This is a genomic window from Halomonas caseinilytica (genome assembly GCF_001662305.1).
GTDB classification, from domain to species: Bacteria; Pseudomonadota; Gammaproteobacteria; order Pseudomonadales; family Halomonadaceae; genus Halomonas; species Halomonas caseinilytica.
On the sequence record NZ_BDEP01000020.1, the window covers coordinates 1 to 43,077 of the forward strand.

The 43,077-nt window shown below is 62.7% G+C and carries 40 protein-coding genes; 21 read left to right on the forward strand and 19 right to left on the reverse strand.

Annotated elements, in window-relative coordinates:
• Positions 1-668: 668 nt before the first annotated feature.
• Positions 669-920, forward strand: coding sequence for a hypothetical protein (locus A9O65_RS14160; protein WP_064702424.1), 252 nt, complete (start codon positions 669-671; stop codon positions 918-920).
• Between the two features lie 272 nt (positions 921-1,192).
• Here the strand turns inward: A9O65_RS14160 and A9O65_RS14165 are convergent, their stop codons facing one another.
• Positions 1,193-1,447: a helix-turn-helix domain-containing protein gene (locus tag A9O65_RS14165; RefSeq protein ID WP_064702425.1), complete on the reverse strand. Its 255-nt coding sequence runs from the start codon at positions 1,445-1,447 to the stop codon at positions 1,193-1,195.
• 492 nt (positions 1,448-1,939) lie between these two features.
• Positions 1,940-2,722, reverse strand: coding sequence for a Hint domain-containing protein (locus A9O65_RS14170; RefSeq protein WP_064702426.1), 783 nt, complete (start codon positions 2,720-2,722; stop codon positions 1,940-1,942).
• A 302-nt stretch (positions 2,723-3,024) separates the two neighbouring features.
• Here A9O65_RS14170 and A9O65_RS17035 point away from each other — a divergent pair, with 302 nt between their 5' ends.
• Entirely contained in the window at positions 3,025-4,002 is a 978-nt protein-coding gene (locus tag A9O65_RS17035; protein WP_082920182.1) for a helix-turn-helix domain-containing protein, read from the forward strand.
• Positions 4,003-4,306: 304 nt separating this feature from the next.
• Here the strand turns inward: A9O65_RS17035 and A9O65_RS14175 are convergent, their stop codons facing one another.
• On the reverse strand, positions 4,307-5,245 hold the full coding sequence (locus tag A9O65_RS14175; RefSeq protein WP_064700576.1) for a LysR family transcriptional regulator: 939 nt from the start codon (positions 5,243-5,245) through the stop codon (positions 4,307-4,309).
• Between the two features lie 260 nt (positions 5,246-5,505).
• Here A9O65_RS14175 and rhmD point away from each other — a divergent pair, with 260 nt between their 5' ends.
• From rhmD to A9O65_RS14220, 9 genes are all read left to right on the forward strand, one after another.
• Positions 5,506-6,690: an L-rhamnonate dehydratase gene (gene rhmD, locus A9O65_RS14180; protein WP_064702427.1), complete on the forward strand. Its 1,185-nt coding sequence runs from the start codon at positions 5,506-5,508 to the stop codon at positions 6,688-6,690.
• A 32-nt stretch (positions 6,691-6,722) separates the two neighbouring features.
• Positions 6,723-7,046, forward strand: a complete 324-nt coding sequence (gene rhaM / locus A9O65_RS14185) for an L-rhamnose mutarotase (RefSeq protein ID WP_064702428.1) — start codon at positions 6,723-6,725, stop codon at positions 7,044-7,046.
• Positions 7,047-7,051: 5 nt separating this feature from the next.
• Positions 7,052-7,951: an amidohydrolase family protein gene (locus tag A9O65_RS14190; RefSeq protein WP_064702429.1), complete on the forward strand. Its 900-nt coding sequence runs from the start codon at positions 7,052-7,054 to the stop codon at positions 7,949-7,951.
• Between the two features lie 32 nt (positions 7,952-7,983).
• The gene (lra1, locus tag A9O65_RS14195) at positions 7,984-8,754 is read left to right on the forward strand and encodes an L-rhamnose 1-dehydrogenase Lra1 (protein ID WP_064700580.1); all 771 of its coding nucleotides are present in this window, start codon (positions 7,984-7,986) and stop codon (positions 8,752-8,754) included.
• A 9-nt stretch (positions 8,755-8,763) separates the two neighbouring features.
• On the forward strand, positions 8,764-9,561 hold the full coding sequence (locus A9O65_RS14200; RefSeq protein WP_064700581.1) for an HpcH/HpaI aldolase family protein: 798 nt from the start codon (positions 8,764-8,766) through the stop codon (positions 9,559-9,561).
• Positions 9,562-9,621: 60 nt separating this feature from the next.
• The gene (gene aldA, locus A9O65_RS14205; RefSeq protein WP_064702430.1) at positions 9,622-11,061 is read left to right on the forward strand and encodes an aldehyde dehydrogenase; all 1,440 of its coding nucleotides are present in this window, start codon (positions 9,622-9,624) and stop codon (positions 11,059-11,061) included.
• A 36-nt stretch (positions 11,062-11,097) separates the two neighbouring features.
• Entirely contained in the window at positions 11,098-12,618 is a 1,521-nt protein-coding gene (locus A9O65_RS14210; protein WP_064702431.1) for a purine-cytosine permease family protein, read from the forward strand.
• 6 nt (positions 12,619-12,624) lie between these two features.
• On the forward strand, positions 12,625-12,825 hold the full coding sequence (locus tag A9O65_RS14215) for a hypothetical protein (RefSeq protein WP_064700584.1): 201 nt from the start codon (positions 12,625-12,627) through the stop codon (positions 12,823-12,825).
• 168 nt (positions 12,826-12,993) lie between these two features.
• Positions 12,994-14,352 (forward strand): GntP family permease, encoded by a 1,359-nt coding sequence (locus A9O65_RS14220; RefSeq protein WP_064702432.1) that lies wholly within the window; start codon positions 12,994-12,996, stop codon positions 14,350-14,352.
• Positions 14,353-14,470: 118 nt separating this feature from the next.
• Here A9O65_RS14220 and A9O65_RS14225 read toward each other — a convergent pair whose 3' ends face one another.
• Positions 14,471-14,722: a hypothetical protein gene (locus A9O65_RS14225; RefSeq protein WP_064700586.1), complete on the reverse strand. Its 252-nt coding sequence runs from the start codon at positions 14,720-14,722 to the stop codon at positions 14,471-14,473.
• A 95-nt stretch (positions 14,723-14,817) separates the two neighbouring features.
• Here A9O65_RS14225 and A9O65_RS14230 point away from each other — a divergent pair, with 95 nt between their 5' ends.
• Entirely contained in the window at positions 14,818-15,636 is an 819-nt protein-coding gene (locus A9O65_RS14230; protein ID WP_064702433.1) for an AraC family transcriptional regulator, read from the forward strand.
• 4 nt (positions 15,637-15,640) lie between these two features.
• Here A9O65_RS14230 and A9O65_RS14235 read toward each other — a convergent pair whose 3' ends face one another.
• Positions 15,641-15,970 carry a DUF952 domain-containing protein gene (locus A9O65_RS14235; RefSeq protein WP_064700588.1) on the reverse strand — a complete coding sequence of 110 codons (330 nt, stop codon included), beginning with the start codon at positions 15,968-15,970 and terminating at the stop codon, positions 15,641-15,643.
• Positions 15,971-16,047: 77 nt separating this feature from the next.
• Between A9O65_RS14235 and A9O65_RS14240 the strand changes: the two genes are divergently transcribed.
• The 5 genes from A9O65_RS14240 to A9O65_RS14260 all read left to right on the forward strand — a co-directional run bounded on the left by A9O65_RS14240 (position 16,048) and on the right by A9O65_RS14260 (position 20,730).
• On the forward strand, positions 16,048-17,010 hold the full coding sequence (locus A9O65_RS14240; protein ID WP_064700589.1) for a LysR family transcriptional regulator: 963 nt from the start codon (positions 16,048-16,050) through the stop codon (positions 17,008-17,010).
• An 84-nt stretch (positions 17,011-17,094) separates the two neighbouring features.
• Positions 17,095-18,138 (forward strand): TRAP transporter substrate-binding protein, encoded by a 1,044-nt coding sequence (locus A9O65_RS14245; RefSeq protein WP_064700590.1) that lies wholly within the window; start codon positions 17,095-17,097, stop codon positions 18,136-18,138.
• 54 nt (positions 18,139-18,192) lie between these two features.
• The gene (locus A9O65_RS14250) at positions 18,193-18,684 is read left to right on the forward strand and encodes a TRAP transporter small permease (protein ID WP_064700591.1); all 492 of its coding nucleotides are present in this window, start codon (positions 18,193-18,195) and stop codon (positions 18,682-18,684) included.
• Positions 18,684-19,961, forward strand: coding sequence for a TRAP transporter large permease (locus A9O65_RS14255; protein ID WP_064702444.1), 1,278 nt, complete (start codon positions 18,684-18,686; stop codon positions 19,959-19,961). The genes A9O65_RS14250 and A9O65_RS14255 overlap by 1 nt, the downstream gene beginning before the upstream one ends.
• A 4-nt stretch (positions 19,962-19,965) precedes the next feature.
• Positions 19,966-20,730, forward strand: a complete 765-nt coding sequence (locus A9O65_RS14260) for a M15 family metallopeptidase (RefSeq protein WP_175473474.1) — start codon at positions 19,966-19,968, stop codon at positions 20,728-20,730.
• A 22-nt stretch (positions 20,731-20,752) separates the two neighbouring features.
• Here A9O65_RS14260 and A9O65_RS14265 read toward each other — a convergent pair whose 3' ends face one another.
• Positions 20,753-22,510 carry a formate--tetrahydrofolate ligase gene (locus A9O65_RS14265; RefSeq protein ID WP_064702443.1) on the reverse strand — a complete coding sequence of 586 codons (1,758 nt, stop codon included), beginning with the start codon at positions 22,508-22,510 and terminating at the stop codon, positions 20,753-20,755.
• A 262-nt stretch (positions 22,511-22,772) separates the two neighbouring features.
• On the opposite strand from A9O65_RS14265, the gene A9O65_RS14270 reads away from it, so the two are divergent.
• On the forward strand, positions 22,773-23,378 hold the full coding sequence (locus tag A9O65_RS14270) for a hypothetical protein (protein ID WP_175473475.1): 606 nt from the start codon (positions 22,773-22,775) through the stop codon (positions 23,376-23,378).
• Here A9O65_RS14270 and A9O65_RS14275 read toward each other — a convergent pair.
• The 11 genes from A9O65_RS14275 to A9O65_RS14325 all read right to left on the reverse strand — a co-directional run bounded on the left by A9O65_RS14275 (position 23,362) and on the right by A9O65_RS14325 (position 37,792).
• Complete coding sequence (locus tag A9O65_RS14275; RefSeq protein WP_064700593.1) at positions 23,362-25,167, reverse strand: TRAP transporter permease; 1,806 nt, start codon at positions 25,165-25,167, stop codon at positions 23,362-23,364. The genes A9O65_RS14270 and A9O65_RS14275 overlap by 17 nt on opposite strands.
• 120 nt (positions 25,168-25,287) lie before the next feature.
• On the reverse strand, positions 25,288-26,238 hold the full coding sequence (locus tag A9O65_RS14280; protein WP_064700594.1) for a TAXI family TRAP transporter solute-binding subunit: 951 nt from the start codon (positions 26,236-26,238) through the stop codon (positions 25,288-25,290).
• A gap of 161 nt (positions 26,239-26,399) precedes the next feature.
• Entirely contained in the window at positions 26,400-27,530 is a 1,131-nt protein-coding gene (locus A9O65_RS14285) for a Gfo/Idh/MocA family protein (protein ID WP_064702434.1), read from the reverse strand.
• Positions 27,531-27,601: 71 nt separating this feature from the next.
• Positions 27,602-29,104: a CoA-acylating methylmalonate-semialdehyde dehydrogenase gene (locus A9O65_RS14290; protein WP_064702435.1), complete on the reverse strand. Its 1,503-nt coding sequence runs from the start codon at positions 29,102-29,104 to the stop codon at positions 27,602-27,604.
• 23 nt (positions 29,105-29,127) lie between these two features.
• On the reverse strand, positions 29,128-30,030 hold the full coding sequence (gene iolE, locus A9O65_RS14295) for a myo-inosose-2 dehydratase (RefSeq protein WP_064702436.1): 903 nt from the start codon (positions 30,028-30,030) through the stop codon (positions 29,128-29,130).
• A gap of 90 nt (positions 30,031-30,120) precedes the next feature.
• Positions 30,121-31,968 carry a 3D-(3,5/4)-trihydroxycyclohexane-1,2-dione acylhydrolase (decyclizing) gene (gene iolD / locus A9O65_RS14300; protein WP_064702437.1) on the reverse strand — a complete coding sequence of 616 codons (1,848 nt, stop codon included), beginning with the start codon at positions 31,966-31,968 and terminating at the stop codon, positions 30,121-30,123.
• Position 31,969: 1 nt separating this feature from the next.
• Positions 31,970-33,916, reverse strand: a complete 1,947-nt coding sequence (locus A9O65_RS14305) for a bifunctional 5-dehydro-2-deoxygluconokinase/5-dehydro-2-deoxyphosphogluconate aldolase (protein WP_064702438.1) — start codon at positions 33,914-33,916, stop codon at positions 31,970-31,972.
• A gap of 98 nt (positions 33,917-34,014) precedes the next feature.
• Positions 34,015-34,812, reverse strand: a complete 798-nt coding sequence (locus tag A9O65_RS14310; protein ID WP_064700600.1) for a TIM barrel protein — start codon at positions 34,810-34,812, stop codon at positions 34,015-34,017.
• 14 nt (positions 34,813-34,826) lie between these two features.
• Entirely contained in the window at positions 34,827-35,675 is an 849-nt protein-coding gene (locus tag A9O65_RS14315; protein ID WP_064702439.1) for an ATP-binding cassette domain-containing protein, read from the reverse strand.
• 1 nt (position 35,676) lies between these two features.
• The gene (locus A9O65_RS14320; RefSeq protein WP_064700602.1) at positions 35,677-36,801 is read right to left on the reverse strand and encodes an ABC transporter permease; all 1,125 of its coding nucleotides are present in this window, start codon (positions 36,799-36,801) and stop codon (positions 35,677-35,679) included.
• 52 nt (positions 36,802-36,853) lie between these two features.
• Complete coding sequence (locus A9O65_RS14325) at positions 36,854-37,792, reverse strand: sugar ABC transporter substrate-binding protein (protein WP_064702440.1); 939 nt, start codon at positions 37,790-37,792, stop codon at positions 36,854-36,856.
• A 207-nt stretch (positions 37,793-37,999) separates the two neighbouring features.
• On the opposite strand from A9O65_RS14325, the gene A9O65_RS14330 reads away from it, so the two are divergent.
• The 3 genes from A9O65_RS14330 to iolB are packed head-to-tail and all read left to right on the forward strand — an operon-like array spanning position 38,000 to position 40,735.
• The gene (locus A9O65_RS14330) at positions 38,000-38,863 is read left to right on the forward strand and encodes a MurR/RpiR family transcriptional regulator (RefSeq protein WP_064702441.1); all 864 of its coding nucleotides are present in this window, start codon (positions 38,000-38,002) and stop codon (positions 38,861-38,863) included.
• Between the two features lie 44 nt (positions 38,864-38,907).
• Positions 38,908-39,903 carry an inositol 2-dehydrogenase gene (gene iolG, locus A9O65_RS14335; protein ID WP_064700605.1) on the forward strand — a complete coding sequence of 332 codons (996 nt, stop codon included), beginning with the start codon at positions 38,908-38,910 and terminating at the stop codon, positions 39,901-39,903.
• Positions 39,904-39,931: 28 nt separating this feature from the next.
• On the forward strand, positions 39,932-40,735 hold the full coding sequence (gene iolB / locus A9O65_RS14340) for a 5-deoxy-glucuronate isomerase (RefSeq protein WP_064700606.1): 804 nt from the start codon (positions 39,932-39,934) through the stop codon (positions 40,733-40,735).
• An 81-nt stretch (positions 40,736-40,816) separates the two neighbouring features.
• Here iolB and A9O65_RS14345 read toward each other — a convergent pair whose 3' ends face one another.
• Together A9O65_RS14345 and gap are read right to left on the reverse strand one after the other, a co-directional pair.
• On the reverse strand, positions 40,817-41,560 hold the full coding sequence (locus tag A9O65_RS14345) for a sulfite exporter TauE/SafE family protein (RefSeq protein WP_064702442.1): 744 nt from the start codon (positions 41,558-41,560) through the stop codon (positions 40,817-40,819).
• A 75-nt stretch (positions 41,561-41,635) separates the two neighbouring features.
• Positions 41,636-42,658 (reverse strand): type I glyceraldehyde-3-phosphate dehydrogenase, encoded by a 1,023-nt coding sequence (gene gap / locus A9O65_RS14350; RefSeq protein ID WP_064700608.1) that lies wholly within the window; start codon positions 42,656-42,658, stop codon positions 41,636-41,638.
• Positions 42,659-43,077 lie beyond the last annotated feature (419 nt).

The window sequence follows — 43,077 nt, forward strand, 5'->3', positions numbered from 1 at the left end:
ACATTAGATGATGACCCATATATGAACAGTATTATCAGGAGGACATCACCATGGCGAAGAAGCATCGCCCTCCTCATACGAACTCCTCGGCCAGCGCGTTCAGATCGAGATTGCTGCAGCAAGCCGCCGCGAGAAACGCCAGGTGCACCTGAAGCCCGAGAGCGGCGGCTGCCCCGATGACTGGGATCGACTGATGTACCGTCTGACCACGCATGGATCGTCTTGATGCGCGCCATCAGCGCGTTGTTCGAGGCCTCACGGTCGGAAGGCTGACGGGTGCTGCCACGCATAGTAGCCACTGGTAGAGACACCCAGCACACGGCACATGATGGTGGTGACCACCCCATGTCGGTCCCGGCTCACTTCGACGAACCTGAAGAGCTCGGCGGTATGTTGTCGGTCTCCCGAGCGCACCAGCCCGCGGCCTTTGCCAAAATCTCGCGCTCTTCGCAGAGCTGCTTGACCTCACGACGAAGTCGCCGCAGCTCTACCTGATCGGCCCATCGCGGCGACATCCCGCATCACGGTCGGCCTGTTTCACCCAGTTATGGATGGTCTGAGCGGTGGGTTCGAACTCCTTGGCCAGTTCTTCCGGGGTTCGACCGGCTCGGACCAACTTGACGATCTACCTCCGGAATTCAGCAGGATAAGGGGCTCGAGACTTGGGCATGGTGGACTCCTCTTTCTCAAAGGGTCGGATGTCCACCAAACCGGGGAAACTTCATATCGGCTATTTTATCGCCGCGCTCTCCCCCTTGGCAGCCGGCTTGGCCAAAGACATCTTGGGAAATTTTTCCAGCGCCTTGGTAGCACTGGCGCTCCTGCTTGCCGGGCTATTCGCACTTTGCGGACGCTTCAGCCCAACCAGCCAAAGTATCACTTTGGTCGGAGAGCTATCTCTCTACCGCGTGCTGGCCTAGAGCAAATACCCTGATCTACCGGTGTCTACGAATCCCGGGGGATGCACACTTCTATACCTTATTGATATGGCCAGGAATATCTTTTCCAACATACCTCTCCTCCCATGACGCTCTGTCCATGGCGACTAAAAAAGAAAGCAATAGCATTTCATGAGCGTTCTTAGCGTAGTTTATCAGACAACGATGTCCACATAGCAGCCAGACTAAGAAAACTCATCCTAGACCAATTCAGTGGTATTATCTTTATCATTATCTTCTTCCAGACAACTCTTTTACTGCCGCTTGTGCATCTCACCAATATACTTCTGATGCTCATCAAGCAGCTCGGATACCGTAACATTGAACTCCCTAGCGAGTCCCATAAGATTGTGATACTCAATAGGACTGACCACAGAGGATTCCCAATAAGAGATGGCAATTTCAGGAACATTGATCTTCTTAGCCAGCTCGTCCTGAGTGAGACCAGCGCCTTCCCTCAGCCTCTTGATACGGGCTGCAAGAGGTTCATATAACTCGACATCTTTCATACATGCTTCCTGGTGAGAGATAGCTGATCGCTCCGGCACGCTTCGGATTACAGCGTCAACCCGAAGTCCGTTTCAAATACTTTGGAAGAGCTTTCCCTCTTGTCACTAACATACCGCCTGCCAGGCCGTTCAGCCAAATCCTGAACTTTAACCATGATAGGAGGCACCGTAACAACTGAACGAAGTGAATTCTGATGTCCTGAACAACATGTTCAAGCACGAAGCCATACTCACGGAGTTTCCTCATAAGGAATAGTAGTGGGCAGACACCGCAATACAGTGACGCCCCAGATCGAACTATAACTATCTGAGGCGACACTTTACCGGGGAAATAAACACCTAAGGAACCGTCACTACTAAATCTCCAAAGGACAATACTAGGCAGTTTTAACCTCAAGGAGAGACGTATTAATACCTAGGCGATGACGCAAGGCCAGAGGAACCATACGGCGCGCCGAGATACGGTGGCAAGGCATTTCTACGACCCGTGTTTCAACGCCATACAGTGCCACGTACTCGGCATAGTTTATCGAATGCTTGGCGATCTACATAGTCAATATAGGTCTCAGCTTCGATACCGTTAGCTATAATCACCTCATGATTGTCCGTCTCAATGTGGTAATAGGTAGTCAGCTCGTCAAGCTCACTCCACGGCATATAGTCGATGGTGTTGCCATTAACCAACGCAGAGGCGTTAATCACCAAGTCGTCCACCACCAGGCCATGGCCAGCAGTAACCACCAGGTCTTGGTGAGGCTTGCCATAACCCAACGCACCGGCACGGATACATACTGGCTGGCGGTTCGAGGCAGCCGACGCATTGCTAACCGTATGGCGTCCAAGCCACTTGACAGAAACGGCTTCGCCGCTAGCCGTCAGGATGTTATCGCCGATCTGCAGTTTCTCAACGGCAACCTCACCTTCCGGGGTGGCAATTAACGTACCGGCTGCGAAACAATGAACAGTTTCACCGCTAGCAATTTGCTCCAGCATCTCTTGAATATTGGATTGCTCTTCTTCGCTATTATAGTTCCAGTTATTAGCTCGGTTAGCCAGATTTGCGGCTATATTCTCTATTTCTCCTTGAATTTGAGCAGCTCGGTTATCACTGTTGATCTCACCAGCCTTCTCGTAGAGCCTGGAAAACTGCATAACATTATCATAATCTGACTGGTAGTCTTGCCCGTTGATGCCGCTATCAAACTCATGAACTTTATTAAGCCAATCGGCTTGACGTCCTGGGTTTTTCGGGTCCAAGTCTTCAATACTGATCACGACTACATCTCCAAAAAGCTTTCGGTTAAAGACAGTGGAAAAGTGTTCACTCCCACTCCTACCACTTCCCTAAGCACACCTTAAAGACGCGATGAGAAAAGCTCTTTCTACGCCCATCTTGTCTTTGCTTTTATAGCGTAACAAAGCAAAAAAGTCGTCGAGCTTTCATTTGTCTCAAAACCGGACATATTGGAATCAAATCAGGACATCAGCACCAAAGCCTTCTATGAGAGCTATGACTAATGCATTTAGGATCATAAAGAAGGGGACAATAAGGGTTAAAAACTTTGGATACTTCTAGTATGATTTCGACCAAGACAAATGAAATCGACCTCTTGGTAACACCTGGCTTTAACTCACTTGAGGTAGCAGGCTTCTTGTCTGTGCTTAGTGCCGCAAATACACATATGCGCATCAATGGAACCATAGATGCATACAGGTTTCGGGTTAGCTCTTTTGAAGAAGGAGTTGTCCCTTCTGATTCAGTAATCTGCGTGCCAGCAAAAAGTATAAAAAATTTAAAAGAAGGGGGAGACACCTTAATTGTAGCGGGACATAAAAATCACCGTGAAATCTCAAGCATATTTACAGACCCCGCCAGCCTTATAACAACAGCATTTCCTAAAGCTGAGCGAATAGCTTTATTGCTCACAGACAACAAAATTCATGGCAACAGAAAAAGTCCGCACAACATCATGAAAACAAACCAACTATACTTTATAGACAACCAACCCAACTCACAATCAAATCTTAAAGACAGATCAACACAACTCTTAAAAGACAAAAAACTGACTTATCGCGACCTCAGATCTGGAATTGAGATTGCTTTAGAAATTGTGACAATGGACTATGGAGATGAGCTATCCACAATAATTAAGAACAAGCTTCAAAATTACATAAGCATCGAAAAAGACATATCTCACAACCTTTCTCTCCCTTTAAGCTTTGCAGAGACAAAAAAGGTTAAAGACATTCAGAGATGGATAGAAAAAAGATTCGACGAGAAATTAAATACAGAAAAGATTGCCAGCCAATTTTCCATTAGCACAAGGCACTTAAATAGAATTTTTTGTAGCGAAACTGGCATAACGCCAGCCATGTACCTTGAGTCTGTTAGGCTAGCAAAATCACTAGAATTAATTGAGAAGACAAGCCTTCCCTTGAAGACAATTGCATTCAAAAGCGGATTCTCATCCACTCAAAGAATGCGAAGAGCATTTATTAAAAACTTTTCGATGACTCCAACCGCCTATCGCAGAAGCTCTTTTCTCAAAAGCTAGACCGATCCGGAAATATCACTCTCTAAAATAGCGAAGGGTAGTAATTATTGCCCCATGGCTTTGGAGCCATAGAAGAGAGTAGAAGCGCCTTCTAGGGAGCATATTTGGGGGCATAACATGCATCTAAAGCTAGGAATAAACAGCAACATCAGAAGATTATGATGATTTTTCCTTGGACGCCTGCACCACCATTACCAGAAGAAGGCCACCTCTCACGGGTGGCTTTTTTCGTATGTGGCGCTGACCGCCAATGACGCGTCATCGCTCTCGCCGGGAATCGCGTGCTGGACACACTCCCCACCACTCAATGCCCGGCGATGCTGCGCAGGATGGTGCACAGGTGGCGAACGGGCTCGCTGAGTGCCTCGTTCTTGCGCGTCAGGATGCCGAACGGGGAGAGCGTCTTGCCGACCGAGATCGGCAGCGCCTTGATCAACCCGATGGCGAGATAGTCGCGCAACACCGACTCGGGCATCACCAGCACGCCGTCGCTGCGCTTGACCAGCTGCAAGGCTGCGAAGATCGAGCCGCACTCGATGATGTCGCGCGGCGACATCAGGCCCGCCAGCTCGAACTCCTTCTCCAGAACCTGTCGCGCCGGGCTCTCCAGCGGCTGCAGTATCCAGGGCCAGGCTTCCAGCAATGTTGCCAGCGACAGTGTTGCCTCATCGGCCAGAGGATGGTCGTGACGCACCACGGCCAGCATCGTCTCGTTGCCCAGCGACTCGAAGTCGAACTGGTTATGCTGAAGCGCAGTCACATAGCGAGCGATGGCGATATCGATCTTGTTCTGGGCCAGCAGTTCCACGAGCTGGTCACTGGTCTCGCCCAGCAGTCGCACCTGCAGCAGCGGACGTTGACGCTTCATCTCGATCACCGCCTCCGCCACCAGATCGGGCGCCGCTCCCATGATGGCTCCCAATACCAATTGTCCCTGGTCGCCCAGTTGATGCCGATGCAGTGACTCGGCGCAGCGGTTCAAGCGGTTCAGGGCACCATGGGCGAATTCGATCAGCACCTCGCCCAGGCGCGTCGGCTGTACACCGCGCGTGGTGCGTTCGAAGAGCCGGCATTCGAAGGTCGCCTCGATTTCACGCAGCATGCGCGTCGCCGCCGGTTGCGACATGTTCAGGACCCTTGCCACCTGATGCAGGTTGCGGTGCTCGTCGAGCAAGGCAATCAGCAACAAGTGCTTGTAACGCAGCCGGTTGAGCAGCGCTGCGTGACGCATCGACTCCGACATGACACCTCTCTTTATTCCTGTCATTCAGGCCCACGATAACGGGAAGCTATTTCGTCACGACCCATTCGACATTGGTCTAATTCAGCTCTACCCCTCCAATTTCAGGGACTCCCCGAAGAGCCCATGAAGCCTCGCTTCGACGACAACTGATAATGAAAAGGTATCACAAGGGACCGCCTCTGCATTGGTCAGGCGTCGCTATCGCGCGTATCTATTTCCCCCACACCTTTTCATTTGTCATTCATTGGAAGGACAGCATCATGCCGATGCCCACCATCAAGCACATCCGCGCCTATACGGTGCGCGGCGGCGGCGCCGATTACCACGACCAGGGCGACGGCCACTGGATCGATGGCCAGATATCGACCCCGATGAGCAAGTACCCCGAGTACCGCATGACGCGCAAGAGCTTCGGGCTGAACGTGCTCGGTACCCTGGTCGTCGAGGTCGAGTCAAGCGACGGCACCACCGGATTCGCGGTGACCACCGCCGGCGAGATCGGCGCCTTCATCGTCGAGAAGCACCTGGCACGCTTCGTCGAGGGCCAGCGCGTCACCGACATCGAGCGCATCTGGGACCAGATGTTCAATGCCACCCTCTTCTACGGTCGCAAGGGCGTGGTGCTCAACACCATCTCCGGCGTCGACCTCGCGCTCTGGGACCTGCTGGGCAAGATCCGCCAGGAGCCGGTCCACGCCATGCTCGGCGGCCCGGTACGTGACGAGCTGACCTTCTACGCGACCGGTGCACGCCCCGACCTGGCCAAGCAGATGGGGTTCATCGGCGGCAAGATGCCGCTCAAGCACGGGCCGGCCGAAGGCGATGCCGGGCTCGAGAAGAACCTCGCCCAGCTCGCCGACATGCGAGAGCGCGTCGGCAACGATTTCTGGCTGATGTTCGACTGCTGGATGAGCCTCGACGTCAACTACGCCACGCGCCTCGCCCAGGGAGCCCGCGAGTTCGACCTCAAGTGGATCGAAGAGGCTCTGCCGCCCGACGACTACTGGGGCTACGCCGAACTCAAGCGCAACGTCCCGACCGGCATGCTGGTCAACACCGGCGAACACGAGGCGACCCGATGGGGCTTTCGCATGCTGATGGAGATGGAGTGCTGCGATGTCATCCAACCCGACGTCGGCTGGTGCGGGGGCATCACCGAGCTGATCAAGATCTCGGCGCTGGCCGATGCCCACAACAAGCTGGTGGTGCCGCACGGCTCCTCGGTCTACAGCTACCACTTCGTCGTCACGCGCCACAACAGCCCGTTCGCCGAGTTCCTGATGATGGCTCCCGAGGCCGATGAAGTGGTGCCGATGTTCAACCCGCTGCTGCTCGACGAGCCGGTACCGGAAAACGGTCGCATGCGTGCCTCCCGGCTCGATGCCCCCGGTTTCGGCGTACGCCTGAATCCCGAGAGCCAGCTGGCACGTCCCTACGAGCACTGAGTTCGACGAGCATCGACCAAGAGAGGAACGACATGCCGATCCGCGCCCTTCGCATGACGCTGCACCCCGGCCAGGAGGCCGAGTATCGGCGACGTCACGACGCCATCTGGCCGGAGCTGGTCACGGCACTGCACGAAGCGGGCATCGAGGAATATCGCATCTTCCTCGACCCCGAATCGCGCCACCTCTTCGCCATCATGACGCTGGCCGACGATCATCGTGTCGACGACCTGCCGTCACTGCCGGTGATGCAGCGCTGGTGGCATGCCATGGCCGATATCATGGACACCGAGCCAGATGCCTCGCCGCAGAGCGTGGCGCTGGATGAAGTGTTCACGCTGCTTCCCGAGGAATGACGACCATGCAAGTGATCGATGCCCATGTGCATTTCTGGCAACTCGATCAGGGCAACCAACCCTGGCTCGAGCAACCGTCTCCCAACCTGCTCGGCGACTACAGCCCCATGGCCCACGATGTAGGCCCGGCCGAGCTGCGGCGCCAACGTGGCGATATCGAGCTGCTCGGCGCCGTGCACATCGAGGCCGATGCCGTCGACCCGGTCCAGGAGACGCAGTGGCTGGCAACGCTCGACGACGATGGCCAACCACCGTTGCCTTCGGCGCTGGTCGTCGGCGCCGATCTCTCGTCCCCTGAGGCCACGCGAACGCTCGAGGCGCAACTCGAGCACAGCGAGAAGGTGCGCGGCGTACGCCAGATCCTCAACGTGCACGAGGACCCGCTGTTCGACTACGTGGGGCGGCATTACATGAGCGAGCCGGCCTGGCGCGACAACTTTCGCCTGCTGGCACGCCACGACCTCTCGTTCGACCTGCAGATCTATCCCTCCCAGATGACACAGGCCGCGGCCCTGGCGGCGGAACATCCCGATACCCAGTTTCTGCTCAATCATGCGGGCATGTATGTCGATCGCCAGGGTGTCGAGGGATGGCGCGTCTGGCGCGATGGCCTGCGCAAGCTGGCCGCACGGGACAACGTCGCCATCAAGCTGAGTGGTTTCGGCATGCTCGACCATCACTGGACGGTCGGCAGCATCCGGCCCCTGATTCTCGAGGCAATCGATGCCTTCGGCGTGGAGCGCAGCCTGTTTGCCTCCAACTTCCCGGTGGATGGGCTCTACGCCCGCTACACCGACACCTGGCATGCCTATGCCGAGATCGTCGCCGATGCCTCGCCCGACGAACGACGGGCGCTCTTCGTCGACAACGCCCGACGCCTGTATCGCCTCGCGCCCCACGCATGACATCGACGAATCCCCGACCCCTGGAGTCCCTCATGCTTCTCAACGACAAGACCGTCATCATCACCGGCGCCTCGCGCGGCATCGGCCGCGCCGCTGCCCTCGAGTGCGCCCGTCAGGGCGCCAATCTGGTCATCGGTTACAGCGGCAGCGACAGCAGCCGCCCCCTGGTCGACGAGCTGATCGGCGAGATCCGCTCGCTCGGACGCGCTGCCACCTCGGTGGGCGCCCCCGCCGGCGATCCGGATACCGGCGACAAGCTGGTCGACGCCGCCGTCGAGCACTTCGGCAGTGTCGACGTTTTCGTCAACAACGCCGGCATCTGCCCGTTCCACAGCTTTCTGGACATGCCTCGGGAAACCTACCTGGAAACCGTCAACACCAACCTCAACGGCGCCTACTTCGCCGTGCAGGCCGCCGCCAACCGCATGAAGGAACAAGGCTACGGCGGCGCGATCATCGCGGTGAGCTCAATCAGTGCCCTGGTCGGCGGCGCCATGCAGACCCACTACACGCCGACCAAGGCCGGGCTGCTCTCGCTGATGCAATCCTGCGCCGTCGCCCTCGGCCCCTACGGCATCCGCTGCAACGCCCTGCTGCCAGGCACCATCGAGACCGACATCAACAAGGACGACCTGGCCGATCAGGACAAGCGCGACTACATGATCGGCCGCACACCGCTGGGCCGCCTTGGGCGTCCGGAAGACATGGCCGGCCCGATCGCCTTCCTCGCCTCCGACATGGCGGCCTATGTCACCGGCGCCTCGCTGCTGGTCGACGGCGGCATGTTCGTCAACCTGCAGTAGGAGTCCGGCATGCAACTTCCGCGCAATCCCTTCAAGCACGCCCTCAACGGCCAGACACGCTATGGCTGCTGGGCCGGTTTCGGCACCGCCTACGCCGCCGAGATCCTCGCCACCACCGGCTTCGATTGGCTGCTGATCGATGGCGAGCACGCACCCAACCCCGTGCCGGCCGTACTCGGCCAGCTCCAGGCCATGGCGCCCTATGACAGCGCCCCGGTGGTACGCGCCGTCAATCACGACCCATCCCTGATCAAGCGCCTGCTCGACATCGGCGCCCAGACCCTGATGGTGCCGATGGTGGATACCGCCGAACAGGCCGAAGCCCTGGTGCGTGCCACGCGCTTCCCGCCGCAGGGCATCCGCGGCGTGGGCGGCGGCCTGACTCGCGCGACGCGCTGGGATGCCGTACCCGACTACATCGAGACCGCCCACCAGGAGCTGTGCCTGATCGTCCAGGTCGAGTCACCGCAGGGTATCGACAATGTCGAGGCCATTGCCGCCGTGGAAGGCGTCGATGCCGTCTTCATCGGCCCCGCCGACCTCTCCACCGGAGTCGGCCATATCGGCAACCCCGGCCATCCCGACGTGCAGGCGATGATCCGCCGCGCCTTCGATGCCGCCCAGGCAGCCGGCAAGGCCACCGGCATCCTCGCGCCCGCCGAGCCGGACGCTCGGCGCTATGCCGAGTGGGGCTTCGACTTCATCGCCGTGGGCATCGACATCAGCCTGCTGCGCCAGGCCGCCCTGCAGACCATGGAACGCTACAAGCCCGGCGCTTCCCGGGCGACACCTTCCGACACGTACTGAACCGCAACGCCAACGACACACGCGACAACGGCATAACACCACAACGAGAGGAGTCGATTCATGGCCAGCGATATCCAGACCCACCAGAACTACATCAACGGAGCCTTCGTCCCCGCCCGCGAGCACCTCGAGGTACGCAACCCAGCCAACGGGCAGTTGCTCTCGCGGGCGCCGGAATCCTCAGCGGACGACGTCGAACGCGCCCTGGACGCCGCCCGCGCCGCCCAGAAACCTTGGTCACGCCTACCCGCCGTGGAGCGCGCCGCCTACCTGCAGCGCCTTGCCGACGAAATACGCCGCGAGGCCAAGTCACTGGCGCGGATCATCACCGAAGAACAGGGCAAGGTCTCCGGCCTGGCCGAAGTGGAGGTCAACTTCACCGCGGATTACCTTGACTACATGGCCGGCTGGGCACGACGCATCGAAGGCGAGATCATCGAGAGCGACCGCCCCGGCGAGAACATCTTCCTGTTCCGCAAGCCGCTGGGCGTGGTCGCCGGCATCCTGCCGTGGAACTTCCCCTTCTTTCTGATCGCTCGCAAGATGGCCCCGGCACTGGTCACCGGCAACACCGTGGTGATCAAGCCCAGCGAGGAGACGCCCAACAACTGCTTCGCCTTCACGCGCCTGCTCGACCGGATCGGCCTTCCCGAGGGCGTGTTCAACGTGGTCAGCGGCAGCGGCGCCAGTACCGGCAACGCCCTGACGGCGAGTTCGCGGGTCGACATGATCAGCTTCACCGGCAGCGTCGAGACCGGCTCGCGCATCATGCGCGGCGCCGCCGACAACATCACCAAGCTCAACCTGGAACTGGGCGGCAAGGCGCCGGCCATCGTCCTCGACGACGCCGACATCGACCTGGCCGTGCGATCGATTCGCGCCTCCCGAATCATCAATACCGGCCAGGTGTGCAACTGTGCCGAGCGCATCTACGTGCAACGCGGCGTGGCCGACGCGTTCACCGACAAGCTCGCTCGCGCCATGGCCGAGACCACCTACGGTGATCCCCTAGCACAACCGGATGTCGAGATGGGACCACTGATCAACCAGCAAGGGCTGAACAAGGTGGCCGCCATGGTCGAACGCGCCTGTCGGAACGGCGCCGAGACGATCACCGGCGGGCAAGTCGCCGACCTCGGCCAGGGCTTCCACTACCAGCCCACGGTGCTCGCCGGCTGCCGCAGCGACATGGAAATCATGCGACGGGAAATCTTCGGCCCGGTACTGCCGATCCAGATCGTCGACGACCTCGATGAGGCAATCCAGTTCGCCAACGACTCCGATTACGGCCTGACCTCCTCGGTCTATACCCGCGACCTCGCCCGCGCCATGCACGCCTGTCGCGAGATCGACTACGGCGAGACCTACATCAACCGCGAAAACTTCGAGGCGATGCAGGGCTTCCATGCCGGCACCCGCAAGTCGGGCATCGGGGGCGCCGATGGCAAGCACGGTCTCTACGAATATACCCATAGCCACGTGGTCTATCTCGAAACCTGAGCCCCGACACCCCAACAACAACAGGAGGGACTCGCCATGGGCACGACATCCCATGAGACACAAGCCACCTCGGCCCCGCGCAGCGAGTACGAGCGCCAGCCTGTCCCCGACGAGGCGCGACTGGGATTCAAGAACTTTCTTGGCATGTATGCCGGCGAACACACCGCCGGCACCGAGCTGATGATCGGCCCTCTGTTCGTCCTGGCGGGCGTGTCGGCCTTCGACGTGGTGGTCGGCCTGCTGGTCGGCAATGCCCTGGCGGTATTGAGCTGGCTTTTCCTCACGGCTCCCATCGGGACCCGGGCACGGCTGACGCTCTACTATCATCTGGAGAAGATTGCCGGACGCTACACCGTCATCCTCTACAACCTGGCCAATGGCCTGGCGTTCTGCTTTCTCGCCGGCGCCATGATCACCGTCTCCGCCACCGCCGTGGGCGTCTGGTTCGGCTTTCCGTTGCCCACCCTGGCGGACATGACACCGAACAGCATCGGCTGGGTACTCAGCGTGCTGGGCGTCGGCCTCATGATCACCCTCGTGGCGGCCTACGGCTACCGCTTCGTGTCCTGGTTCGCCAACATCGCCGCTCCCTGGATGGTCTTGATCTTCCTCGGCTTCGGTATCGTCTCGCTGAAGTGGTTCATCGATGCCACAGGGACGAGCGTCGCCTCCACCGGCGACCTGTGGCAACTGGCCGAGACGGCGATCTGGACCGGCGTGCACGTGCCCGGACAGCCGGACTTCACCATCTGGCACGTCATCTTCTTCGCCTGGTTTGCCAATATGGCCATGCACATCGGCATGTCCGATCTGTCGGTACTGCGCTTTGCGCGCAAGAGCTGGTACAGCATCGCCTCGGCGGCGGGGATGTATGTCGGTCACTTCATGGCCTGGCTGGCAGCCTCCATGCTGTTCGCCTTCCAGATGTACGATGCCGGCCTGGGCAGCGAGGCCGCCGTGATCGCCGCCGCCGAAGCCGGTCGGATACCGGATCCGCTCCCTGGCCCCCTGGCCGATCAGGCACTGGGCGTGGCGGGGCTGATCTGCGTGATCATCGCCGGCTGGACCACCGCCAACCCGACCATCTACCGCGCCGGACTCGCCTTCCAGGCCGTCATCCCGCGGGTCTCGCGCTTCCATGTCACGATCGGCACGGGACTGCTGACCACCTTCGTGGCGATGTTCCCCGGCGTGGCGATGCAGCTGCTGGGGTTCGTCGCCCTGTACGGCCTGCTGCTGATGCCGATCGGCGCGGTGATCGTCATCGACTACTGGGTTCTCCCGCGGCTCGGCATGCAGCGCTTCTACGCCGAGCACGCCGGGCATCGACTGACCATGCCGGCCCTGGGCACCTGGCTGATCACCCTGGCGATCTGCCTGGTGCTGGTGCGCTTCGCCGACATCGAGATCTTCTTCGTGGCCCTGTCCGGCTGGTTCATCGCCGCGACCCTGTTCATCGGCCTGAGCTTCCTGGCTCAGCGGCGACAGGCAACTCATGTCGCCATGACCACGACGGCCGCCCCGAACGGCTCGGCCACCACCGCAACGAGGGAGTGACTCGCCATGCGCACGATTCTCCAGACCCTCTCGATCTCGATGCTCGTCCTGACGGTACTGCTGCCGAGCCTGTACCTGTTCGATGCCTTAGGCGAGGTCGCGATGAAATGGGCGCTGCTGTTTGTCACGCTCGTCTGGTTTGCCGTCACGCCTCTCTGGATGGGGCGCCAGCCTCCAGCAAACCGACACGAGCATCGCAGCCGATGAACTACTGCCCGGCGCGCCTGGCTCGGCCCCGATAGCTCGCCTCGGGGCCGCCCTCATGCCGGCCCGAGCCCTACTCACTCACGTTTTCCACCACGACATGACGACCGGGCTCACCCGGTCGCCATGGGCAGACTCGTACCGACAACAACCTCTTCGAGAGTTCACGCCATGGAAATTCTGCATCTCGCGATTGCCATATCGCTCATTCTGCTCCTGATCCTCTACGCCAAGCTGAACCCTGCCATCAGCCTGATCATCGGCAGCCTCTACCTCGGCCTCGCCATGGGGCTCGGCATGACCGACACCGTGGATGCCATCAGCGGCGGTTTCGGCGACATTATGGCCGGCATCGGCCTGCCCATCGGCTTTGGCGTCATCATCGGCCAATTGATGAGCGACTCCGGGGCCGCCCACAAGATCGCCCACACTCTGGTGAAGAGCGCTCCGCGCGGTGCGGGGCTCTATGCCCTGGGGCTGACCGGTTTCCTGCTCTCGATCCCGGTCTTCTTCGACGTGACCTTCGTGATCCTGGTGCCACTGGGCGTGGCGCTGGCCAAGACTCTCGGCAAACCCCTGCCCTATGCCGTCGGTGCCCTGGTCATCGGGGCCGCCACCTCGCACACCATCGTGCCACCGACCCCCAATCCGCTGGCGGCGGCCACCATCCTCGACTTCGATATCGGCGTCATGACCTTCGCCGGCCTGGGCGTCGGCCTGATCACCGCGCTGGTGGTGATGAAGCTCTACTTTTTGATCCTCGACCGAGGCATCTGGAACGCCCGCACGGACGAGCTGAACGTCGCCACGGTCGGCGGAGGCGAGACGACGGCACCGGTCGATTTCGATCGGATTCCGCTCTGGCAGGCCCTGCTGCCGATCGCGCTGCCGATCCTGCTGATCCTGAGCGGCACCCTCTATGATTATTGCCAGCAACTGGGTCTGCTGGCCGGCGACACGCTGCCCGCCTTCGTGGCCTTCATCAGCGACCGCATCGTCGCCCTGATGGCCGGCGCCCTGGCCGCCTATGCGGTGGCCTCGCGCAGCATGAACCGTGATGAGCGCGACACCGCCGCCGCCACAGGCCTGCAGACCGCCGGCATGGTCCTGCTAGTCACCGGTGCCGGCGGTTCGCTGGGCAGCGTGATCGAGGCCACCCAGATCGGCCAGACGCTGGTCGACAGCGTCTTCCGCGAGACCCAGTCGGGGCTCGGCATGATCCTGCTCACCTATGGCCTGGCAGCGATCTTCCGTATCGCCCAGGGCTCGGGCACTGTCGCCGGCATCACCGCCATGACGATCATGGCCGGAGCGGCTTCCACCGGTGTGGTCGACCCGATCTGGATCGCCCTGGCAGCCCTGTCGGGCGGCATCAGCATCGGTCACGTCAACGACAGCGGCTTCTGGATCACGACACAGCTCGCCGGCTTCAGCGTGCGAGGCGGATTCAAGACCTACACGCTCGGCGAGGCCATGGTCTCCCTGATGATTCTCACGTTGACGCTGGTGGGCGCCGCCATCTGGGGGTGATGCCGAGCATCACGGTTTCCACGTCGAGGTGAGGCGACGAGTGCACCGGTCGCCCGCCTCGCGTCAGTGGCGCACGGCTCACACCCCCATCATGCGATCCTGGCCGCGTGCAGTGGGCTCAGCCGGCGTCGAGGCGTCTCTGCAGGGCAGGGTCGCGAACGGCCAGCACCTCGAACAGCCCGAGGGCTCGCAGTGCGGGAAGCGCCGCCAGAATGTCGCGTTCCGCTGTCGCGCGCTCATCGGGAGACGTCGTCGGATCGCTCCAGCACTTGGCATTGGCCAGGAAGGCCGCGACGCTGCCCTTGCGGATGACGGTGCCGCTCTTCTCGATCTGATGCGTATCGTCGGGGAGAATGTCTTCGGCTCGCATGGTCGTTCCTCCTGTTGTGGAGAGATCACCGTACTTGAACCCAGGCGGCCTTGTTGCGTTATATAAGCCAACATATAGCGCTTTGGTGCCAACTCATGCCGACTCCGCTGATTCCTCCCGACCTGGCGGCCTCCCCCGATGGTCCCTCGGTCATCGCCGTCATGCTGCGCTCGGACACGCTGCGGGTGACGCAGCGCCACCGCCACGCGCGCGGCCAATTGCTCGGCGCCTCGAACGGTCTGGTGTCGGTCGAGACCGATCGGGGGCAATGGGTCGTGCCGGCCACTCACGCCGTCTGGGTACCGCCCGCTATCATGCACGGTCTGAGATCACATGGGCCCTTCGCCGGATGGAGCGCCTACGTGACGCCTGCGTCCTGCACCGCCCTGCCGGACCGGCCCTGCATTCTCCCCGTCTCGGGCCTGCTCCGTGAGGTAGTGGCACGCTTGGCACAGGTCTCGGATAACGTGCTGACGGCGGCGCAGCAGAGACTGGCCGACGTGCTCCTGGATGAAATCGGCACGGCGCCTCACGATGCGCTGGGGCTGTCGATGCCCACGGATCCACGCGTGCGGAAGGTGGCAAGCGCCTTGTCGGAATGTCCCGACGATTCCCGACGTCTCGAGGAATGGGCCGCCTGGGCCGGTATCGCCCCGCGCACGCTGTCGCGACGCTTCGTCAAGGAGACGGGCTTCACCCTGACCGAGTGGCGCCAGCGAGTGCGGCTGCTGCGCGCGATGGAGCTGCTGGCGGCAGGAGACTCGGTAACACGAGTGGCGCTGGAACTGGGCTACGACAATACCAGCGCCTTCATCGCCCTGTTCCGGCGGCAGTTCGGAACCACGCCAGGGCAGTTTGCCTCGACCGGCCGCTTGCCATCTGCCGGCCGGGCCGACAGGGCAGGGCACCCTTGATGCGTCAGCGTTCCAGCCACTCCGCCTCGACGCGACGGACCGTCACCACCGCCTCGGTCGGCAGGGCCTCGATACGCGCCAGTGGCCTCGGCCAGGGTTCCTCGTCGGTCGGCTCGCGCCACTCGATATGCTCGGCGAAGCCGCTCGGGTCCACTTCGAGTATCAACGGCCGCTCGTCCTTGGCGAAATAACGGCGTGCCGTATAGGCCACGGCCGCGGCGACATTCAGGTGCACGCCGTCGGCCCGGTGGTCATTGCCACAACGCGACACCATGCCGGAACGACATGCCGCTTCCCAAGTCGCCTCCGGTAACACGCGATACAATGGCTCCATACCCGCCTCCCTGACCCATAGTGCTCGCCTTGAGCGTAGCGGGTGGCGCCACCATCCACCAGGTGACTGGAGTTCCCATGCTCAACCAGCGTGCCCTGGCCTATCTCAGCGAAGTGATTCGCCGCGGCTCTCTGCGCGGTGCGGCCACGCATCTGCATGTGGATGTCTCGGCCATCAGCCGGCGGATCAAGCTGCTCGAGGAGACGCTCGACGTCGCCCTGCTCGAACGGCATGCCGGCGGCGTCAAGCCCACCGAGGCGGGACGCCTGCTGGTCGATCATCATCACGCCCAGCGCAGCGCCGAGGACGCCGTGATCTCCCAGCTGCGAGCCCTGCAGCAACTGGTCAGCGGCCAGGTACGCATCGCGGTGGGCGAGGGCTTCATCGCCGACTTGATCGACGCGCCATTGCAGACCTTCATGACCGCCTACCCGGGCATCGACATCGCCGTGGAAATGGCCGGCGTCAACGAGGCCATGGCACTGGTCAAGGCCCGCGAGGTGGATCTCGCCCTCCTCTATGCGCCGCCCATCGATCCCCAGCTGCATTGCCATGTGGAGACCCGCCAACCTCTGGACCTGATCGTGCCGACGGGGCACCCGCTGGCCGATCGCACCACACCGGTCTCGTTGCACGAGTTCGCCGACTGGCCCCTGGCCCTGATGGACAATCCTTTCGGCATGCGCCAGATGGTCAACGCCGTGGCTCACCAGGAGCGCCTTCACCTGCACGCCCGGCTGCACACCAACTCGGTGGCGGTGCTGAAGAACTTCGTGCGCTCGGGCATCGGCGTGACCTTCATGCCGGAGTTGACCGTGGCCGAGGAGATCCAGCAGGGCGACATCGCCGTGTTGCCGCTGGCCCATCGGGTACTGAACGATGCCCGGGCACAGATCGTCAGCCGCACTGATCGCGAGTTGACCGTGGCCGGTCGCGCCTGCCTGAACCACTTGAGACACGGCATGCGCTTCTTCCAGGACGACGCCCCCAGGCTACGGCAACAGCGTTGCCATAAAAGCAACACTCATGGGTTTGAATAGTCAACGAGACAACGCCTAGTCTCATTCCATGCCGGTCGTTCACCGACACGCGCCATCCCAACAACAACCCCGCTGGAGAATCCCATGGCTGTCTTCCGCCCCACGTCCTTTCGCCTCACATCGCTCATCGCTGCCTGCCTGTTAGGCACCGCTGCCCTGAGCGGTGGCGCCCAGGCCGCCACCACCGTCAATCTCGGCTACAACGGCGCCCCGGACCCCGAGAAGAACGCGGTCCATGTCTTCGCCACCGACCTCAAGAAGCGGGTCGAGGAGAAGACCGATGGCGAGATCGAGATCAAGCTCTACCCGAACAGCATGCTCGGCGAAGAACAGGAGCGCATGGAACAGGTCATGAGCTCGCCCGGACTCAACATCGCCTCCTTCGCCGGCATGTCGCCGGTCGTGCCCGAAATCTACGCCAGCGCCATTCCCTTCCTGTTCGACGACTTCGACGACGCTCGCCAGTTCTTCGATGAAGGCGAATACTGGCAGGCGGTGGAGAACGACCTGCGCGAGCGGGCCGGCCTGGAGCTCCTGGCGGTGGTCGAGGAAGGCGGCTTTCTGGCCTTCACCAACGACAAGCGTCCCATCGCCTCGCCGGATGACTTCGAGGGCCTGCGCTTCCGCGCCATGGACCCGAGCCAGGTAGCGCTCTACGAGGCCTTCGGGGCATCCGGCACGCCAATTCCCTGGACCGAGGTCTACATGGCCTTGAAGACCGGCGTGGCCGACGGTCAGATGAACCCGCCGATGTACATCATCCTCGGCAGCCTCTATGAAGTGCAGGATTACCTGACCCTGGCCAACATCCAGTATTCGGACCAGTTCCTGGTCGGCAACGCCACCATGATCGATGGCTGGGACAAGGAAATGCGCAGCGCCTTCCAGGAAGCCGTGGCCGAGGCGAATCAGATGGCCCGTGACCACAACGAGGCCAGGGTGGATGAGCGCATCGCCTACCTGGAAGAACAAGGCATGGAGATCATTCGCCCCGACGAGGAACAACTGGCCGCCTTCCGCGAGCAGGGGCAACCGGCCTACCTCGACTGGCTCGAGCAGCAGGACATCGCGCCTCGCTACATCGACATGGCCCTAGAGGACGCTGGCCTGGAGCCGCAAGGCGAATAACCCCTCACCCCGGCCCGGGCGTGCATCGCTCGGGCCTGCTTCACGGAATCCACCATGCGCTCTCACCTCTCCCGACTGCCGGACCTGACCCGGCGGGCCGCCCTGACGCTGGCCGGCACCCTGCTGTTCATCGACCTGCTGGCCATGCTGTATGGCGTCGCCATGCGCTACCTGGCCGGCGGCGCTCCGATCTGGACCGATGAACTGGCCCGTTATCTGATCATCGGCGGCGTCATGCTGGCAGCCGGTGCGGTCTGGGTCGAAGGCGGCCACATGCGCGTGGCGCTCATCGAGCGTCTACTGCCGCGCCCTCTGTGTCGCCTGCTCAACCTCTATCAATGGCTGTTGACCCTGACACTGGCCGTAGCCGGCGCGATCTTCAGCTATCGCTACGCGCAGTCGGTATCGATGTTCACCAGCCAGGGGCTCGGCATCAGCCGTACCATCCCGGTGATGGCCCTGCCGACCGGTTTCGCCCTGCTCGCCTGGCAGGCCCTGTGGCATGGGCCGGCGCCACTGCCGACGCTGGAGGAATCGTCCTCATGATGACCTTGACCATGTTCGCGGTCTTCCTGACGCACGTGCTGCTCGGCCTGCCCCTGTTCATCGCGCTGCTGGCCACCGCCGTGGTCGGCTTCCTGTTCGTCGACCCGGCGATGATCCCGCGCATGATGCCCCAGCAGTTCTTCGGCGGTATCAACGCCATTTCGTTGATGGCCATTCCGCTGTTCATTCTCGCCGGCAACCTGATGAACGCCAGCCGCCTCACCGACCGTCTGATGGGGCTGGCCCGACTCTTGGTCGGCCACCTGCGCGGCGGCATGGGCCACGTCAACGTGGTCTCCAGCGTGTTCTTCGCCGGCGTCAACGGCTCGGCGGTAGCCGACACCTCGGCCCTGGGCTCGCTGCTGGTGCCTCCGATGCGCAAGGAAGGGTATTCCACTGCCTTCGCCGCCGGCCTCACGGCTGGCAGCTCGCTGATCGGACCGATCATTCCTCCCAGCATCTTCATGATTCTCTACGCCTCGCTGACCAATACGTCGGTCGGCGACCTTTTCCTGGCCGGCGTGATTCCCGGCCTGTTGCTGGGCGCCGCCTTCATGGCCATGAACGCCTGGTATGCCCGACGACGCGGGCTCGAGAAGCGCGGCGGCTGGCCCGGCAGTGCCGAACTGGGACGCGCCGCCCTGGGCGCCCTGCCGGCCCTGATCGCGCCTTTCATCATCGTCGCCGGCATTGTCATGGGCCTGGTCACGCCCACCGAGTCCGGTGCGCTGACCGCGCTCTACGTGGCGCTCTACGGCCTGGCAATGGGCAACCTTGGCCCTCGCGACTTCTGGCGTGCCATCGTCGACACCACACGCCTGACCGCCGCCATCTTCATCATCATGGCCGCTTCGGCCACGGTCAGCTGGTTGCTTTCCTACGCCCAGGTTCCTAGCCAGTTCGTCGAACTGCTGACGCCCTACATCGAGCAGCCAGTGGTGATCCTGGTGCTGCTCAGCGCCATCACCTTCATCACCGGCATGTTCATGGAAGAGGTTTCCGCCCTGATGCTGCTCACCCCCATCTTCGCACCGGTGGCGATGATGGCGGGCATCGATCCCGTGCATCTGGGCATCATCATCACCCTCAACATCACCATCGCCCTGATCACGCCGCCCATGGGAGCCTGCGTGTTCGTGGCAGCGGCGGTCAGCCGACTGGAGATCACCGCCCTGTTCCGCACCATCTGGCCCTTCGTGGTCACCGCCTTGCTGGTGCTGGCGGCCCTGATCCTGTTCCCTTCACTCACCCTGTGGCTCCCGACGACTCTTGGATGACCCGATGACCCGATCCGATCCCGACATCCCCCACGCCGACACGCCGATTCCCCATCGCGCCGAGCCCGACTGGGCAGCAGTCAGCCAAGTGTCGATCGACGGCAGCGACGAACCCCTGGTGCCCATGAGCCTGGCGCCGCCGCCGGTCAAGGTCTTTCCGGCCTACGCGCGCATGGGCATCCCCGGCGCCGTCAACGAATGCTATGTCCGCGAAGGGGTCTACCGCCGTCTTCTCGCGGTGGCTCGCACCCTGCCCGAAGGGTTGAGCCTGCTGGTGCTGGACGGATGGCGACCCTGGCGGGTCCAGCAGTACCTGTTCGAGACCCTGCAGGCCACGATCCAGGCCAATCATCCCGAGCTCGACGAGCAGGAGTTGCTGGGGCGTACTCGCGAATTCGTCGCCCAGCCCAGCACCGAGCCGACAGCGCCCAGCCCGCACCTGACCGGTGGCGCCGTGGACGTAACCCTGTGCGATACCGACGGCCTGCCGCTGGACATGGGCACGCTGTTCGACGAGGCCGTTCCGGCGTCGCATGCCGATGCACTGGAAGACGATCCAGGGCGCGACGGCGCCAGGCGCCAGGCCCGGGACAACCGGCGCCTGCTCTATCACGCCATGCATGCCGAGGGCTTCACCAACCTGCCCAGCGAATGGTGGCATTTCGATCTCGGCGACCAGCTATGGGCCCACTATGGTGGCCACACCAGCGCGCGTTATGGCCCCGCGCAACTGGACACCATCGAAAGCCGCTGGCGACGTCAGCTCTGATACGGCATCGGAACGGACGGCGTCAGGAAAGTCCCTCGATCTCGCCGTCCTCGTCCAATCGCATGTCGACGCTCGCCGGGTGGCGTGGCATGCCCGGCATGCGCATCATCGCCCCGCACACCACCACCACGAAGCCAGCCCCGGCGGCCAGCTCGACCTCGCGGATCGGCAGCACGTGCCCCACCACCATGCCTTGCGCCCCGGGGTCGGCGGTGAAGCTGTACTGAGTCTTGGCGATGCACACCGGCAAGTGGCCGTATCCCAACGCCTCGTACTCTTCGAGCTGACGCTGCGCCCGTTCCTCCAGATGAATATCCGCGGCACCGTAGAGCCGGGTCGCGATGGCCCTCACCTTGTCCACCAGGCCGGCGTCGTCGGCATAGGTCAGCGTCGGCTCAGGGGCCGGGGCATCGAGGAGGGCTGCCACTCGCTCGGCCAGCGCCTCGCTGCCGGCAGAGCCGTCCCGCCAGTGACTGCTCACCGCCATCTCCACGCCCAGCTGATCGCAGGCCTCGCGCAGCACGGCGTGTTCCTCGGCCGAATCCTGATCGAACTGATTGACCGCCACCATCAACGGTACGCCGAAACCACGCAGGTTCTCGACATGACGTGCCAGGTTGGCCGCGCCACGGCGCACCGCCTCAGGGTCGGGCTGGCCCAGCGCCTCCCGGGTCACGCCGCCGTGCATCTTGAGAGCGCGCAGGGTGGCGACGACCACCACCGCATCGGGCCTCAGGCCGGCCTGGCGACACTTGATGTTGAAGAACTTCTCGGCGCCCAGATCAGCGCCGAACCCGGCCTCGGTGACCACCACGTCGGCCAGGGCCAGCGCCGAACGGGTGGCCATCACCGAATTGCAGCCATGCGCAATGTTGGCGAAAGGGCCTCCGTGAACGAAGGCCGGTGTATGTTCGAGGGTCTGTACCAGGTTGGGGGCCAGCGCCTGCTTGAGCAGCGCTGCCATGGCGCCTTCAGCCTTGAGATCCCGAGCCATGACCGGCTCCCCGTCGCGGGTCCGCGCTACCACGATCTTGCCGAGGCGTCGCTGCAGATCGGCCAGATCCCGGGCCAGGCAGAGGATCGCCATGATCTCGGAGGCGGCGGTAATGTCGAAGCCGTCGCTGCGCGGCACGCCCTGGCCGCCGAGGCCGACGGTCAGATGGCGCAGCGCCCGGTCGTTCATGTCCATCGTCCGCTTCCAAGTGATGTGCTCGGGATCGAGGTTCAGCGCGTTGTCCCAGTGAAGGTGATTGTCGATCAGCGCGGCCAGCAGGTTATGAGCGGTGGTGATGGCGTGGAAGTCGCCGGTGAAGTGCAGGTTGATGTCCTCCATGGGAATCACCTGCGAGCGGCCGCCGCCGGCAGCGCCGCCCTTCATGCCGAAACAGGGGCCCAGCGAGGGCTCGCGCAGACAGATGGCGGCGCGATGGCCGAGCCGGCTCAGGCCATCGCCGAGCCCCACAGTGGTGGTGGTCTTGCCTTCCCCGGCGGGCGTCGGAGTAATGGCGGTGACCAGTACCAGCTTGCCCGGTGAACGATCGGCCAGTTCATCGGTGAAGGCGAGAGGCAACTTGGCCTTGTCGTGACCGAAAGGCAGAAGCTGGGAGGGTTCGATGCCAAGCCGCGCCGCCACCTCGGTGATGGGACGCGGCGTCACCGCCCGGGCGATGGTAATATCCGGCGAGCCGGGAGGTGGCCAGGTCGGACCGGGCGGCACCTCTAGCGACAGGGACTCCTGAGCCAAGGGCTCCTCGTTGCGCCACGGCATGTAATCGGTCATCTCGCCCCCTTGCGAGGCGCCACCCGGTGGCGCCGTCATCCTGAGCCCGAGCTTTCCATGCAGCGTGGAACGCCTCGACCGAACACAGCGTTCCCATTGCGACGCCAACGTTGCCGAAACGGACATGATCCTGCCCCGACGACATGACAGGCCGGCTGACCCAGCCATCCGCACTGATGATCCTCTGGAGTCGGGGATCGACCACGGCGAGTTATACTGGTAGTCATCAAGACGGCACCACGACACCGATAGCAAGAGTTCCATGATGCGATTCGCCACCCTCGGCCCCGACGACAGCAACCACGCCTTGATCCTGCGTCGCTACCTCGCGGAGCGCGGCCTGGAGCGCGCATCGATCACGCTGGTCGACGCCTTCCCCTCGGCCTTCGAGTCCCTGGTGGCCCGGCGGCTCGACTATGTGCTGCAGGTCACGGCCCACCCTGCTCACGCCGACTGCGTGGGCCGCTACATGCACCGCGCCTTTCCGGTCGACAGCTTCATCGCCGCCAGTCGACCGCTGGCCATCGTCGCGCGCCGGGATCGCCCCCGCCCGTGTTCGCTGGCATTACAGCCTGCGACTCGGCACTACACCGATCTTGCCGACTGGCCGGAACAGCGCGAGATGCCGACCATCGTGGCCGTGGCCGAGGCGGTGCTCGACGGCGAGGTGGATGCCGGCCTCATGGCCGAGGAAATGGTCGAGCGCCATGCCGACAGACTGCGCCTGATCAGGTCGCTGGGCGCCGCCCTGGACACCTGGGTGCTGTTCGGCCACCGCCCGCTCGACCGAGGCCCCATGCTATGGCCCGAGGCCCCGATCACCGAGCGTTTTCGAAACGCCTGCCAAGCGCCTAGCCCAGGAAGATGACCGCCAGGCCGGCAACCACCAGCACGAGGCGCCAGACGGGCGAACGTCGCGCGATCAGCCCATAGGAGATCGCCAGCAGCCCCACCCCGACCAGGCCGGTCTCGGCCAGCGCTCGCCAGGGCGTATCCGCCAGGTGAATGATGTCGGGCCTTGCGACCATCGCCAGCGGAATCAGGTACAGCCCGACCCCCAGCGACATCGCGCGCAGGGCGACCTTGATCCAGCTTTCGCCGGCCATGCCGGCAGCGATGAAGACCCCGCCACAGACCGGTGGCGTAATGGTCGAGAGCAGGGCATACCAGAACACGAACAGGTGGGCGAGCAAGGGCGGCAATCCCAACTCGGTCAATGCCGGCCCGGCCACCGACACGCAGATCACATAGGCGGCGGTGGTGGGCACCTCCATGCCCAGCACCAGGCATGCCAGGGCAGTGAGCAGCAGCGCCGGCCACAGGGCGCCTCCGGACAGCGAGAGGATTGCCGAGGTGACCTTGACGCCGAGCCCGGTCATCGCCAGCACTCCGATGACCAGCGACGCACAGATGATGATCGCACCGATGGTCGCCACCTGGCGCCCGGCGAGCACCATGGCCTCGGCCAGTCGCGTGAACAGGCCACGCCATGACGGCACCAGGCGTGAATCCAGCCACAGCAGCGCCGCCCCGACGAAGATCGCCAGGCTGGCGGCATACTGGGGCGTGTTGCCGGCATGGAAGATCCGCTCGAGCAGCACCGCAAAAGGCACGGCGAAGAACAGCCCCGTCATCCACACCTCGCGCAAGGCAGGCCGGTCCTCGTCCGCCACCGGGCGAAGGTCATGGCGCGTGGCATAGGCGTTGATGCCCATCCACACCGTGGCGAAATAGAGCAGCGCCGGCAGCATGGCGGCAGCCATGATGTCGGTATAGGGCGTGCCGGTGAGTTCCACCATCACGAAGGCGCCGGCCCCCATCAACGGCGGCATGATCTGCCCACCCGAGGACGCCACCGCCTCGACGGCGGCAGCCAGCGCCCGCGGATAGCCCAGGCGCGTCATGGATGGGATGGTGATCGCCCCGGTGGAGGCCACATTGGCCGACGCCGACCCCGAGATGGACCCCATCAATGCCGAGGACACCACCGAGACCTTGGCTCCGCCACCCGTCAAGCGGCCGGCAACCAGGCCCGCCAGGTTCATGAAGCCCTTGCCGGCCTCGCCGGCATTGAGGACCGCCCCGAAGATCACGAAGATCGCCACCACCCCGACGCTGACGCCGGTCAGCTTGCCCCAGAGGCCCCCCTCGGCAATGGTCAGCGAACCAACCAGGCTAGCCGCCGGTAGCCCCGGATGCCCGAACTCCCCTGGCACGTACTGGCCGAAGAAGGCATAGAGCAGGGCCACCGCCGCCACCAGCGGCAATGGCCAGCCGATGGCCCGACGCGCAGCCTCCAGGGCCAGTACAATCAGAAAGCCCCCGATAACCATCTGCAACGGCGTATCGATGAAACCGTACTGCCCGGACAGGGCCTGCTCGTTGACGGCTATCCAGACACAGGCCGCCACGCCGAGCAGGGTCAGCGCCCAACCGCTCCAGCGCTGCCAGGGCGTGCGCGCGGCGAACACCAGCACCCAGGGCAGGATCAACGCCATGTGCAGCGGACGACTCACCAGCGCCGGAGTCAGCCCATAGAAGATCAGGCCGAGGTGGAAGACAACCGAGAGCACGCCCAGCCCGACCCAGGGAAGACGGACACCGGGAATACCGGACGCTGCCGCCTCGGCGGCATGAGATGAAGAGGTGGAAGACATGAGGCGTTCACGACAAGGGATCAATGAGCAGGATGGAACGCGAAGTGCACGGGGCCGCGCCGGCATTCATGCAGCGTTCCCAGAAACGCTGCATGAACCGGGCTCGAGCAAGCACCACGCTCAGGGAACCTCGATACCGGCTTCCTCATAGTAACGCCGTGCACCGGGATGCAACTCACCCCGCATGTTGGCGAGCATCGAGGGCGACACGCTGCGCCACCAGGGCGAGCTCTCGGCCATGGCCTCGCGTCGTTCCCAGAACGTCTTCGTCAGGGTATAGGCGGTGTCGTCGTCCATGCCGGTGGTCGTGTAGGCGGCCACCGGCAGCGATGTCGTCATCACCGGTTCGTCGATGCCCGCGTAGGTGCCGGCCGGAATCTCCTGCGGCGTCGCGCCGGTCTCGGCGATCTGTTCTTCGGTCATCGACACCAGTCCCACCGGCATGCTGGCTGCGGTCTCGATCACATTGGGCGCGGGGAAGGAACCGGCCGTGGCGAAGGCGTCGATCTGGCCGTTCTTGAGCGCGTCCGGCGCACTGCCCACATCGGCATCGTCGACCTCGACCTCATCGGTGAGACCGAACAGCTCGAGATAGCGCGCAGCCTCACGGGCCCCGAAGGAACCCTGACCAATCAGCAAGTGCTTGCCCGCCAGCTCCTCCAAACGCAGGGTGTCCTGCTCCCCGGCCACCACCAAGTGCATGGTCAGCGAGGGGATCGGGAAGAGCCCACGGATCTCCTGGAAGCGCGGATGCCGACGCTCGGCAAAGGGCCCCTCACCGGCCACCGCCTTGGCCGCCAGCGGCGGCGGCGTGGTGAACACATAGTTGCCCTGGCGAGCCATCACCTCCATGACATTCTGGACCGATCCCTGGCTCTCCTCCAGGGTCAGGGTCATGGCACCATCGGTGCCGGCCTTGATGGCCTCGGACAGTTCCACACCCATCTGATAGTAGGCCGTGCCGGCGGAGGCAGACTTGTAGGTGATGCGCGTGTCGGCCGACGCCGTCAGGGAAGCGGCGCCCAGCCAGAGGGCGGCGAGCGCCGCGAGAAACCGCGGAAAGTGACGCATGAATGTCTCCAGCTACATGTCGGGTACCGGGCCAGTACCTCGTTGTTGGTCGCCCGTAGCCTACTACCGCCACGGGCGCTGGATAGCCCGCTCGCCAGCATATTCGACATGGCGCAAGGACGCCATGCGGCCGCTGCCCTCGAGTTGTGTCTGAAAAGTGCCTAGCCGGAAACGGATACCCAACTGCCCTCGAGATGTGAGCGCTCGATGGCCTCGATCAGGCGATTGACCCGTGCCGCTTCCCGAAAATTCGGGTAGAGGGGCCTGTCGCCCACGATGCCTTCCACCAGGTCGCGAATCTCGATGATCTTCTGGTCGTTGTAGCCCAGACCATGACCCGGAGCGGGACTGAAGGCCGCGTAATCCGGGTGCTCGGGACCGATCAGCAGTGTGCTGAAACCGCGACGTCCTTCGGGCCCCGCGTGTTTATAGAGCTGCAGCTCACTCATGCGCTCCTGGTCGAAGACGATCGAGCCCCTGGTACCGGTAAGGGTATAGGCCAACCCCATCTTGCGCCCGGTAGCCACCCGCGATGTTTCCATGTTGCCGATCAGGCCACCATCGAAGCGTAACAGCGCCTGGGCATGGTCATCGTTCTCGACCTTCGCCATACCACCGCCCCCGCCGGGCAACGCTCGCTGGGGGATCACCGTCTGCAGTTGGCCACATACCTCGCCGATGCGTTGACCGATGAGATATTCCGCCATGTTGAGGATATGTGAGCCCAGATCCCCCAGGGCACCAGCCCCGGCGGTGGCACGCCGGGTGTGCCAGTCATGGGGCTTGGCCGGATCGGCCAGGTAATCCTCGTTGTGGCGGCCCCGGAAGTGCACCAGTTCGCCGATCTCACCGCTCTGCACGATTTCTCGCGCCAGTTGAGTGGCCGAATTGCGAATATAGTTGAAGCCCACCAGTGTCTTCACATCGGCCGCCTCGGCGGCCTCGACCATCGCCTGGGCATCGACAACGGAAAGTGCCAGCGGCTTTTCGGCGTAGACATGCTTGCCCGCAGCGATGGCGGCCAAGGCCATCTCCTTGTGCAGAAAATTGGGTGCACAGATATCCACTACATCCACATCCGGATCCTGCACCAGCGCCGTCCAGTCGCCAGTGGAACGAGCGAACCCCAGTTCCCGCGCCTTGCGGGCAGCCTGTTCGTCATCGACCTCGGCAAGCAGGTCGCAGACCGGAAAGGCTGGCAGGGAAAAGACGGTAGGCGCCGCTTTCAGCGCAATAGCATGGGCTTTACCCATGAAGCCGGTGCCGATCAAGCCGAACTTGAGGTCTGCCATTCTGTCGTCCTCACATGACATGGCAACATCGGACGTCTCGGCCCGACAGCCTAGGGTTGGGTTGGCGTGCTTCAGAGCGTTGGCATTGTGAAGTGGTTGGTCTCCTCGCGAATGCCGCTCGGCCAGCGCTGGGTGATGGTCTTCATGCGCGTATAGAAACGAACGCCATCGGGGCCGTGCATGTGCAACGGGCCGAACAGCGAGCGCTTCCAGCCGCCGAAGCTGTGGAAAGCCATCGGCACCGGGATCGGCACGTTGACGCCGACCATGCCCACCTGAATCTGCTCGCAGTACTGGCGGGCAGCATCGCCATCGCGGGTGAAGATAGCAGTGCCATTGCCGAACTCATGATCGTTGATCATCGACACGGCCTCGTCGAAACTCGCCGCCCGGGCGATGGCCAACACCGGCCCGAAGATTTCCTCGCTATGGATGCGCATGCCAGGCTTGACGTGGTCGAACAGCGAGCCGCCCACGAAGAAGCCATCACCGCCCCCTTCGATCGCCGTCTCGCGGCCGTCGACCACCAGTTCGGCCCCCTCATCCACACCGGTCTGGATATAGCCCTTGACCTTTTCCAGGTGCTCGCGGGTGACCAGCGGGCCCATGTCGTTGTCCGGACCATCGACGAGACCCGGTCCGACACGCAGCTTGTCGAGCTCGGCGACCAGTTTGTCGCGCAGGCGCTCGGCGGTCTCCTCGCCCACCGGCACGGCCACCGAGATCGCCATACAACGCTCTCCGGCGGAGCCGTAGGCCGCTCCCATCAGCGCGCCGACGGCCTGATCCAGGTCGGCATCGGGCATGATCACCATGTGGTTCTTGGCACCACCCAGGGCCTGGACCCGCTTGCCATGTGCGGACGCCGTGGCGTAGATGGTTTCGGCGATCGGCGTCGAACCGACGAAGCTCACCGCCTGGACGCGCTCGTCGGTGAGCAGCACATCCACCGACTCCTTGTCACCATTGACCACGTTGAACACGCCGTCGGGCAGGCCGGCCTCGGTGAGCAACTCGGCCAGACGCATCGGCGTGGAAGGATCCTTCTCGGAGGGCTTCATCACGAAGGTGTTGCCGCAGGCCAGCGCGATGGGGAACATCCACATCGGCACCATGGCCGGGAAGTTGAACGGCGAGATGCCGGCACAGACGCCCAGCGGCTGCATCATGGAGTAGCTGTCCACCCCGGTGCCCACGTTCATGGAATGCTCGCCTTTCTGCAGGTGCGGGATGCCGCAGGCGAACTCCACCACTTCCAGGCCGCGGGTCACTTCGCCCTTGGCATCGGAGAACACCTTACCGTGCTCGCTGGCGATCAACCGCGCCAGCTCGTCGGCATGCTCCTCGACCAGCGTCTTGAAGCGGAACAGGATACGCGCACGCTTGAGCGGCGTGATCTTCGACCAGGTCGCAAAGGCCTCGTCGGCAACATGTACCGCCTCGCGCGTCTCGTCGGCCGAGGAGAGTGCCACCTGCAGGCGCTGCTCACCGGTCGCGGGATTGTAGACGGGCGCGGTACGGCCGCTCTGGCTGGCCACGGGCTGGCCGTTGATGTAGTTGCCCAAAATGCTCATGGGAATGTCCTCTCGATGATCAGTCATTCGGTAACGGTCAATCCGGCCTCGGCACAGAAGCGCTTGAGGTTATCGCAGCCCAGGCGGGCATAAGTCAGCGGGTGTGCCACGGCAGGGTCCTGTTCGGCCTCGACCACCACCCAGCCCTCGTAGCCGCTGTCGCGCAGCCCCTTGAAGAGGGTGATGTAGTCGATGAAGCCGTCGCCCGGCACGGTGAACATGCCGTTCAGCACGCCGTCCAGAAAACTGAGATCGCGATTGCGGGCATCTTCCAGCACCTCGCGGCGAATGTCCTTGCAATGCACATGGACGATGCGCTCGGCATGTTTCTGCTGGACGGCGATGGGATCTCCCCCGGCACCCACCAGATGGCCCGAGTCGAGCAACAGCCCGACCGAGGGGGCGGCCTCGGCCATCAGCCGATCGACTTCCGCTTCGGTCTCGACCACCGTGCCTAGATGGTGGTGATAGGCAATCTGCACGCCCTGTTCGAGACAGTAGTCGGCCACCTGGTTGAGGCGCGAAATGAAGGTCTGCCACTGCGCTTCGTTCATGCTCGGACTATGAGAAAGCGGCACATCGCGCCGACCATGCACGCAGTGGCTGACCTCGCAGAACACCATCGCCTTGGCGCCCAGCGACTTGAGCAGGTGCAGGTGCGGCTTGATGGCCTCAATCTCTTCCTCGGCGCTGCGGGTCAACAGCTCGCTGCTGTACCAGCCGGAGACCAGGGAGAGGTCGTGCCGTTGGAGGATCGGGCCCAGCACGTCGGGATCACGAGGAAACTTGTTGCCCAGTTCGAACCCGGAGAAGCCCGCCTCCCGGCCCTCGAACAGGCACGTTTCCAGAGGGGTATCGCCGCCCAGCGACGGCATATCGTCATTGGTCCAGGTCAGCGGATTGATCCCCAGGCGTACGATGGACATGTATGAACTCTCCTTCATTGGGCAGGCCACACAGCCTGTCCCCCTTTTCAAGTAAACGGAAAAGTCGACGAACCATCAGGTAGTCGGCTATCAGCGGTGCTGGCGTCGCTTGGCCTCTCGATAACTTGCATAGGCCTCGTTGACCTGCCCGCGCATCGAGACTTCGGGCACTGCCACCTCCCACCAGGCACCACCTTCGGCGGTGCTGGGCAGAGGATCGGTGTCCAGGGCAATGACGTAAGTGGTCTCGGCTTGACGGGCACGTACCAGAGCGCCTTCCAACGCCTGGATGTCGCGTACATTCTCGGCCTCGCACCCCAGCGCACGGGCATGGGCAGCGAAATCGGTCTTGGGCGCGCCACTCTCGATGGTCAGGCAGTCGTCGAGCAGGTTGTTGAAACCGGCGCCGCCGGTGCCCTGTTGAAGGCGGTTGATACAGCCAAAGCCACGATTGTCGAGCACTACTACGATCAACTTTTGGCCCAACATCACTGAGGTGGCGAGCTCCGAATTGTGCATCAGGTAAGAGCCGTCCCCCACCATCACGAACACCTCGCGATCGGGGTGAGCCATCTTGACCCCCAGACCGCCCGCGATCTCATAACCCATGCAGGAGTAGCCGTACTCAACGTGATAGCTGCCGGGGCCGGCACACCGCCACAGCTTGTGTAGTTCTCCCGGCAGACCGCCGGCGGCGCAGACGACAGTACCGTCATTACCGGCCTGCCGGTTCACAGCCCCAATCACCTGAGCATCAGTGGGCAACTCATGTCCCTCATCGGCAGTGACACGTGCCACCACCTCGGCCCATTCACGCTTGAGGTTATCGGCCCGCCCCCGCCAGGCGTCGGAGGGTCGCCAGTCGACCAAGCCGGAGCCCAGCGCTACCAGCCCATCGAAAGCATCGCCGGTCAACGGCAGGGCGTGATGTTTCTGGCTGTCGAAGCGTCCCGCGTTCAGGGCCACCAGGGTCAGGTCATCGCGTTCGAAGAGTGCCCGCGAGCCGGTGGTAAAGTCCTGCAGGCGGGTACCCACGGCCAGGATCAGGTCCGCCTCCCTGGCCAGGAGGTTGGCCGCCTCGCTCCCGGTGACGCCGATAGCCCCCACCGCACAGGGATGAATATCGGGCAAAGCGCCCTTGCCAGCCTGGGTCTCGGCCACCGGCACGCCATGCGTTCGGGCGAACTCACCAAGGCGTTCGCAGGCACCAGCGTAGTGCACACCTCCACCGGCGATGATCAGCGGTCGCTCGGCGCGGGCCAATGCGGCAATGGCCGCTTCCAACTCGCGGGGATCCGGCTGGGGACGACGAATACGGTGCACGCGCGGCGCAAAGAAGCTCTCGGGATAGTCGTAGGCGAAGGTCTGGACGTCCTGGGGCAACGCCAGGGTCGCTGGACCGCAGTGTTCCGGATCAAGCAGCGTGGCAATGGCCTGGGGCAAGCTGGTCAGCAGTTGCTCCGGACGGGTGATGCGATCGAAGTAGCGCGACACCGGACGGAAACAGTCGTTGACCGTGATGGTGGGATCACCGAAATGCTCCACCTGTTGCAGTACCGGGTCAGGATCACGGCTGGCGAACGTATCTCCCGGCAGCAGCAGGATCGGCAGTCGATTGGCATGGGCCAGGGCGGCGGCCGTGACCATGTTGGTAGCCCCGGGGCCAATGGAACTGGTAGCCGCCATCATGCGGCGTCGACCATTAGCCTTGGCGAAAGCGATAGCGGCATGCGCCATGGTCTGTTCGTTGTGGGCACGATACGTGGGAAGTGCCTCGCGGGCCTGATAGAGCGCCTCCCCCAGGCCGGCCACGTTGCCGTGACCGAAGATCCCGAACACTCCCTCGAACAATGCCATCTCACGGCCTTCGCATTCGATGCGCTGGACCGCCAGGTACTTGACCAGGGCCTGGGCCATGGTGAGTCGAACGGCGTTCATATCAGACTTCCTCCACTCTGGACGTGACGCTGTGCAGACGCTGCCATTCCTCGATCAATTCGGCGTAGTTGCTGGCAACCCGGTCGATCAGCCGGGCGTCGTCGATGGTGCCGGCCAGCCATTCGCGGCTGGGGCCGGCAAACAGGGTTCGCCCCACGGTGAAGCCCTTGCATCGGTCGTTACGGGCGGCGGCCGCGAAACCACGCTTCATGTCGTCCATCGAGGCATCCAGGCCCAGCAACACCACACCACGGCAATAGGGATCCTTGTCGTCGATAGCCCGGCTGACCGCGTCCCAGGCGGTATCGGACATGGCCGGCAACTTCCACCAATCGGGGCGGATTCCCAGGTTGTAGAGCCGCTGCAGGCTACGCGGCAGAGTGGTGTCGTCCACTGCCATGCCGGCCGGCGGGATCACCTCGATCAGCAGCTCCAGTCCATTGGCGCAGGCCGCCTGATAGAGCTGACGCAACCGAGTTTCCTGTTCCAGACGCAACGACATCGGGTCATCCGGGTGGTAGAACACCAGGCACTTGATGATGTGCTCGCGAGGCCAATGCCGCAGGCGGCTGCCCAGGTCGTCGCCATGCTGGAAACGTAGCGGTCGGGAACTCGGCAATTCCACCGGACGGCCGATCCACCAGCCCCTGCCAGTGGCGTCGTTGAGGGCGTCCTGGCCGAAGACGTCATCGACCAGGATCGCCGGCTTGTCGAGCCTGGTACGCCGCGCGCCCTCCTCGGCGGCCCGCACCAGCAGCTGCTTGAGCACCGGGATGCGTGTCGGGTCGGCCTTGACGTCGCGGGCCATGTCAGTGAGCTGGCGGCGATGATCGAAGGCCAGGCCACAGACCTGGGGCCAATCGACGAGCGTGCGGGTAGTGACCCGATGCAGGTGGTTGAGGCGTTCGTCCTGGTCGGGCCGAGGCACCGCGTCGCGACGGCCCAGGTAGTCGAACAACTCCTCCTCGGTGGGCATGGCCGGGGCACAGCCATGGCGCGAGACCACCAGGGCGCCGCAGGCGTTGGCGTAGGAGGCGCTGGTCTCCCAGCTTGCTCCCCTCAACCAGCCCCTGAGCAATCCGCTCATGAAGGCATCACCGGCACCCAACACATTGAGCACCTCGACCTCGACGCCCTCCACCAGGATGCCGTCTTCGATACGCTCAGGGATCTCACCCTCGAAGACCACGCAACCCAGGGCGCCGAGCTTGCACACCAAGGTTGCCTCGCTGAGTTCACGCACAGCACGCAGTGAAGCCAGGGTATCGGTGCTCCCGCCGGCGATATGAAATTCTTCCTCGGTGCCAACGATCAGGTCAAAGTCGGAAAGCCAGGCCTGAAGATCGGTGGTCACCTTGTCGTCGGCGATAAAGCGCGTTTCACCATCGCCGGGGGTGGTCAGGCCCCACAGTACCGGCCGGTAGTCGATATCCAGCACCCGCTTGACGCCATGATCAGAGGCGGCGTCGAGCGCCTTGCGGCAGGCCCTGGCAGGGGTCTCGGCAGACAGGTGGGTGCCGGTGATGACCAGCGCCTTGGCACGGGCGATGAAGGCCGGGTCGATGGCCTCATGATCGATGGCCATATCGGCACAATCACGACGGTAGAACAGCAGCGGAAAGCTGTCGCGATCCTTGAGCGCCAACAACACCAGGCCGGTATGGCGCTCAGGGTCGGTCTGCAGGGCGCTGGTATCAACCCCCACGCGCTCGAGTTCCTCGCGCACGAAGTTACCCATCTGCTCATTGCCGACTCGAGACAGCATGGCCGATTCGAGGCCCAGGCGAGCGGTTCCATAGGCCATGTTGCCGGAGCTGCCACCGAGGTACTTGGCAAAGCTCGAGACATCTTCCAGACGGCTACCAACCTGCTCCGAATAAAGATCGACGGCGACGCGGCCAAGGCAAATCAGATCCAGCGGTCTGTTGTCGGGTTTCATCTCTTGCATAGCGTTTCTCCGCATCGCTTGTCGTATCACGCCCCGACGATGGCCGAGCAGCCCGTCCAGCCACTGCCCGGACGTCACGACGCTATCCAGTCAGGGAATTAAAGGGTGAAAGCATCCCGGAAACAGCGCAGGGCCAGCTCATCGTCACCGGAGGCCCAACCCTCCAGGCCGACCGTGCCTCGATAGCCGATCTCTTTCAGCGCGCGGGCAATGGCTGGATAGTGAATCTCACCGCTACCGGGCTCACAGCGTCCCGGAACATCGGCAACCTGAACCTCGCCAATATAGGGGGCACAGCAACGCACCAGCTCGATCAGGTTTCCTTCACCGATCTGGGCGTGATAGAGATCGAGCATGATCCGTATCTCCGGGCGACCGACACTCTCCACCAATGCCAGCACGTCTTCGGCACGGGCAAAGGGCACTCCAGGGTGATCAACCGTGGTATTGAGGTTTTCCAGCACGAACGTCACGCCATGTTGCTGGCCGAGATCCGCCAGGCGATGCAGTGTATCCGCCGCTCTTATCCACATGGGCCCGGTCATCTCGGCCCCCGGCTGAACCGGCAAGCCCTGACCGTCGAGACCAGTGCCGTGCAAATTGAGGCGAGGGCCCCCCAGTCGCTTGGCCACGGCGATCGACTCCCGGGCCGTCGCCACCAGCCGGTCGGCACCTTCCTGGTCCGCCAGGGTGCCCTCGAGATAGCCGGTCATGGAGGAGAACGTCGCGCCGGTAGCTGCCAGCGCCTTGATGTCGTGACGACTCCAGTCCCAGATCTCCACCTGGAAGCCCAGAGCATCGATCCGGGCGATCCTTTCGGTGATCGGCAGGTCGCGAAACAGCATCTCGGCGCAGGCAGCCAGGGTGAAAAGGGGCGCGTCGTGACATGAGTTCATGGCTGTTGCGCCCTTCACTGGCCGGCAGCAAGAGGAGGCCGGACACCGGATGTGTCGGCGGCGCGCTCGGTGTCACTGCGCTGAAACTCGGCCAGCTCAGCATCCAGACTCTCCAGTTCGGCACCGCCGGCCATCATGTTGAGCACTTCCTCTCGGCTGATATCTTCCTTCCGGAAGGTGCCGAGACTGCCGCCACGCTTGAGCAGGGTGAAGGCGTCCGCTACCGGATAGGCGTGATGAACGTTGTGGGTAATGAAGATCACCGCCAGGCCATCTGCCCGCGCCTTGGCGATGTAGCGCAACACGACCGATGCCTGCTTGACCCCAAGCGCCGAGGTCGGCTCGTCGAGAATCAACACTTTGGCCCCGAAATAGACCGCTCGAGCGATCGCCACGCACTGTCGCTCACCGCCGGAGAGCGTGCCTACCGGCTGGCTGGGATCTCGCACATCGATACCGATCTTGCCCATTTCCTGCTTGGCGATACGGTCGGCCAGCTTCCAGTCGATACGCTTGAATGGTCCCCAGCCCACGGTGGGCTCGCGACCCATGAAGAAGTTACGAGTGATCGACATCAGCGGGATCATCGCCAGGTCCTGAAAGACGGTGGCAATGCCGGCATCCAGAGCATAGGCTGGCGACTTGAAGCGAGCTGGCGTGCCATCCAGCCGTATCTCGCCATGGGTCGGCTGATGGACTCCCGACAGCGTCTTGATCAGGGTCGACTTGCCGGCACCATTGTCGCCCAGCAGGCACATGACTTCACCGGAATGAACTTGTACCGAGATATCGCTCAGGGCGATGACACTGCCGAAGTGCTTGCTGACGTTGCACATCTCGATCATGGGCGTACGTTCGCTCATCTCACTTGGCCTCCATCGCCTTCTTACGCATGAAATTGTTGAAGAGCACGGCCACCAGCAGCATCACGCCGAGAAAAACCTGGAACCAGTCGGTATTGACGCCGGTATAGAAAATGCCCATCTGCACCAGGCCGAAGATCAGAGCACCGAGCGCGGCACCGATGGCCGAGCCATAACCGCCGGTGAGCAACGCACCGCCGATGACAACAGCGATGATCGCTTCCAGCTCCTTGAGCAGGCCACGAATGGTGTCCGCCGAACCGGTATCCATCACTTGGAGGCAAGCAAAGATCGTCGCGGACAAGGCCGTGAACATGAACAACGAGATCTTGACGCGGTGGACCGGCACGCCGGAGTTGCGCGCTGCATTGGCGTCCCCCCCGCTAGCGAATATCCAGTTGCCGTAAGGGGTGCAGAGCAACACCCAGGTCGCCAAGGCGGTAAGGGCCAGCCACCAGACGATGGAAACCGGGACACCGGTCACTACCGGGTTGCCGGCAAAGTTGGTGGCGATCCAGCCCTGCGAGGCCATCCAGGCAAAGAGCCCTGTCGCGACCTCCCCCGAGAAGAGGGCCGCAAACCAGTCACCCGGAATATGGTCGTGGATCCCACCGATCTGGGTACGGCCAGTCAGCAGGCGGCTGATACCGATCGCCAGGCCCCGCAGGATGAACAGGAACCCCAGGGTCACGATGAACGAAGGCAGCCCCGTCTTGTTGACCAGGTTGCCATTTATCCAGCCCACCAGAGCCGCGCAGGAGAAAGCCAGTATGATGGCCGCCCACAGGGGCCAGCCGTATTCCACGGCAGGGATGGCGATGAGAATGCCGGCCAGACCGATCATCGAACCAATGGAAAGATCGAACTCACCACCGATCATCAGCAGGGCAGCAGCGGTGGCAATGATCCCCAATTGAGCCGCCACTTCGAGGAAATTGACGATACCCGCCGGCGTGAACATACCAGTGCCACTGGCAGCCACGATAAAGAACGCGAGCACCAGAACAGTACCGGCCAGGGCGCCCAGCTCAGGACGGCTCAACGCCCTCTTCCAGAACGAAACCTTCTGGAGACGCTCGTCTTGCGACTCCACCGCATCGGTTTGAGGGGATGCATTGGACTTCATGATGGTCGACTCCCGGAGCCCGTCAGACGGGCCCTTGCATGCATGATGATGTTCAGCGGATGCCCTGCTCGCTCAGCTCGAGGACCTGAGCGGCGTTGTCCGGAGTGACGAAGCCGGGACCGGTAGGAACGTCGCCGGCCGGCAGCAAGCCATTCCTGGCGAACTGATCAAGGAACATCACCGGCAAGTAGCCCTGCAGGTATTGTTGCTGGTCGATGGCAAAATCCAGTTCATCTGCCTCGAGAGCCTCGAGGATGCCGGGAGAGAGATCGAAGGTGCCAAGGGTGAACATGTCGGTGGCGCCTTGCTCTCGCATGGCCTGGAGCATGGGTTCGGCAGCCACTGCCCCCAGCGTCAGGATGCCGCGCACATCACTGTTCTCGTTGAGATAGGCAACGATGGCATTGCGGATCGACGTCGGATCATAGGTAGTGGCCAACTGCTCGGCACTGCCATCAAACCCCTCGAGAAAGCCGTCGCAACGCTGGTCGAGGCCCTGGTTACCCTGCTCATGGTTGACACAGATCGCCTTCTCGACGCCCATCTCCTGCATGCGCTCAGCGGCCTGTTTGCCTGCCTCATACTCGCTCTGGCCGACATGCAGACGACTCCCATACTTCTGCGCGACATCGCCTCCAGAGTTGATGGTGATCACTGGAATGCCGTTGTCGGAGGCCTCTTGGACGATGCTTCCCAATGCATCTTCATCAGTGAAAGAGACAATCAGGCCATCCGGGTCGGAGGCCACAGCCGCCTCGACCAGTTGCTGCATCTTGGCCATGTCGAAGGTCGACGGGGCGCGATACTCCAATTCTGCTCCTACCGTGTCAGCAGCCGCTTCGGCACCGTTCTTGACTACGGACCAGAAGGGGTCGGAGGGAACGCCATGGGTCACCATGACGAAGCGGTTCTCTTCTTGTGCCTGTACTGTTCCGGCCATGAGCGCCACCGCGGTGGTCGAGGCCAGCAGCCAATGTGATAGACGTGCCATGGATGAAATTCCTCTCTCGATTATCGTTGTGTGGAAGCAACATTCAGCGCAATGACGTGATGGAATATAGGTTCCATTTCCAAAAACAACAAAACAAAATATTCCATACTTTGGTATTAATAGAATATATGTTCCATTTAACCTAGACTGCCCCGAGATGAACGCACCGGAAGTCAACGTCCTTGCGGCGAAGACGAGGATCCCCACATGAATCAGACACCCCAGGATTTCGAGGAGCTGGAAACCCGCATCACGGCAGACTACCCGGCCCTGAGCCGCCGTTTGCAACAGACTGCACGCTTCCTGCTCGACCACCCCCGGGAGGTGGCCTTCGCTACCGTTGCTCAGCTCGCCAAGCAGGCCGATGTGACACCCTCGACCCTGATCCGCTTCGCCAACAGTTTCGGGTTCACTGGCTTCTCCGAGATGCAACGGCTGTTTCGCTCGCGACTGGTGGACGAGTTGCCCAACTACAACGAGCGTATCCACGCTGTGCGATCCGCCACCGGCGAGACCCCGGACAGCACCCAGTTGCTCTGGGAGTTTGCCGATGCCAATCGAGAGGTGCTGGAACAACTGCCGAGTCGCATTGATCCGCGCCACTTGGAGCGCGCCTTGGACATCTTTGAGCAAGCCAGCGCCATCCACGTGATGGGGGCGCGACGCAGCTTCGTGGTGGCCAGTTACATGACTTATGCGCTGCATCACATCGACAAGCGCACCTTCCTGGTCAATGGCCTGGGGGGAATGTATGACGAACAACTCAAGGCTATTGGCGATAACGATGCCTTGCTGGTGGTGAGCTTCTCGCCCTATGCCCAGGAAACACGTGAACTGGCAGACGAGGCCTGCAAGCGCGGAGTCCCACTGGTGGTGATCACCGACTCCAATCTCAGCCCCCTGGCCCGCATCGCCGACGTTTCGCTGGTGGTGCACGAAGCGGAGGTCAAGAGTTTCCGCGGCCTGACCGCTTCGCTGTGCCTGACCCAGACCCTGGCTATCTCACTGGGCATGCGCCAGGACAAGGCCAGGGATCACCCCTTGTCTGACAGCGATGCGGGGCAAGTGTGATCGGACAGTACACGACCATTCACCGATAACGAGAGGACACCGCCATGAGACTCGCCCTGATCGGCGCCGGGCGTATCGGCAAGGTTCATGCCCGGACCATCGACGAGCATCCCGAGGCCACCCTGGCCGCCGTGGCTGACTTCCATGCTCCGACTGCCGAGGCCCTGGCCGCCGAATACGGCGCCCGGGCACTCGATGCCGATACCATCTTCGAAGATGACGAGATCGATGCCGTACTGATCGCCTCGAGCACACCGACCCATGCCGACTATCTGGAACGCGCCGCTCGCGCCGGCAAAGCCGTGCTCTGCGAGAAGCCCATCGCTCTCGACCTGGCCCGCACCGTCGAGGCACTCCGGGTGCTGGAGTCGCATCCGGTGACCTGCGCTCTGGGGTTCAATCGCCGTCATGACCCGCAATTCGCCGCCCTGAAGCGTGCCGTGATGGAAGGTCGGATCGGTAATCTCGAGACACTCACCATCATCAGCCGCGATCCGGCACCGCCACCCACCGAATACATCGGCGCCTCTGGCGGCATATTCCGTGACATGACAATCCATGACTTCGACATGGCCCGCTGGCTGCTGAATGAACCCATCGCCGAGGTTCACGCCGAAGGAAGTTGTCTGATCGACCCCGGCATCGGCGCAGTCGGCGACGTGGATACCGCCATGGTCACCTTGATCACCAACAGCGGCCGGCTCTGCCATATCAGCAATTCACGACGCGCCAGCTACGGCTACGACCAGCGTATCGAGGCCTTCGGTAGCGCCGGCATGCTCCAGGCGCAGAACGAGAGCGACACCCGACTGCGCTTCACCGGCGAGCCCGGCCAGGTAGAAGACAAGCCCAAGTGGTTCTTTCTGGAACGCTATGCCGAGGCCTATCGCCACGAGATCGACGACTTCATCGATGCCTGGAGACAACAACGCGCACCGTTGGCCGGCGCCAACGATGGTCTCCAGGCACTGCGCCTGGCCGAAGCAGCCGAACGCTCGCGCCACGAAGGCCGCCGCATCACGCTTGACGAGATCGGCTGAGACCCACGACAACTCGAGGAGAGTCACGATGACTTCGCTACTGGTTCGCCCGAACGAGCCCGATACTCAGGGCAAGGTTCTGGAGGTCACGCCAGCATCCGCCGGCTGGGATCATGTCGGCTTTCGCGTGCACAAGCTGACCCAAGGACAGCAGATCGAAGGCAACACCGGCAACCGCGAACACTGTCTGGTGCTGCTCTCCGGCCGGGCCTCCGTGACCAGCGGTGAACACCGCTGGGAGGATATCGGTGAACGCATGGATATCTTCGAGAAGGTACCGCCTTACGCCGTCTATCTTCCCGATGGCGTGGAGTTCAGCGTGGACGCCACCACCGACATGGAATTGGCGGTGTGCAGCGCTCCCGGGCACGGCAACCATGAACCACGGTTAATTGCCCCCCACCAGATCAAGCAAAGCACCCGTGGTGGCGGCACCAACACCCGACACATCCAGGACATCCTGCCCGAGACCGAGCCGGCCGACAGCCTCCTGGTGGTGGAGGTCTACACCCCGGCGGGCAACTGGTCCAGCTACCCGCCCCACAAGCATGATGTGGACAACCTGCCGGAAGAGTCGATTCTCGAGGAAACCTATTACCACCGTCTCAATCCTTCCCAGGGTTTCGCTTTCCAGCGCGTCTATACCGACGACCGCTCGCTGGACGAAACCATGGCGGTGGAAAACGGCTGCTGCGTGATGGTGCCTCGTGGCTATCACCCAGTGGGCGCACCACATGGTTACGAGCTCTATTACCTCAATGTGATGGCCGGCCCCAAGCGACAGTGGAAGTTCCAGAACGACCCGGCTCACGAATGGATCGTCAGGCAGTAGGCTCTCTCGCGTCCTGTCCAGACGTCTCTTCCCCCGCTCCGGCGGGGTTTTTTTGCCCGCGCCAACGCGACGTCACCACTCCTACGAGAGCGCCTTGACGATCAATTGCACGCCGACGATGGCCATGGCCAGGATCACCAGCCGATAGAACAGCCGCTCGTTGGCCCGATGCTGTAACCAGAGACCACTGCGCACGCCAAACCAGGCCACCGGCACCAGCGCCAGCGAGGCCCAGGCGCTGGTCAGGTTGATCTCGCCGAGCCACAGGTACGGCGGCAGCTTCATCAGGTTGACCGCGGCGAACGACACAGTGCAGGTGGCAATGAAGGCGCGCTTGGAAAGCCGACGTGGCACCAGGTAGAGGTTCATCGGCGGCGCCCCGGCATGGGCGAGAAAGCTGGTCAGTCCCACGCCCATGCCCGCCGGCCAGGCCCAGAGCGCGTGGATGGGGCGCGATGCCCCCGGCTTGACGATCATGTAGGCCACGAACAGCAGCGACACCACGCCCAGCAACAGCCGAACATGGTTTTCGTCGAGCGAGCCGATCAAGAGCGTGCCGGCCACGACCCCCAGGGCCATGCCGGGCACGAGACGGCGCACCTCGCGCGCATCGTGTTCTCCCCACCAGGCCTTGACCGCGAACAGGTCCATGACCAGCAGCAACGGCAGCAACAGGCCGGCTGCCTCGATGGGACCGATGGCCAAGGCCATCAAGGGCACCGAGAGCGTCCCGAAGCCGCCTGCAAAGCCGCCCTTGGACACCCCTGTCAGGTAGGTGGAGACAATGATCAGCGTCCAGGCCAGCCAGCCGTAATCGGGCAGCATGCATGCCTTCCTTGCACAAGACGACGCCGGGGCGGCAACCGCCCCGGCGTCGGGTCGTTCGAGCGGGAACGAGCGTCAGGCGACGTTACGCTCGCCGTTGCTCGCGGCGTGCATGGCCAGGGCGGTATCGAGCATGCGATTGGAGAAGCCCCACTCGTTGTCGTACCAGGCCATCACCTTCACCAGACGCCCGTTGACCCGGGTATGGTTGGCGTCGAATGTAGACGAATTAGCATCGTGATTGAAGTCGATGGACACCAGCGGCTGGGCGTTGACGCGCATGACCGGCGATGCCGCCGCAGCTTCTTCGACGGCTGCATTGATTTCCTCGATGCTGGTTTCCCGCGAGGCGGTGAAGGTCAGGTCGACCAGGGAAACGTTGATCACCGGCACGCGCACCGCCAGGCCATCGAGACGCCCATTGAGCTCCGGCAGCACCAGGCCCACGGCTGCTGCCGCACCGGTCTTGGTCGGAATCATCGAGTGGGTAGCGCTACGGGCGCGATAGGGATCCTTGTGATAGACATCGGACAGGTTCTGGTCATTGGTGTAGGCATGCACCGTGGTCATCAGACCGGTTTCGATGCCGACACGGTCGTGCAGCGCCTGAGCGACCGGAGCCAGGCAGTTGGTGGTGCAGGACGCATTGGAGACCACCTTGTGTTCCGAGGTCAGGACGTCCTCGTTGACGCCGTACACGATGGTCGCATCGGCATCCGGGCTGGGCGCTGACACCAGCACGCGCTTGGCGCCGGCGGTGATGTGCTGGGCGGCGGCTTCACGCTTGGTGAACAGGCCGGTGCATTCCATGACCAGATCGACGCCGAGATCCCCCCAGGGCAACTTCGACGGATCGCGCTCGGAGAGGATCTCGATGCGCTGGCCATCGACGCTGAGGCTCGACTCGTCGTGCCCCACCTCGAAGGGGAAGTGACCATGGACCGTATCGTGGCGCAGGAGGTGCGCGTTGAGGGCGGGATCTCCCAGGTCATTGATGGCCACGACGCGTACGCGGTCGCGATACCCCCCTTCATACAGCGCACGCAGGACATTGCGGCCGATTCGACCAAAGCCGTTGATGGCGATCTTGAGTGTCATGGTGTCGTCCTCGCGATTCGGTACCGTACTCATGGATATGGCTGAGCCGATGGGCGGAAAGGCACCGGGGCGATCCGAGATGCCCGGACCGGACAGGCCGACGGCTCATGTTTCCCTCCAATGTGAATCACGCGAGCGCCAGACACAAGCCATTTTTAGTAACTTTACAACAAAATATGGTGCCACTTGTCATCGCACCCCACGCAACCTGCGGTAAGAAAAGCACAAATCCGGACAACTCAGCGCCAGCGTCGTATTCCTAGACCTTAGTCGAAAGACAAGCTCTTAGTAAAAAAACCACACATGAGCTATGGTGACAGGATTCTGCACCACCGAATGGCCGACACCTTTCACACGGCCCACAGGAGACTCCGGCATGCCCCATTCCGCCCTACCCGCTCGCCGCACCAAGATCGTCG

What these genes read in the sequence shown, in the direction of transcription:
- A9O65_RS14160 (WP_064702424.1), top strand. Translation starts at nt 669, where the DNA reads ATGGTGGACTCCTCTTTCTCAAAGGGTCGGATGTCCACCAAACCGGGG.
- A9O65_RS14165 (WP_064702425.1), bottom strand. Translation starts at nt 1,447, where the DNA reads ATGAAAGATGTCGAGTTATATGAACCTCTTGCAGCCCGTATCAAGAGG.
- A9O65_RS17035 (WP_082920182.1), top strand. Translation starts at nt 3,025, where the DNA reads ATGATTTCGACCAAGACAAATGAAATCGACCTCTTGGTAACACCTGGC.
- A9O65_RS14175 (WP_064700576.1), bottom strand. Translation starts at nt 5,245, where the DNA reads ATGTCGGAGTCGATGCGTCACGCAGCGCTGCTCAACCGGCTGCGTTAC.
- rhmD (WP_064702427.1), top strand. Translation starts at nt 5,506, where the DNA reads ATGCCGATGCCCACCATCAAGCACATCCGCGCCTATACGGTGCGCGGC.
- rhaM (WP_064702428.1), top strand. Translation starts at nt 6,723, where the DNA reads ATGCCGATCCGCGCCCTTCGCATGACGCTGCACCCCGGCCAGGAGGCC.
- A9O65_RS14190 (WP_064702429.1), top strand. Translation starts at nt 7,052, where the DNA reads ATGCAAGTGATCGATGCCCATGTGCATTTCTGGCAACTCGATCAGGGC.
- lra1 (WP_064700580.1), top strand. Translation starts at nt 7,984, where the DNA reads ATGCTTCTCAACGACAAGACCGTCATCATCACCGGCGCCTCGCGCGGC.
- A9O65_RS14200 (WP_064700581.1), top strand. Translation starts at nt 8,764, where the DNA reads ATGCAACTTCCGCGCAATCCCTTCAAGCACGCCCTCAACGGCCAGACA.
- aldA (WP_064702430.1), top strand. Translation starts at nt 9,622, where the DNA reads ATGGCCAGCGATATCCAGACCCACCAGAACTACATCAACGGAGCCTTC.
- A9O65_RS14210 (WP_064702431.1), top strand. Translation starts at nt 11,098, where the DNA reads ATGGGCACGACATCCCATGAGACACAAGCCACCTCGGCCCCGCGCAGC.
- A9O65_RS14215 (WP_064700584.1), top strand. Translation starts at nt 12,625, where the DNA reads ATGCGCACGATTCTCCAGACCCTCTCGATCTCGATGCTCGTCCTGACG.
- A9O65_RS14220 (WP_064702432.1), top strand. Translation starts at nt 12,994, where the DNA reads ATGGAAATTCTGCATCTCGCGATTGCCATATCGCTCATTCTGCTCCTG.
- A9O65_RS14225 (WP_064700586.1), bottom strand. Translation starts at nt 14,722, where the DNA reads ATGCGAGCCGAAGACATTCTCCCCGACGATACGCATCAGATCGAGAAG.
- A9O65_RS14230 (WP_064702433.1), top strand. Translation starts at nt 14,818, where the DNA reads ATGCCGACTCCGCTGATTCCTCCCGACCTGGCGGCCTCCCCCGATGGT.
- A9O65_RS14235 (WP_064700588.1), bottom strand. Translation starts at nt 15,970, where the DNA reads ATGGAGCCATTGTATCGCGTGTTACCGGAGGCGACTTGGGAAGCGGCA.
- A9O65_RS14240 (WP_064700589.1), top strand. Translation starts at nt 16,048, where the DNA reads ATGCTCAACCAGCGTGCCCTGGCCTATCTCAGCGAAGTGATTCGCCGC.
- A9O65_RS14245 (WP_064700590.1), top strand. Translation starts at nt 17,095, where the DNA reads ATGGCTGTCTTCCGCCCCACGTCCTTTCGCCTCACATCGCTCATCGCT.
- A9O65_RS14250 (WP_064700591.1), top strand. Translation starts at nt 18,193, where the DNA reads ATGCGCTCTCACCTCTCCCGACTGCCGGACCTGACCCGGCGGGCCGCC.
- A9O65_RS14255 (WP_064702444.1), top strand. Translation starts at nt 18,684, where the DNA reads ATGACCTTGACCATGTTCGCGGTCTTCCTGACGCACGTGCTGCTCGGC.
- A9O65_RS14260 (WP_175473474.1), top strand. Translation starts at nt 19,966, where the DNA reads ATGACCCGATCCGATCCCGACATCCCCCACGCCGACACGCCGATTCCC.
- A9O65_RS14265 (WP_064702443.1), bottom strand. Translation starts at nt 22,510, where the DNA reads ATGACCGATTACATGCCGTGGCGCAACGAGGAGCCCTTGGCTCAGGAG.
- A9O65_RS14270 (WP_175473475.1), top strand. Translation starts at nt 22,773, where the DNA reads ATGATGCGATTCGCCACCCTCGGCCCCGACGACAGCAACCACGCCTTG.
- A9O65_RS14275 (WP_064700593.1), bottom strand. Translation starts at nt 25,167, where the DNA reads ATGTCTTCCACCTCTTCATCTCATGCCGCCGAGGCGGCAGCGTCCGGT.
- A9O65_RS14280 (WP_064700594.1), bottom strand. Translation starts at nt 26,238, where the DNA reads ATGCGTCACTTTCCGCGGTTTCTCGCGGCGCTCGCCGCCCTCTGGCTG.
- A9O65_RS14285 (WP_064702434.1), bottom strand. Translation starts at nt 27,530, where the DNA reads ATGGCAGACCTCAAGTTCGGCTTGATCGGCACCGGCTTCATGGGTAAA.
- A9O65_RS14290 (WP_064702435.1), bottom strand. Translation starts at nt 29,104, where the DNA reads ATGAGCATTTTGGGCAACTACATCAACGGCCAGCCCGTGGCCAGCCAG.
- iolE (WP_064702436.1), bottom strand. Translation starts at nt 30,030, where the DNA reads ATGTCCATCGTACGCCTGGGGATCAATCCGCTGACCTGGACCAATGAC.
- iolD (WP_064702437.1), bottom strand. Translation starts at nt 31,968, where the DNA reads ATGAACGCCGTTCGACTCACCATGGCCCAGGCCCTGGTCAAGTACCTG.
- A9O65_RS14305 (WP_064702438.1), bottom strand. Translation starts at nt 33,916, where the DNA reads ATGCAAGAGATGAAACCCGACAACAGACCGCTGGATCTGATTTGCCTT.
- A9O65_RS14310 (WP_064700600.1), bottom strand. Translation starts at nt 34,812, where the DNA reads ATGAACTCATGTCACGACGCGCCCCTTTTCACCCTGGCTGCCTGCGCC.
- A9O65_RS14315 (WP_064702439.1), bottom strand. Translation starts at nt 35,675, where the DNA reads ATGAGCGAACGTACGCCCATGATCGAGATGTGCAACGTCAGCAAGCAC.
- A9O65_RS14320 (WP_064700602.1), bottom strand. Translation starts at nt 36,801, where the DNA reads ATGAAGTCCAATGCATCCCCTCAAACCGATGCGGTGGAGTCGCAAGAC.
- A9O65_RS14325 (WP_064702440.1), bottom strand. Translation starts at nt 37,792, where the DNA reads ATGGCACGTCTATCACATTGGCTGCTGGCCTCGACCACCGCGGTGGCG.
- A9O65_RS14330 (WP_064702441.1), top strand. Translation starts at nt 38,000, where the DNA reads ATGAATCAGACACCCCAGGATTTCGAGGAGCTGGAAACCCGCATCACG.
- iolG (WP_064700605.1), top strand. Translation starts at nt 38,908, where the DNA reads ATGAGACTCGCCCTGATCGGCGCCGGGCGTATCGGCAAGGTTCATGCC.
- iolB (WP_064700606.1), top strand. Translation starts at nt 39,932, where the DNA reads ATGACTTCGCTACTGGTTCGCCCGAACGAGCCCGATACTCAGGGCAAG.
- A9O65_RS14345 (WP_064702442.1), bottom strand. Translation starts at nt 41,560, where the DNA reads ATGCTGCCCGATTACGGCTGGCTGGCCTGGACGCTGATCATTGTCTCC.
- gap (WP_064700608.1), bottom strand. Translation starts at nt 42,658, where the DNA reads ATGACACTCAAGATCGCCATCAACGGCTTTGGTCGAATCGGCCGCAAT.